This is a genomic window from Chitinolyticbacter albus (assembly GCF_024437655.1).
GTDB classification, from domain to species: domain Bacteria; phylum Pseudomonadota; class Gammaproteobacteria; order Burkholderiales; family Chitinibacteraceae; genus Chitinolyticbacter; species Chitinolyticbacter albus.
On sequence record NZ_JANBVF010000007.1, the window covers coordinates 1 to 55988 of the forward strand.

A 55988-nucleotide genomic window follows, 5' to 3' on the forward strand; every position below is an offset into this window, starting at 1 on the left:
GGTGACGCTTTCTATGCCCGCACCATCGGCGGTGCCGGCATCGCGATCGCTGGCGAAGGCGTTGATGTACACGTCCCCTTTCAAGGCTGCGCCGGAGCGGGGGGCGGTGAAGGAGACAGTAGGCGGAACCGTTTGTGCGGGCGGTGTGGTCGGTTTCGGGGTGGGCACCGACGTGGGCCGTGGCGTGGGGGTCGCGATAGGCTTGGGAGTGGGTACAGCCGTTGGTTTCGGCGTCGGAATCGCAGTGGGCTTGGGGGTAGGCGTCGCGGTGGGTTTGGGCGTGGGAACCGGCGTGGGAACCGGTGTGGGTCGCGGGGTAGGCGTCGCTGTCGGTTTCGGCGTGGGCGTGGCTACCGGTTGCGAGGGGCCGATTTCATAGATCACCGCTTCCAGGCCCTGCAGCGTGTCGGTAAGGGCCCCTGAAGTCACCGCGCGCGTTTGCCCTGCCCTGGTACTGCCGGCGCTCGATAGGCCCACGACGGTTGCGGTGGCGTTGCCGAAGCCGTTCAGCGAGAACGTGATGTTCTGCGCGCTGGGGCTCTTGTTCACCGCAATCAGGTACGACTTGCCGTTGTAGTTCTTCAAAATCGCATCGACGTTGCTGGAGCTATACGCCAGATTGGGGTTCTTGCTGCCCAGGAACACCGGGGAGAGTTGCTTCAATTCCGCAATCAGGTTTTTCAGGAAGGCGGGATCGCCATCTTTCTTGATGTTGTGCACGCCGCCCGCGTCTTCCACATCGTAGGAATAGAAGATCAGGCCGGTGGAACCTAGCGCGATCGATAGATAGGTTTCGGCGCGGATTTGCGCATTGGTCGGCATGCCAAACTGGCTGCCCGCTTGAATGATCAGCCAGACGGGCTTGGGCGCCACCTGGCTTTGCATGATCTTCAGCTTTTCCTTGATGTCGTACAACGGGTTTATATCGTTGTTGAACGGGTATTGGTCATTCAGGAAGATATCGGCCGAGTTCCTGTATGCGCTGATATCGCGCGCGTAATCGGTCAAGAACACGGGGTGGTTGGGGTCGGCCGCCTTGATCGCATCGTAGGCCCACTTGGTATCGGCAGGGCTCAGGTTGGTCGCTGAGACGGGTTCATCCGGCAGGCCATAGCCAAACAGGAAATCAGAGCCCTTGACTTGGTTGATGCTGCTGACAAAGCCGCTGGCATCCCTGCCTCGGATGGCTGCTGCATTTTCAACATCACAACCGGGGCCGGCGGTGTAATGCAGGAAAAGGCCGTTGCTTTCTCCTTTCCTGAACGCATCGTTATTCACGCAAAACGGGCGCGATGCGGTATTGATGCCCAGGCCCTTGGCCCCGGCCCAATCGGATTGGATGTATACGCTGATTGGAAAGAACTTCGCGCCGTTCACCGATACGGTTTGATCGGCGTTTACGGTCACTACACTCTGGGCATTCACGTTCTGGGCGCAGAGTGCCGACAGCATCAAGATCAGGGTTTTGAGGGAATTTTTCATGGATTGATCGCCAATGATTGAAGTTTCAATGTGGCAAGCAGCGGAGAGGCATTGATTGTGGCGCATGCGAAAAACATACACGGCGCCCTCTATCGGTACTTTGTGTCCGTTCACGCCATGCCGCTGCGTACCGGAATCGTTCCTTCATCGACTGCGTTTAAAGCCGGAACGCCACGCTCCGTACCCCTTTCTTGATCAAAACCACAACAAAAAAGCCCTCCACGAACGGAGGGCTTTTCTATCGGCTTGGCGGCAGCTCAGTGATGATGCCCGTGTTCGCCATGCACATGCTGGTGGGCGATTTCCTCGGCCGTGGCTACGCGCACGTCCAGCACCTTGAGGCTGAAGCGCATGGTCTTTCCGCACAGCGGGTGGTTGCCATCGAGCAGCACGGTGGGGCCCTTGATCTTGGTCACGAAGTAGTAGCGCGCCTCGCCATCCGGCCCAGGGCGCTGGATCTGGCCACCGACCTTGATGCCGGGCGGGAAATCGGCCTTGGGCATGCTGGTGACCAGCGCCTCGTCGCGCTCACCGAAAGCGTCTGCGGGGGCCAGCTCCACCGTGGTCTGGAAACCGGCTTCGTGGCCTTCCAGCGCAGCTTCCAACTTGGGGAACAGGTTGTCGTAGCCGCCGTGCAGGTAGGCCGTCGGTTGCTTGCCCTCGTCGTAGACGAAGCCATTGATATCGGTGACTTTCAAACGCACGGTAACGGCGGTGTTCTGGGTGATCTTCATAAGGCAAAGAGGCTGAGTGGAAGGCCAGAAGGTTCGCCCTTCTGCTTGGGAGTGTCAACTTGCCGGGGCAAGTTATCCCGGTATCGCGCCTCGGCCACCAAGCGGCATGCGCCTGTGCAAGGCGGGGCAGGATAGCGTGTTGCCTGCGGTTCGAAACAAAGTCGGGAACGCAGCGTACACGTCGCCCCCTACCCAACCGTCCATCGATTGCATCCTGTCCATGTAACTGCTGCCGGAAATGAATCGCTAGGCTGGTGGTCTTCCTCTACGTTTTTTAGTTTTACGGCTTTGGCTTGCCTGTAGCGCAGTAGCCCACCACAGCGCGCCTGGATGCAGGCACACCGCATCGTTGGCTCATGCTGCCACAGGCGAAGCCACCCAGGCCGTGAGGAGCTGCCTTGCCGACCAAGCTGCTTACCCGAGTGTGCCCTGGCCAGCTGCGAGTTTGGCGCACCCTGCTCACCCGCCGTGGCAAGGTGCTGCAGCAATGCATGCTGCCGCTGCTGGTGGCCATACCGCTGCTGCCCGCGCATGGGGCGGGCAGCCCGCCGCCGCGCTACGTAAGGGCGCTGTCGCTTTCAGCTGATGGTGCAACTTCCGTGGCCCTGCCCAGTGGCAGCGATGACGCACCCTTTGTCGATGCCACCCTCATCAACGTGCAGCCGGCCGAGGCGGGTATGGCCGTGCTCAGTGCCTCCCAGCCGGATCAGGTGGCCGATACGCTGGCGCCACCACCGCGCCGCTTTGCCTTGGCCTTTACCGCTACGCGCGGTTTTGCCGGGGCGGTAGTCGTGACCTGCGCAATGCGCGATGCCGCCGGCGTGGTCTCGCTGGTGGAGATCGAAATCGAGATCGATCCCCGGCGCGATCCAGCGCTGGAATCCGATGCCCCCGCGCTGATCGGCGCGCAAAGCCGTTTGGCGCAGCGCTTCGCGGCCACGCAGCTTGGCAATATCGGGCCACGCCTGCCGCGCTTGCATGATCCGGAAACCACGCGCAACAGCGGCACGATGAAACTGCGCCTGAACGGCAGCACGGTGCCGCTACGCGAGCAACGCGCGCTGGAAGGCCTGGCAGACAAGCTGCCGGGAATGACGCTGTGGAGTGCCGGCACGCTCTACGTCGACGCGCAGGACGAAGGCGTCGATATCAGTACCGGCGGTTTGACGGTGGGGAGCGACTATCTGATCAACCGCTTTTTCACCGCCGGCATCGGCCTGGGCTATGGCTACGGCACGAACGAGGTCGGCTGGGGCAGTGCCGAGCGGGCTCGCTCCACGTCGGCCACGATTTACGGCAGCTTGCGGCCCTGGCCATCCTTTTACCTCGACGCCATGCTGGGCTACGGCAAGCTGCGCTTCGATCCTCGTCGGCTGCGTGACGAAGATGGCGCCATGGCCCAGTCAGAGCGGCCAGGCGGGCAAGCCTACGGCTCTTTGTCGGTGGGCTACGACTACCGCCTGGATGGGCTGCGCGTCAGCCCGTATGGGCGCCTGGAGCTGGTACACACCCAGCTCTATCGCTATAGCGAAGACGCAGCAGCCATCGGCGCCCTGGATATGGCAGCACAGGATCTGGACAAGCGCAGCGGCAGCATGGGCGTTTATATCGATAACCCGGTGTCGTTGGGCTACGGCGCCATCACTCCTTTCCTCACGCTGGAATACCAGTACTGGCGCCAGCAGCGAGACGACGCGCTCTTGCGCTATGCCGATCTGGCCAATAGTCCCACCTACCGGATCAGCTACGAGCCGGAACGCGGCACGCAAACGTCGTATAGCGTGGGATTCGATTGGTGGCTGCCCACCGACCTGGCATTGGGCCTGCGTTACGACGATATTGCCGGGGACGAGCAAAGCGGCCGGGGCACGCTAACGGCACGCAAGCGCTTTTAGCGCCGCCAACAAAACCCGGTGCGTGGTGCCGGCAAGGCGTGCACACGTCCCGGCAGGCGATCAATCGGGCCCCTGCAATCGTGCCGCAGGGGTTCTCCAAAGCCTCGACGGATTGCTGCGCACGCCCGCCGATCCGGCCACGCGCAGCCCTAGCCGGATTTGGCCGCCCAGCTGGCCCGTGCCGCGTGCAGCTTCTTGTAGCTGTCGAGCAGGCGCTGGTGCCTATCGAGCCCTTCGAGCTGCATACTGGTCGGCGTCAGGCCGTAGAAGCGCACGCTGCCGTCCACCGACCCCATCACCGCATCCATGCGCTCGTTGCCGAACATGCGGCGCAAATTCACTTCGTAATCGGCCAGTTCCAGCTCGTCGTCCAGCTGCACCTCCAGCACCGCGCTCAAGGCCTGATAGAACAGGCCGCGTTCGAGCGTGTTGTCGTTGTACTGCAGGAAGGCGCCCACCAGATCGTGCGCGTCGTCGAACTGCTGCAACGCGAGGCAAATCAGCAGCTTCAGTTCCAGCAGCGTGAGCTGGCCCCAGACAGTGTTCTCATCGAACTCGATGCCGATCAGCGTGGCGATATCGCTGTATTCGTCGACATCGCTGTTTTCCAGCCGGCGCAGCAGCGTCGCCAGCGCGCCATCGTCAAGGCTGTGCAGGTTCAGGATGTCGGCGCGTAGCGGCAGCGCCTTGTTGGTGTTGTCCCAGACCAGATCCTCGACCGGGTAGATCTCGGAATAGCCGGGCACCAGGATGCGACAGGCAGTGGCGCCCAGGTGCCGGTATTCGGCCAGGTACACTTCCTTGCCCATGCCTTCGAGGATGCCCAGCAGGGCGGCGGCCTCCATGGCGTTGGAGTGCTCGCCGTGGCCGGAGAAATCCCATTCGACGAAATCGTATTGCGATCTTGCGCTGAAAAAGCGCCACGACACGATGCCGCTCGAATCGATGAAATGCTCGACAAAGTTGTTCGGCTCGGTCACCGCGTTGCTCTCGAACGTGGGGCGCGGCAGATCGTTGAGGCCTTCAAAGCTGCGCCCCTGCAACAGCTCGGTCAGGCTGCGCTCCAGCGCCACCTCGAAGCTGGGGTGCGCGCCGAACGAGGCAAACACGCCACCGGTTCGCGGGTTCATCAGCGTGACGCACATCACCGGGTACACGCCACCGAGCGACGCATCCTTCACCAGCACCGGAAAGCCCTGCTCTTCCAGGCCCTGGATGCCGGCGACGATGCCCGGGTATTTCGCCAGCACTTCGGCCGGCACATCGGGCAGCGTGAGTTCGCCTTCCAGGATTTCGCGCTTGACCGCGCGCTCGAAGATTTCCGACAGGCATTGCACCTGCGCCTCGGCCAGCGTGTTGCCGGCGCTCATGCCATTGCTGACATACAGGTTCTCGATGAGGTTGGACGGGAAATACACCACTTCGCCGTCCGACTGGCGCACAAAGGGGAGCGAGCAGATGCCGCGCGCGGTATTGCCGGAATTGGTGTCGTAAAGGTGCGAGCCGCGCAGCTCGCCATCCGGGTCGTAGATCTCGCGGCAGTAGTCGTCGAGGATCTCGGCCGGCAGCGCATTGCCCGCGCCTGGCTGGAACCAGCGCTCTTCCGGGTAGTGCACAAACGGCGCGTTGGCGATGTCCTCGCCCCAGAAACTGCCGGCGTAGAAGTGATTGCAATTGATGCGCTCGAGGTACTCACCGAGGGCGGAGGCCAGCGCAGCCTCCTTGGTCGCGCCCTTGCCGTTGGTGAAGCACATCGGCGAGTGCGCATCGCGGATATGCAGCGACCACACATTGGGAACGATATTGCGCCACGAAGCGATTTCGATCTTGATGCCGAGCTGGGCCAAGGTGGCCGACATATTGGCGATGGTTTCTTCGAGGGGCAGATCCTTGCCCAGGATGCGGGTATGAGCGCCGGACGTGGTATCGGGCATCAGCAAGGCCTGGGCATCGGCATCGAGGTTTTCCACCTCTTCGATCACGAATTCGGGGCTGGCTTGTATGACTTTCTTCACCGTGCAGCGATCGATCGAGCGCAGTATGCCCTGTCTATCCTTGGCGGAAATATCCTCGGGCAACTCGACCTGGATCTTGAAAATCTGCTGGTAGCGGTTTTCCGGATCGACGATGTTGTTCTGCGACAGGCGGATGTGCTCGGTCGGAATATTGCGCGTGTTGCAGTAGAGCTTCACGAAGTAAGCCGCGCACAACGCCGACGAGGCGAGGAAGTAATCGAACGGCCCCGGCGCCGAGCCATCGCCCTTGTAGCGGATGGGCTGATCGGCCACCACGGTGAAATCGTCGAACTTGGCTTCCAGGCGAAGCTTGTCGAGAAAGTTGACCTTGATTTCCATGGAAGGGCTCCAAATTGCGCGCTGTATGATTTGGCCGCCATTATCCGGGTTTTTCCGTCGCCATCCCTGCTTGCCGGCAAAGGCTGCCGGCTACTCCTGTCGAGTCACCCTGGCAGCGGCTCCAAGTGACCATGGCCATCACCCGGACGGGATCAGCCTCGAGGCCTGGGCAGGCCTGCGGCGTGAGGCTGGGATTCGGCGCCACTTCACCCTCTTTCGTGTCGGCTGCACGCGCCTGCCCGGATCTGCCTGTCCGCCTAATGCAAGCCGTCGTGCGGGATCCAAGCACCGCCCGTGCCTCCAGCGTTGGCAGCAGCTCGCGCTGGAACCCGTGCTTGAACAGCAAACCATGATCTGCGCCCATGCCGTTGTCATCGCTCTTGCAATTGATCAATATGCGACGGGCAGTACCCGGGACCGCCCCCAAGGGAAGCGGGACCCGATCAAAAAACGACAATGGAGGATGACCAGATGTGGAATTCAACCAGGATGCGGCATGTGCTTGCCGCACTGAGCCTGCTCGGCATGGGCCCCGCATTCGCCGCGGGCTACACCATCACCGGTGGCACACCGTCTTCGGCACGGCTTTCGCCGCTGCCGCACAACACATGTATCCCCGCCAGCTCGCATCCTTACGATTGCACCTACAACATCGCATCGCCTGCCACCGCTGATGCCGCCAAGGCGTTCGATCAAAACAGCAGCACGTATTGGCAAGCCGCGGGCGAGCGTTCTGATAAAGACTGCCAAAGCGGCGGCTCTTGCACCCACGAAACCACCTGGGACAAAACCGGCTATCTCCGCCTGGATTTCAGCACCTATCAACTGGTCGATGAATACCAGATCACGCCGCCTGACGCGTTGTCTGCAGCGCCAAAGGACTGGACGCTGGAAGGGTTCGACGGCACCAAGTGGATCACGCTCGACCAGCGCAGCAACCAGAGCAGCTGGTCGCTGAATCAACCCGTTTCGTTCACGGTGCCGTTTCCCAAATACGCGCTGAAATACCGGCTCAAGATCACCGCCAACAATGGAGGATCGGCACTGCGGATCAACGATCTGCGCTTCACTTCCCCGCTGCTGGGCACCAATGTGCAACCGTGGTTGCGTTACTACGGCTCCGGTGATCACTTCTACTCAGCCCGATTCGACGATCTGGGCTACGGCGCCGGCGCCTATGCGCTGGAAGGCCTGGAAGCCTATGTCTGGACCTCCAGCCAGCCGGGCACGGTGCCGATCTACCGCTACTACAACGGCACCGATCATTTCTACACCACCGATTGGAGCGAGCTCGGCAGTGGCCGTGGCAGCTATCGCTACGAAGGGGTCGTCGCCTATGCCTACAACTACGCCAAGCCCGGCACCGTGCCGCTCTATCGCTATTACAACGGGCGGGATCACTACTACACGGTGACCCAAGGCTCCTATTCCGGCTACTGGCAGGAGGCGACCAGCATGTGGGTGGCACGCACGCCGCTTCAGCCCGGTGGCGCCCGGTTCGATACCACGGGCGATCGCATGACCGACGTCGCGCTCTGGCGGCCTGCCACCGGGCAATTGCTGCGTTATGGCCCCTACACCGCCCAGGCCTGGACCACGCAGGCGGGCGACCTTGCCGCACCGGCCGATTTCGACGGTGACGGCATGGCCGACCTCGCCTACTGGCGCCCGAGCAACGGCAACTGGTATGTGACCTATAGCAGCAACGGTGCGACCGCCAGCCGCAACTGGGGATCGCAAGCGGTGGGCGACATGCCGGTCCCGGCCGATTACGACGGCGACGGCAAGGCCGATTACGCGGTGTGGCGATCCACCACCGGGCAATGGTTCCATGTCCGCAGCAGCGATGGCGGCACGACCGGACCCTACTGGGGCGCTAGCGGCGACAAGCCGGTGATGGGCGATTTCGATGGCGACGGCAAGGCCGATTACGCAGTCTGGCGGCCGGGCACCGGCGAATGGCTGATCCGCAACAGCAGCACGCCGGCAAACAGCAGCACCTTTGTGCTCGGCACCAGCGCCGACGTGCTGGTTCCGGCCGATTACGACGGCGATGGCAAGACCGATGTGGCGGTATGGCAGCCCAGCGCCGGGCTGTGGCTGATCCGCGAGAGCACCACGGGCACGGTCAAACAGGTGTATTTCGGCGGGCAGTATGGTGGCCAGCCGGCGCCCGGGCATTACGACGTGGATGGCAAAGCCGATCTCGCCCTGTGGGACCCGAACTCCGGCACCTGGCGTATCCGCTATTCCTCGGGCCAGGCGGATTTCACCGTGCAGTGGGGTAGCAACGGGGATGTGCCGCTGGCCGGACTATTCATACGCTAACTAGCCAACCCTGCGCCACACCGCGATGGTGTGGCGCACAACTGCCTGTGCCTGAGCTCGGCCGCTAACCAAAGGCCCTCCCTCGCGCGAGCGCGGCATCCACCCCATAGACCTCGCAATAAACCCCGCAGGCAAAACGCTACGACCCATCGGGCGCTGTGCCGGATTCAAGCGCATCGACGCTCGCCGGCAAATCGATCGCAACCATGAGCAAAGCCACGCTCATCGATCTTGCTTGGCTCCGAGGCCGCGCCATGGAAGGCCTGGGCCTGCGTCACTTGCGCTTGATATCGATCGCGCTCGAAGTCGCCCGCGCCCCTCCCAGCGTGGCCGGGCCATTTGGCGCCACCGGGTTCGCTCCCCGAGCCGGGGCTGAAAAATGATCGTCAATAATGACGGGCGGCCACTGTGACACTCGTACGCTCGGCGCATTGAGATCCGCAAAGGTAGAAGGAACCGCCAGCCTGGTCGTTGAGCCACTCGCCACCGGCGGCAGGATACCGGGGTGCGGTTTGCCGGTGGCAGTGGACGCCGCCGCTGCGGGCAACGCGTTGAATGCCCCAGGGCCACCCGACAGGGGTGCCGTTGATCGTCCACCACTGGAACTGGCTGCGGGCTGCAATGGGGTTGCTGCAGCCGTCTGGTGCTCCTGATTGGATGGGAAATACATGGGAAACCGGGCGTGTAATCGATCGGAGGCTGCCTTCGAAGGCACGGCCGGAGCGCCCCCTTCTATCGCCTGGAACAATCGGCCGGCGCCCCGCGCGGTATCGGGCGACATTGGAAACGTAAACGAATAGGCATCTTTGCCGCCTTGCCCTTGGCCGCCCAGCATGGCCTCGCGTAAAGGCCGAACTTGTGACCCAAAGTGGCCAGCACCATATTCGGTCGGGTGTCCACCCTTCACACGTCCTGGTGGATAATTGTTGTCCGGCTGCGGCGGCACCGCCGATAACACCCCGACTACCCCTGGCCGGACATCACCTTTGTAATTGCTGCTTTCATTGACCACATAAACATCCTCCGATCGATCTCCGGTAATGGGCTGACCTATGCCTTTTGATTTACCGGCTATCAGCCCTTCTCTACGAATACCCGGCAGATTCGCTTCATTGGTCATGTGCAGATAACCCTGCACGCGCCCTCCGGTGCCCCCCATGTTCACGGCAGCCATTGCACCCGATGAGCCGGCGCGTGGCTGAGCTGCGGAACCGGAAAGTCCGGTCGGAGCGGTCGTGGTCAATGAAGACAAGGCATTCGTTGGTGGCATGTGCATGCTCAATTGCACAGCCGGTTGCGCCGAAGGACCCGGATTGAGTGCTTGAGCAAGCAATGACCGCGAAGTCGAAGCCGTCGCGCTTCCCCCGCCCGTCGTGGTATTGCTGTTGCTCGATCCTGGCGCGCCAAATCCTATGACACGCGCTGCGGGGTTGGTAGTGGAGGCATTTGGCTGGCCGGTGCCTAAGGGGTTGGCGCCGCCCAAAGACGATACATTGCCCGGCCTGGGTGGGGAGCCACTATCCGCCATGAAGGTCTCTCCAGCTCAGGGTTGATACTCACCATAAACCACGCGCATGCCAAACAACAACGCTCAACGTACGCTAACCAGAACCAACCCTGCGCCATCCCGCGACGGCGTGACGCACAACAAAAAGCCCCGCAATGCGGGGCTTTTCATTTGGCACAGCGCGCGTCAGATGCGCAGGCCATCCAGCGGCTTGCCCGCGTCCAGCCAATCCTGTACCCACTGCGGCTTGCGGCCACGGCCGGTCCAGGTCTGGTTGCCGTCAGCCGGGTTACGGAACTGCGCCACGCCCGTGCTCTTGGCCGCTTTGGTGCTCACCGATCCGCCCAGCACATCCTGCAGCGAAAAGCCCTTGGCAGCGGCAAGGTTTTGCAGCTCGGCGATCAGGTTCTTCTTGTCGCTGACCTTGCGCCTTTCGATTTCAGCGGCCAGGTCCTTTTGCAGTTGATACATCTCGGGTAGAGACAGGTTAGACAAATCCATCGAATTCTCCTTTATTTGATTGGGTACAACCGACGCCATCCAACTTCTATCGCCTGGCTTCGGAAACCGGGGTTAATGTAGCGGCTTTTTCCATCGCGTGCTTCGCATAAGACGTAGGCGTCGGCCAGTCGATGCATCCAATTCAGGATCGCGCGTCCGTCAGTGGCTTGCCGCTATCGCTGCGAACGATCTGTGGCACGCTACACGCGCGCCAGCCAAACGAACCAGTTGCCACGTCAGCGCCCTAGCGCTGATTGTCCGCAACGATAGCATTGCCACGGCAGCGTGCGTCATACCGTCCGCCATAGTCAGGCATTGGATCACCCGGTATGGGCGCTGTGAAAAAATTCGTTTGGCACGGGTGAGCACCGCGGGTTCAGCAGAAAAATCCCTGCCATGCCGCGGCCAGTTTGCGAACTCTGGCGAAGGTGGGCAGCTTTGATTACTGGTCGACGCGTCAGCCGCACCGAGCCGCTTCGATAGCGGCGATGTCGATCTTGGTCATCTCCATCATGGCTTCGAAAGAGCGCTTGGCTGCAGCGCGATCGGGATCGGTGATCGCGGCCGTCAGTGCGCGTGGCGTGATCTGCCACGACAGCCCCCATTTGTCCTTGCACCAGCCGCAGGCGCTTTCCTGGCCACCATTGCCGACAATGGCATTCCATAAGCGATCCGTTTCCGCCTGGTCGTCGGTCGCAACCTGGAACGAGAAAGCCTCGTTGTGCCGGAACGCCGGCCCTCCGTTCAAGCCCAGACAAGGGATGCCCAGCACGGTGAATTCCACCGTCAATACATCCCCTTGCTTGCCAGCGGGGTAGTCGCCCGGCGCGCGATGAACCGCGTGCACCGCGCTATCCGGAAATGTGCTGGCGTAGAACTGTGCCGCATCCAACGCGGCGCCGTCGTACCAAAGACAGATCGTGTTCTTGCTCATCATCTTGCTGCTCCCGAATCCGAAATCAGTAAAGGGCAATGCATCACTCAGGGTCATCACCCTATAAATGCCGCTGGCGCCGCCAGCAGGGTTTTGTTGGCGGCGCTTAGCCTGGAATATCGGGCTCAACCAGATGGGCCAATTGCACCAGGGATTCCTGCCAGCCCAGGTAGCACATCTCGGTGGGGATCAACTCCGGTATCCCGCTCTGTTCAATATCGACCGCGGTTCCGCACGACACCGTCTTCAGCGTCACGGTCACGAGCATCTCACCGGGCAGGTTCGGATCATCGAACTTGTCCGTGTACTGGATGAATTCACCCGGAACCAGCTTGCGATATTGCCCGCCGAAAGCATGGCTATGCCCGGTGGAGAAGTTTTCGAACGACATCCTGAAGCTGCCGCCGGCACTCGCATCCATCTGGTGCACCGTGCAGGTGAAGCCGTAGGGCGGCAGCCACTTGGCCAACGCAGCCGCATCGGTAAAGGCACGGTAGATCTTCTCGGGTGGGCTGCGCAGCACGCGGTGCAGGCGAACAGTTCCAGTGGCCATGGCAAAAGCTCCTATCAAACAGTTGAAACACAAGTACTGCGTGCCCTGCACTGTGCGCCACCCTCGCCAGCGCGATGGGCACTTTCTGGACCGGTGCAGCGCAAACCGGCACCATTTTCAGCCCGGTGCGACGTTTTTTTTCAGCACGAATAGCGCGTGGATGCGAGCCTTCCCTGCTAGTTCCGCATTACCGTTTTCACGCTGGAACGCGCGCCATTTTCAGCATCAAAGCATCAGCACATAGCGATAAGCGTGTTGTTTATAAACATGTTTTCCCGCAAAAGACAGATGCATTCTTGAGCACGCATCGCAATGCGGGCACCGTGTGGGGCCTGAGCACAATGGCACGCCGACAACGATCGGCACAGGCAGATCAAACCAAGGATGGAGGATGTTTTATGTGGGATCGCAACAATATCGGTACGGCGCTCGCCAGCCCGGTACAACGCCGTCAATTTCGCCCCAACGGACTGAAAGCACTCGGTGCCGCCCTGTTGCTGGCACTGGCGGGATCCAGCGCCTGGGCCGCGGTCTGGCAGGCCGGCACTGCCTATACGCAGGGTGACATCGTTCACCATCAGGGCCAGGAATGGCAGGCCAGGTGGTGGACGCAGGGTGAAGCGCCGAGCGCCAACGCCGCGGCGTGGCAGGCAGCACCGTCCGAGGATAGCGCTGCAGCCTGGCAAGCCACCGTGGCCTATCAGGCCGGGCAAATGGTGCTGCATGATGGCCAGCTCTATCAGGCGCAGTGGTGGACCCGCGGCAACGCCCCTGCGCCGCAAGGGCCATGGAAGGCACTAGGCACCGGAGTGAAGGCCAGGCAGTTTGTACGCGTGCCAGGCGGCACCTTCATCATGGGCGCCACCATCCAGGGCAATGTGAATTACGAGAACGAATACCCGGCCCACCCGGTCACGCTGTCGCCGTTCTGGCTTTCCAGCACCGAAGTCACCTATCGCCAGTTTGATCGCTACACCCGCGCCACTCACCAGCCGCTGCTGAGCTCGCTCGACGGGGGCGGCATGGATTTCGGCCGCGGTGAAAATCCGGCGGTGAACGTGAGCTGGACGGCGGCGATCAAGTACATCAACTGGCTGAATCAGCAGAAGGGCTGGCCCAAGGCTTACAACGAAACCACGGGCGACCTGCTCGATGCCGCCGGCCAACCGACCACCGATGTCGCCAAAGTGGTGGGCTATCGCCTGCCGACCGAGGCCGAATGGGAATACGCGGCCCGCGATCGCGGCCAGGACATCGCCAATGCCTGGGGCAACGGCGCACCGCTGATCAACGGCAAGCCGGCCGCCAACACCGCCGACATCAGCCTCAAGACCTTCTTCGAAGGCGAGCTCGGCATCCCATTGCCGCCCTGGATGGTCATCTGGGAAGTCACCGACGGCTATCCGCGGCTGGCGCCGGTGGGCAGCTTTATTGCCAATTCACTGGGGATTTACGATCTGTCCGGCAATGCCTGGGAGTGGACCACCGACAAGGAGCGCGTCTACAGCACGGCGGCGCAGACCAACCCTGTCGGCACGGGCGAGGCGACGGGCCGCGTGATGCGTGGCGCCAGCTGGGATAACGGCCAGGAGATGCACATCACCGACCGCTATGCCGGCAACCCGGCCGAATCCACCGGCGCCACGGGCTTCCGCCTGGCCCGCTCCGCCGCTTCGGGCCAGGAGGATCAGGGCCAGTAATCGCGCATAGCGCATGCGGCGCCTCATCGCAGCCGGTTGGCAGCTGCGCGCAACAAGCGTATCCGGAAAGACCCCGGCGCCCTCGCGCGCGCTACTGAAACGCCACCTCGGCAAAACTGCGCAGCTTGCGGCTGTGCAGTGTCGCCGAGCCGCCTTCGCGCAACAGCTCCATCGCCCGGATGCCGATGCGCAGATGCTGGTCCACCCGTTCGCGGTAGAAGTGGTTGGCCATGCCCGGCAACTTGATCTCGCCGTGCAAGGGCTTGTCGGAGACACAGAGCAAGGTGCCGTAGGGCACGCGGAAGCGGAAGCCGTTGGCGGCGATGGTTGCGCTTTCCATATCCAGCGCCACGGCGCGGCTCTGGCTGAAACGGCGCTGGGGCGTGTTGTCCGGCAGCAGCTCCCAGTTGCGGTTGTCGGTGCTTGCCACCGTGCCGGTGCGCATGATGCGCTTGAGGTCCATCGGCGGCACCTGGGTGATCTCGCTCACCGCCTGCTGCAGCGCCAGCTGGATTTCCGCCAGCGCCGGGATCGGCACCCACAGCGGTAGATCCTCGTCGAGCACGTGATCCTCGCGCACGTAACCGTGCGCCAGCACGTAGTCGCCGAGCTGCTGCGTGGTGCGCAGGCCGGCGCAGTGGCCAAGCATGATCCAGGCGTGCGGGCGCAGCACGGCGATATGGTCGGTCACGGTCTTGGCATTGGCGGGGCCGACACCGATGTTGACCATGGAGATGCCGCTGCCATCGGCGCGGATCAGGTGATAGGCCGGCATCTGCGGCAAGCGCGGCGGAATGGTGCCGGCAGCGTCGCCCGGCTCGGCGGGCAGGCCCACGCGACGGGTGATCACATTGCCCGGCTCGACGAAAGCGATGTAGTCGCTGCCCGGATTCTGCACTTCCTCGCGGCCCAGCTTCACGAATTCGTCGATGTAGAACTGGTAGTTGGTGAACAGCACGAAATTCTGAAAGTGCTGCGGGTTGGTGCCGCTGTAATGGCGCAGCCGGTGCAGCGAATAGTCGACCCGGGGCGCAGTGAACAGCGACAGCGGTTGCGGCTCGCCCGGCCCCGGCTCGTAGGTGCCGTTGGCAATGCCATCGTCCATCGCGGCCAGGTCCGGCAGGTCAAACAGATCGCGCAGCAGCGCGCGGTGGGCGGAGGTCATCTGCCCTTCCACATGATCGTTCTCGCCGTAGGAGAAATGCACCGGCATCGGCTGTCCGCTGACGCCGACCTCGATCTCACACTGATGATTTTTCAGCAGCAATTCGAACTGCTCGCGGTAGTAGCCCGCGAACAGGTCGGGCCGCGTCAGCGTGGTTTCGAAGCGACCCGGGCCGGAGACGAAGCCATAGGAGAGGTGGGAGAGATCGACCGGGGAATGCCGCGCGGAGCTGTGCGTCTGTACCGCCACATAGGGGTAGCACGCGCGCACCCGCTCAGGCAGCGTGCCCTGGCTGACAAAACGCTGCATCGCTACGCGCAGGTGGGCCACGCTGGCATCGTAGATTTCGCACACACGGGCAAGCGCCTCGCCAGCATCGACAAAGCGGGCGGGCGGAACGAAGGCGGGCTGGTCGGTCATTTTCACTCCTGTTTGATCGGCGTCAGCTTAGCACCGCTCATGGCGCGCCGGCAGAGGCTGGTCAGTATCACGCAAGGCCGTTACAGTCGGCGTATCGATCCACGGAGCCCGCCATGCTGCGCCTTGCGTTGCTCGCGCTGTTCACCGCCCTGCCCCTGCACGCCGCCGAAGTCCGCGTCGCCGTCGCCGCCAATTTCGCCGGGCCGATGAAAGCCGTCGCCGCCGATTTCGAGCGCGCCAGCGGCCACACGGTGATCATTTCCACCGGCGCCACCGGCAAGTTCTATGCGCAGATCGTCGCTGGCGCGCCGTTCGACGTGCTGCTGGCCGCCGACGACGAAACCCCGAAGAAGCTGGAAGACGAAGGCCAGGCCGTTCCCGGCAGCCGCTTTGCCTATGCCGTGGGCCGGCTGGTGCTATGGCGCGCCAAAGCGGGCCCGGTGAACGAGGCGGTGCTCAAGGCGGGCAACTGGCGCAAGCTTGCCATCGCCAACCCCAAGGTCGCCCCGTACGGGCGCGCCGCCGTCGAGGCACTGAGCGCGCTCAAGCTCTACGACGCGGTGCTTTCGAAGCTGGTGCAAGGTGAGAACATCGCCCAGACCCACCAGTTCGTCGCCAGCGGCAATGCCGAGCTCGGCCTGATCGCCCTCTCGCAGGTATTCGACGACGGCCGCATTACCAGCGGCGCCGGCTGGATCGTGCCGGAACAACTACACCAGCCCATCCGCCAGGATGCGGCACTGCTCAAGCGCGGCGCGAACAATGCGGCGGCGAAGGCACTGCTGGCGTATCTGAAGTCGGAATCGGCCAAGCAGACGATCGAACGGTTCGGCTATCGCGCCGCCGGCGCCAAGTGAGCGGTATGAGTACTTACTCGCTACCCATACTCTCTCTGGTCACGTTGATCACGTCGCATGCCTGTCACGCCATTGATTGCGATATAGCCACCAGCAAAACAGAAATAACTATTTGCAAAAATGAGACACTGGTGTCCCTGGATAGCGACTTGAATCTCACGTACGACGAAGTGATTTACAAATCTCCGCACCCCGAATCCATACGGCAACAACAAAAGCGATGGCTGCACCAAGTAAGAGACAAATGCGCAACGATAGATTGCCTACAGCAGGCGTACGAACACCGAATCGAAAAACTCATAGATGCCTGGTACCAAGCAAAGCGCCTTGAATACCTGCCTCTGGCAAACAAGAGGGACAGGCGCAGTAGGCCATTCGAAGGCCACTGGGAACGCTGCTGGCTACTGGGCCGCGATGAGGTTTGCGGCACATATACGCTTTATCAAAATGGGAAACGTATCTGCGGAGAATGGGATACCTTTGCGACCAGCACATTTTATCTTCATCGCATCAAAGCAGATTCTAATAAAAAAGAGGTCGCGAAAGTTACGGAAATTTGTGAGATACAGTCCGAAGCAATCAGCTCCATGTGCAGCACTGCAGAACGCGTCGATCATTGGGGAGCTTCAAAGCAACTATTGAGCATTTGCGGCAATCAATTGCGGTCTAGCGAAACCGGTAAGATTTGCGATTCAACCATAGTCGACGATCCGTATGTATACAGCTTTACCCCGCTTTCAGCAACAGAACTGCAGCGGCACAATGAGCCGTGGTTGAAGCGCTGCCTGGAAGCGAAATAGCCGTCGCTTGGCGTAGTAACTACTACTTCTGACCAAGCCCCCAAACGCGAGATGTCGACCGGTTTCGCAATATCGCAGAGCCCATCGCGCTTGGTACGATATAAGACAATGAACACTGAAATTTGGTCCGCCATCTGGCTCACCACCCGCCTTGCGACGGTGACCACCGTCATCCTGTTGATTGTTGCCACGCCGCTGGCGTGGTGGCTGGCGCGATCACGCTCTGTGGCGAGCCGCGTGGCCGGCGCCGTGGTGACGTTGCCGCTGATCCTGCCGCCGACTGTGCTGGGCTTTTACCTGCTGGTACTGATGGGCGCCAATGGCCCCGTCGGCGCGCTGACCCAGGCCATGGGACTGGGGCTGTTGCCGTTCACCTTCACCGGCCTCGTCATTGCCTCGGTGATCTATTCGCTGCCGTTTGCCGTGCAGCCACTGCAGCAGGCGTTCGCCGCCATCGATGCGCGCCACTTCGAAGCGGCGGCCAGCTTGCGCGCCACGCCGTTCGATACCTTCCGCCATGTGGCGCTGCCGCTGGCCCGCCCCGGCTTCATCACCGCGCTGGTGATGAGCTTTGCCCACACCGTGGGCGAATTCGGCGTGGTGCTGATGATGGGCGGCAATATCCCGCGCGAAACGCGCGTGGTGTCGGTGCTGCTGTACGACCATGTGGAGGCGCTGGAATACGCGCAGGCGCACTGGCTGGCTGGCGCTCTGCTGCTGTTCTGCTTCGCGGTGCTGCTGACGCTGCAGCTGTGGCGGGGGCGCCAGCCATGACAACCATGGGCATCACCGCCGACTTCCGCCTCACCCGCCCCGGTTTCACGCTCGATGCGGCCTTCACGCTGCCTGGCAGCGGCATCAGCGCGCTGTTCGGGCCCTCGGGCTCGGGCAAGACCACGCTGCTGCGTTGCCTCGCCGGGCTGGAATGCTCCGACGGCTCGCTCACGGTGAACGGCGCGCGCTGGCAGGGCGGCGACGCGTTCGTGCCAACGCACCAGCGCGGTGTGGGGTTGGTGTTCCAGGAAGCCAGCCTGTTTCCGCACCTGTCGGTGCGCGGCAACCTGGAATTCGGCTGGGTGCGCGCTGCGCGCCAGGCCGACTGGGATCGCGTGATCGCCGCGCTCGATCTCTCGCCCCTGCTCGAGCGGCGCGCGCCGCAATTGTCCGGTGGCGAACGCCAGCGCGTGGCCATCGCCCGCGCGCTGCTGGCCGCTCCAAAACTGCTGCTACTCGACGAGCCGCTCTCCGCACTCGACGCGGCGCGCAAGGCCGAGATCCTGCCCTACCTTGCCGCGCTGCCGCGTACCTTCGAGCTGCCGGTCGTGCTGGTCACGCACACGATAGACGAAGTGGTACGCCTCGCCGACCACCTGGTGCTGCTCGACGCGGGTCGCGTGCTCGCCAGCGGGCCGCTCTCCGCAACGCTGTCGCGCTTTGACTTGCCGGCAGTGTTCGACGATGCGCTCTGTGTCGTGCTCGATACCGTGGTCGGCGCCATCGCGGCCGACGGGCTGGCCGAGCTGGGTGCCGGTGCGCTCAAGCTGTGGGCCCCCCTTGCGGCGGGCACGATCGGTGAGGCCCGGCGCATACGCATTGCCGCGCGCGACGTCAGCATCGCGCTGTCGGATGCGGCCGATTCCAGCATCCTCAATCGCCTGCCTGCGCGCGTACTGCGCCTGGTTCCGGCCACCCGCCCGGCCCACGTACTGGCCGAGCTCGATTGCCACGGCCACCACCTGGTCGCCCGCCTGACGCAGCGCTCGGCGCTGCAACTGGGCCTGGCGCCGGGCCTGACGGTCTGGGCACAAATCAAATCGGTGGCATTGGCGTGACCGCGCCCAAAGCCCAACCGCGCAACGACGAAGCGCGCGCGCTGCGCTGGCAGGCCGGCGCACTCGAAGTGCGCGACGAGACGCTGGCCGATGAAGCGCTGGTTGCGCTCGTCTACAACGGCGTGTCACACGCCGTGATGCTGGCAAGCCCAAGCGATCTGGAGGATTTTGCCGTCGGCTTTACCTTGAGCGAGGGCATCGCCAGCTGGGCCGAGATCGTTGATGTCGAGATCGTCCCCATCGAAGCCGGCGTCGAGGCCGGCATCGAGGCGCGGGTGACGCTGGTCGAGGCACGTTTCCAGGCATTGCAGGCGCGGCGGCGGCAGCTCACCGGGCGCACCGGCTGCGGCCTGTGTGGCGTCGAGCATCTGGCGCAAGCCTTGCCGGCCGTCGCAGCCGTCGCCAGCGATTTCCAGAGCACGCCCGAGGCCGTGCTGGCGGGCATGGTCCGGCTCGCCGCGCTGCAACCGCTGAATCGCATCACCGGCGCGGTCCACGCCGCCGGCTGGCTGGCGAGCGATGCGCTGACCGTGCGCGAAGACGTGGGGCGACATAACGCGCTCGACAAGCTGATCGGCGCACTCGCGGCCGCGCGCGCCCCGGGCGACGGCGTGCTGCTGATGACGTCGCGCGCCTCGTCCGAAATCATTCACAAGGCCGCCAGTGCGGGCCTGCCCATCGTCGCGGCGATCTCGGCGCCAACCCGGCTGGCCGTGGCCCTGGCCGAAGCGGCTGGTATTGCCCTGATCGGCTTCGCCCGTGGCGAGCGGCTGACGATCTATAGCCACCCGCAACGACTCGGCTTGGCGAGTACGCCTGAAGCGGCCGCTTCGGCTATACCCAGATAGCGCCTTGCCAACGACCGACATCAATGAAACTGCTCCCGACCTTCATCCTGCTGTTGACCGCGTTGCCGGCGCTTGCCATCGAGCCCATGCCCATCCTGTTCAACCAGCGCCCACCGCTCTATTACATCGACGCCGACGCCAGCGGCCAGCCCATGTATGCCGGCCTGGTGTTTGAGAAGGTGCGCGATGCGCTGAGGCGCGCCGGGCTGCCGGTGCAGTTCCGCGAAATGCCCGGCGCGCGCGTGGTCTCGCAAGTGAAGGGCAATGCCGAGCCGCTATGCGCGATGGGCTGGTTCAAGACCCGCGAGCGCAGCCGCTTCGCCCAGTTCTCGGTGCCGTTACACCGCGATCGCGCCTGGGTGATCGTGACCCGCCCCGAACATGAAGCCACGATACGCAAGCTTGGCACGCTCAAGGCTGTGCTGGCGCAGCGTACGCTGTCGGTCACGCTGATCGGCGGCATCTCGTTTGGCGATGTCATCGAAGACCAGCTCAGGCGTTATCCGGTGCAGCGGGTATCGGCCGGACCGACCACGGTGCTGAAAATGATCGAGGCGGGCCACGGCGACTACACCATCGTGCCCATCGACTCGCTGGAGGATCACCTCGCGCGCGTCGATCCGCAGAGCCCACTGCGCGCGGTGGCGCCGAGCGACGTCGAGGGCGAGCTGGTCTACCTGATGTGCAGCAAGCGCGTTCCACCCTCGTGGCTGGGCCAGTTCAACGCCGCCTGGCAGGTGGGGCGCTGAGCGGCTGCCACGCTGCGAAGCCGCCGCCGGGCGTGCCCGAGCAGAGCGGCCTGGACAAGCGCAAGCGACAAGTCGTTGAATCCTATATAATTCCGCCCCTTTCCCGCCCCATCGTCCGCGCCCATGAGCCTCGCCTTGCACCAACTGGAACTGCTGTCCCCCGCCAAGACGGTCGAGATCGGCCGCGAGGCCATCCTGCACGGCGCGGACGCTGTCTATATCGGCGGCCCCAGCTTCGGCGCGCGGCACAACGCCAGCAACGAAGTGGGCGAGATCGCGGAGCTGGTGCAGTTCGCCCATCGCTATCACAGCCGCATCTTCGTCACGCTCAACACCATCCTGCACGACAACGAACTCGAACCCGCCCGCAAGCTGATCCACCAGCTATACGACGCCGGCGTGGACGCGCTGATCGTGCAGGACATGGGCGTGCTCGAGCTCGATATCCCGCCGATCCAGCTGCATGCCAGCACGCAGTGCGATATCCGCACGCCGGAGAAGGCTCGCTTTCTCGCCGACGCCGGGTTCTCGCAAGTGGTGCTGGCGCGCGAGCTGACGCTAGCCCAGATCGCCAGCGTGCGCGCGCAACTGCCGCTCGACACCACCATCGAATTCTTCATCCACGGCGCGCTGTGCGTCGCCTATTCGGGCCAGTGCAATATCAGCCACGCCGACAACGGCCGCAGCGCCAATCGCGGCGACTGCTCGCAGGCCTGTAGGCTGCCGTACACGCTGACCGACGGGGCCGGTCGCGTGGTGGCATTCGAGAAGCATCTGCTGTCGATGAAGGACAACGACCAGAGCCGCAACCTGGAAGCGCTGATCGACGCCGGCGTGCGCAGCTTCAAGATCGAGGGCCGCTACAAGGACATGGGCTACGTGAAGAACATCACCGCCCACTACCGGCTGCTGCTCGACGAGATCCTCACCCGCCGCCCCGAACTGGCGCGTGCCGCCTCCGGCAGCACCGAGATCTTCTTCACCCCCGACGTCGACAAGAACTTCCACCGTGGCCACACCGATTACTTCGTAAATGGCCGCGAAGACGGCGACATCGGCGCGTTCGATTCGCCCAAGTACGTCGGTATCGCGCTGGGCCATATCACCCGGATCGGGCCGAAGTGGTTCGAGCTCGAGACGAACGAGCCGCTCGCCAACGGCGACGGCCTCAATTACATGAAAAAGCGCGAAGTGTTCGGCCTGCAGGCGAACACCGTCGAGAAAATCGGCGCTGGCACGGACGGCGGCACCGTGTGGCGGGTGTTCCCGAACGAGGCGATGACTACGCTCGAAGGGCTGAAAGTGGGCCTCTCGATCAACCGCAACCGCGACCACGCCTGGGAAAAGGCGCTGACGCAGAAATCGTCCGATCGCCGGGTCGATGTCTGGCTGAAACTCTCCGAAACCGCCGACGGCCTTTGCTTGCGCGCCACCTGCGAGGATGGCATCGCCGCCACCGCCAGTACCGCATTGGCGCTGGAGCCGGCCAAGGATGCGACGCGCGCCGAAGGGCAGCTGCGCGACGGCCTCGCCAAGCTGGGCAACACCATGTTCGTCGCGCGCGACATCACGCTGGATCTGGCGCAGCCGTGGTTCGTGCCGACCTCGGCACTGAACGCGCTGCGCCGCGATGCGATCGAGCAGCTGGAAACCGCGCGCACCAAGGCCTGGGCCCGTCCCGAGCGCAAGATTCCCGTCGATCCGCCGGTGGCTTATCCGGAGAAGGCGCTCACCTTCCTCGCTAACGTGTACAACCAGAAGGCGCGCGATTTCTACACCAAGCATGGTGTCGAGCTGATCGCCGCCGCGTACGAAGCGCACGAGGAACCGGGCGAGGTGAGCGTGATGATCACCAAGCATTGCCTGCGTTTTTCGTACAACCTGTGCCCCAAGCAGGCCAAGGGCGTGATCGGCGTGAAGGGCCAGGTGCGCGCCGAGCCGATGACGCTGAAGTCGGACGGCGAAACCTACACGCTCAAGTTCGACTGCAAGCCGTGCGAGATGCACGTGATCGGCAAGATGAAGCCGCATATCTTCAATGCGCCGCCGCCTTCCATCATCCCGGTGCAGACCATCAGCTTCCACAAGACACGGCCGGGCTGAATCGCTCTTTCCCACCCGGTGGCTGCGACTTTTGCACAGCCGCCGCGGTGCGATGCCGACCTATAGTAAGGCTCCCGTCCCCAGGAGCCCGCCATGCCCGTCCTGCCCGCGCAATTCTCCGCCCTGATCGCCCAGGTGCAGGAGCACGGCAGCCTGCGCGCCTACGAGGCCGCGCAACAGCTGGAAATCCTCAAACCCGAGATGACCGACGAGCAGCGCGCGGCCTACACCGCCGCACTGGGCAGCGCGGCCGGTGCCCGGCAGAAAGAGCTCAAAGCCGAAGCCGAACGCGAGCGGGCCAAGCGCGAGTAGCGCCTTAGGCACTCACCGTTGATAGGCGCGGCGATACTCGGCCGGCGTCATGCCCGCCACTTGCCGGAACGCGCGGCGCAGGCTCGATTCGTCGGCAAAGCCCAGCGATTCGGCAATCCGCCCCAGCGGCAGATCGGTATGCGCCAGCTGCTCGGCCACCTGGTTGAGCTTCACCCGTCGCGCGTAATCGCCCACCGCCCCGGCTTTCGCCGCCTCCACCTTGCGCGCCAGCGTGCGTGGCGACACCGCCAGCTTTGCGGCCAGCCGCGCTGAGGTAAGCTGGGCCGCCGGGCAGGCCTCGATGGCCAGGCGCAGCCGCCGCAACCAAGGATCGGCCGCGCCGATCAGCGCCAGCGACTGGAATACCGGCGCCGCTGGTTGCGGCCGAGGCAGCACCATCAGACGCGCCAGATCGCGCCATAGCTCGGGCGGCAGCTGCCGCTCCAGCGCTTCGCACACGATGGGCAAATAGCCATGCACACCCGAGGCAGTGGCGTTGCCCTGATTGACCACGCAGTTGTGCTGCCATTGCCAATGCACCTCTGGATAACGCTGCCGCAACCAGGGCGCCATCCACCAGGTGGCGGTCGCCGCGTGCCCGGACAATCGCCCCGCATCGGCAACGAGCGCGACGCCGGTGCAGTAGCTCCAGATCCGCATCGTCGGCGGCAGCGCACCGAGCGCCGCAACCAGCGGCTGCTGGCGCGCCAGCGCAGCCTCAACCGCATCGACCGATTCTGCCCACAGCCCCGGCAGCAGTAATGCGTCGCAATCGGCCTCCATCAACGCGGTGTCGGCTTGCAGGGTGATCTCATGGGCACAGGCCACCGGCCCCGGCTGCAGCGCCAGCCAGCGCCAGCCGAACAGTGATCGGCCGCTGAGCCGATTGGCAGCCTGCAGCAGATCCGCCGTGGCCATCAGGCCCGTCGGCATGCAGCCGGGGAAAAGCTGCAGGCCGACCTGGAATATTGGCACGATATGCAATCCATATGGCAGATTAGGTCATGGTAGCCGGTAGCGCCACTCGCCACAATCGATGCCATCTTCACCGCCCGGACACAGCTGCCATGCAGATCACCCAATTGCGCAATGCCACCGTCGTCGTCGCCTATGACGACTGCCGCATCCTGATCGACCCTATGCTGGCCGACCAGGGCGCGATCCCGCCGTTCAAATGGCTCACCGACCAGCGCCGCCGCAACCCCATCGTTCCGCTGCCCGCGGGCAGCGATGATCATCTGGCCGGCGTCACCCATGCGCTGATCACCCATTGCCGCAAGGGCCACGTCGATCACCTCGACCGCGCCGGTACGCGCTGGCTGCGCGAGCGCGGGCTGCCGGTGCTGTGCATGCCGGGCGACGCCGATTTCCTGCGCCAGCGCGGCCTCAATGTAGAAGTGCTGGGTGCCGCCGGGCCGACGCCGTTCCGCCGCGGCACCATCACGCCGATACCCTGCCGGCACGGCGAGGGCTGGATAGGCCGCTTCATGATGCATGGCTACGGCTACCACATCGAACAGGCGGATGCGCCCAGCGTCTATATCGCCGGCGACACCGTACTCACCGACGATGTGCGCCGCTGCGTCACCGAGCGCAAACCGGACGTCAGTATCGTGCCGGCTGGCGGCGCAAGCATGGATTTCGGCGCCGAACTGATCATGGATGACAAACAGGCACTGGCGCTGGCCCAGCTGGGCAGCGGCACCTTCATCGCCAATCACCTGGAAGCGCTCGACCATTGCCCGGTGCGCCGCGCCACCTTGCGGGAACGGGCGGAGCAACTCGGGATATCGTTCCGGCTGCTGGTGCCGGACGACGGCCAGACGCTGAGCTTCGCGTAGCCGGCGCGGAGAAAGCCTGTCGTTAGGCCCTAGGCCAGCGGTAGAAAGAGGTCGGTCACCGCCTCGCGCTCCGGCACATCCGGGAAGAAGCGCACGCGCTCTACAAACAACGGGAAATCGCGCAGCGCCTCGCCGCTGGCCGGCAGCCATTGCACATACAGCCAGCGCGCCAGCGCTTCGAGTGCGTCGTCGGAGCCGACATGGCGCAGCACCGCGCAGCGTCCCGCCGGGATCAGCCCTGCCACCACACCAGCCGGATTGGGTGCGATCGGCTCAACGGTGGCGGCGCACAGGTCGATGGCGAAGTCGGCCGGCAGCACTTCGCCCGGTGGGCCGCTGCGCAGCACGTTGAACGTGGTGCTCTTCGCCGGCGGCAGACCCACGCTACGCCGCCAGGCAATGAAGGCGCGGATGCTATCCGCCAGCCGCGTCGGATCGCCGCGATGCGCGAGCACCGCCACCGGCGTGGCGGGAAAATCGACGATGTGGACCTGGTCCGCGACGGGCGTCTGCGTCATGGTTCTGCTCCTGGCCGCACGCGCGGCATCAAAGGCTTGCAGCCAACCTAGCCAATCGGGCCGACTGCGAAATGCGCTGGGACTCTGCCCGCATACCGAGCGAAACGCCCGGGCAAACGCTTCTGGGCTGCCGTAACCCGCATCGAGTGCGATGGCGATCACGCTGTCCTGGCGGAACGCCAGTCGCCACGCGGCACGCTTCAATCGCAGCAACTGCACATAACGCCCCACGGCGACGCCACAGGCTGCGCTGAATTGCCGATGGAAGTGCCAGACCGACCAGCCCGCTAGGCCGGCCAGCGTCGCCACGTCTAGCCCGGCATTGCTGTCCTCGGCATCGTGCGCCAAACGATCGTCGATATGCGCCATCAGGCGGGACAGGCGCTCGGTCAAGCTGGAATCGGGCATGGCTACTCCGGTTGAGGCATCAATGTAGCAAGGCCGCCGCCGACCGGCCTGACCGATCTTGCGCAGCCATCCTGTGCGATCTCCACACAACCTCCACATTGCTCCATCAGCGCTCGACATGCGGGATCTACCTTGCCGGCATTGGCGCTCGGCGCCGCTACGAGGAGAGAGCAATGAACAAACCCCTGGCCTGGAAACTGATCGCCCTCGGTTTCCTGATTCTGCTGCTGATGATTCCGCTATCGATGGTGCGTGGCATCGCCAGCGAGCGACAACAGCGTGCGGGCGAAGTGCGCAACGAAATGGGCGAATACGCCGCACGGCCGCAAACGCTGGTCGGCCCCTTGCTGGTGCTCCCCTATCGCCGCACCGAATGGGCACAGCGCGAGCTGACCGAGAACGGCCAGAAACGCCAGGAGTGGTACGCGACCACCAGCGAGGACGCGGTCACCGTGCTGCAGCCAGAGCAATTGACGGTAACCGCCAAGCTCGATACCGAGACGCTGAAGCGCGGCATCTACGACGCGCAGCTCTACCACGCCGACAACCGCATCAGCGGCGGCTTCACCGTGCCGGCCCGCAAGTCGCTGGAAATACCCGCCGCCGAGGGCAAGCGCTACGACTATCAGTGGGGCAAGCCGGTGTTGGTGCTGGGCGTGAGCGATGCGCGCGGCATAGGCGCGCTGTCCGGTTCGCTCGATGACCTGGCACTGTCGTTCCGGCCGGGTGCCCTTATGAGCTGGCTGCCGGCCGGACTGCACGCCGAGCTCGACACCACCATCGGCGACGACGAGCAGGTGCTGCCGTTCGCGCTGCAAATGAAGCTTTCCGGCACCGGCGAGCTTGTCGTCGCTCCGGTCGGCAAGAGCAGCAAGGTCACGCTATCGGGCAATTGGCCACACCCCAGCTTCGCCGGGCGCTTCGCGCCGCAAAGCCGCGAGATCCATGCCGATGGCTTTGCCGTGGAATGGCAGACCAGCTACTGGGCCAGCGGCTTCAACGAGCAGGCATTGGCGCAATGCGTGACCCAGGGCGCCGAGTGTGCGCTGTTCCGCGGCGAGCAATTGGGGCTGAAGCTGGTCGATCCGGTCGATCGCTACCTGTTGACCGAGCGCACGGTGAAGTATGGCGAGCTCTTTCTGCTGCTGATCTTCGGCGCCGTGCTGACCGTGGAGGTGCTGCGCCGCGTGGCGGTACACCCAGTGCAATACGGCCTCGTTGGCCTTGCGCTCGCGCTGTTCTTCCTCCTGACGCTGGCGCTGTCCGAACATATCGCCTTCTGGGCCTCCTACTGGATCGCCGCCGCGGCCTCAACACTGCTGCTCGGCTACTACGGCTGCCACGTACTGGGCGGCTGGCGGGCCGGCGCCGGCTTCGCCGGGCTCTTGGCTGGGCTATACGGCCTGTTGTTCGGCATCCTGCAGTCGGAGGACATGGCACTGCTGATGGGTAGCATCGCCCTCTTTGCCCTGCTCGCCGTGGTGATGGTGCTGACGCGCAAAGTGAACTGGTACGCGCTGACCCGCTCCACACAGCCGATGGATGAGCCGCTGCCGAACGAGGCTCGGTAAGCCGCAAGCGTGGCTCACTCTGAGGAAGCTGTATTGAAGTAGCCCCACCCGCATGCCGAGGCGATATGCCAGATACACGGGCCAACCCGGTGCTGCGCATGGTTAAGACCGACTCGGTGAGCGGGGCGGGGCTGCACCCCGACAGGGGCCCAATGCACTTGCCGCGGGCGATTGCTGCGGTAGTGATCTGCCCGTAGGCTGGTGTAACCACGCGCTGATTTGTAACATTGAGCGCCGATGCACCACCTGCGCATCCACCTGTTGTTCGTGGCTTTGGTCGACTGCCTTCGAACAGTAAATGTAAGAAAACCAGTGCGGGCCTGTTTGCCCGTCACCGCACTAGAGGTGCCCGTATGCGTAGACCCTGCCTGCTTTTGGTCATCTCGTTTTTTATCGTGGGGAGCGCGATTGCCGATAGCGCCACGACAGATGCGCTCGTCGCCGCGGCGCGAGCACGGACGTTAAAACCCGAGCGCTACGATGGCTCCTACCGCAGGATCGCCTACCCGATGGGCGATGTTCCCGATGACCGCGGCGTATGTACCGATGTCGTCATCCGGGCCTACCGCAAGGTCAAGATCGATCTTCAGGTGCTGGTGCACGAAGATATGCGCAAGAATTTCTCGGTCTACCCCAAGCTTTGGGGTTTGAGCAAGCCGGATCCCAACGTCGACCATCGCCGGGTTCCCAACCTGCAGACCTTTTTCCGCCGTGCTGGCGCGGCGCTACCCGTTTCAACGGCGGCTGCCGATTACAAATCGGGCGATCTGGTGACCTGGATGCTCCCAGGCAACCTTCCTCACATCGGCATCGTTTCGGACAGAACGGTGCCCGGCACTTCCCGGCCCCTGATCATCCATAACATCGGCTCTGGCTCCACGGAGGAGGACGCGCTGTTCGCCTACCCGATCACCGGGCATTACCGGTACGCAAGATCGTGAACAGGCGCCCAGGTGTTGGGCGGCGGAGCGCCGCCAGCGTTGCGTTTTCGCCGGAAACCCGGCTTCCCACCGCTCGGAGCCCGCGCAAAATCCCCGGCGCGGGGAAGCCTGGCACCTCACCCTGAGTTCACGCTGTGCCAGTGCGCATTTCAAGCGGCATATGAGCCCCGATCAGGCGTACGCAGCAAGCGTTTGCACAGGGTCCAGGCCGGCGCAGGCTGGCGTTTGCCCCTGGCATAGCCAGTACTGCGACACGGCATCGTGCCAGCACCGGGCGACCATGGCGCAACAATGAATTGGGCGCCAACCATGGCATGGTGGGCTCGGCATGGGAAAATGGCGGTCAGCACCCAGGATCCATCATGACCGCCACGCCCCCCACCGTTCGCCACCTCGTCGTCCACCAGTTGCTCAAATCGCCACACGGCGCAGCCACGATCGCGCTGCGATCCGGCGCAATGCCGGTGAACGGTGCCGCCCAGCGCCTGATCGAACACCTGTGCCAGCGCTACGCCGGCCGCTTCGGCAAGGGCTACGGCCGCTTCGAGGAGGACGAGGACAATTTCCCGATGCCGCGCTTCGTACGCCAGTACGCGTTTGACCACAGCATCGATTTCCTCGAACTCTCTCGCCTGATGATGCAGCACCTGCAGCAACGCGCCGGCGAGGAACAGCTCGCCAGCGGCGGCTACGTGCTGATTGCCCACATCGCCGATGGCGGCGCTGATTGCCTGCTGGTGGCGCTCGTCACCGAAGTGGTCGGCATGGCGATCACCGGCGATTTCGAGCTCATCGACAGCCCGCAGCTCGATCTCGATAACCTGCGCGTGGCCGGGCGTATCGACCTGACGGCGCTCTCGAATGGTGCCGAGCGCTACATCAGCTTTCTCAAGGGCCGTGGCGATGTGGCCAACTACTTCAAGCTGTTCCTCGGCTGCAACGACGTGCGCCTAGCGCTGAAGGAGACGCAGAAGCTGGTGCAGGGCCTCACCCAGTTCGCCGAGGCCGAGGCATTGGCCCAGCCGCAGCGCGACGCGCTGTTCGAGCGCGCCCACCAGTATCTGGATGAACGTGGCGACGAGCACGAACCGTTGGCGCTGGATGAGCTGGTACGCCGCGCCTATCCGGACGCACCCGAGCGGCTGAGCCGTGCGCTGGGCGACGAGGCACTGGGACTCGCCGATGGCTTCGTTCCCGATCGCCGCGCCATCAAGCCGCTACGCCGCTTTGCCGCCAACGGCGAGCACTGGAAGATCGAGTTCGATCGCGCGAGCCTCAGATCCGGCGCGGTGATCTATGACCGCGAGCGCCAGATGCTGATCCTGACCGAACTGCCGGAAGCGCTGAAGGCGGCGCTGGCGGATTGATGCTCAAGCCGCGCCTGCTGCCAACGCCGCTGGCAGCGCCAGCGCCCGGCGAGCCGCTGCAGAATCACCCACCAGGGTCACGGGCACCGGCAGCGCGCGGTAGAACCCGGCGAGCAGCCTGCCCACCTCCTGCGCAGGAAGGTCACCCGGCGCCAGTTCGATCACCACGTGCTGGAGCACGGGCACGTGGCGCTCCGGCGTTCGGGTATCGAACACGCGTATCGGCCAACCCTGCAGCGGCCGTGATTGCGCGGCAACGGTCAGCCACAGGCGGTAGCCGCGAGAGAAATACGGCCTGGCGGTTTCGATGCCCATCAGCAACCGTGCCAGTTCGTCCCGGTCCGCCACGTCGCGCAGCGTGACCTTGAGCAACGCGGAATAGGCATCGGCTTCGATGGTGAACATGGCAGTTTCCTCCTTGCAGCTCTCCAGCCTAGCGCGAGTTCGTCCCCCGCGCGTCAGGCTCGAAAACCGCGCTGCCCGCCATGACACTGGCGGCAGACCAGCCAGCAGGCATTCAACACCTTGAGCAAGGCCTGCGAGACGACAAAAACCGCCGTGCCGTACAGCCACCACGGCCAGATGGCGAGGCCGAACAGCTGCAGTACGGCGCCCGCCAGCGCCAGCACCGCGGCGAATACGGTGAAGTGCCTAGCCCGCGACAGCTCCTTGCGGCGGGTCGGCGACCAGTCGCAGATGCCGCCGCAATGCTTGCAGCGTACCGGTGCGTTCATGGTCATCGGCTGACCTCGAGCGCATCCAGCAGCACCGCGAGCCCATGGTGCAGGCTGGCAATCGAACCGGCGAAATCCCACGGCGGATGATCGATCACCGCCTCGTTGGAAATGGCACGCACCTCCAGAAAACGCTGGCCGCCTTCGAGGCAGGCATGGAAGAAAGCGGCACCTTCCATATTCTCGATATCGATACCGGCCACTGCCGCATGCGGCGCCAGCGCGGCGTTCAACGTATTGCTGTGCGCCAGCGGCAAGTGCGGCGCTTCCGGCAGATGCGGGCAGTCGTAGCGCGGCGGTACCACGATGTCCATGCCGAGGTCGATCTGCGACAGATGGCTGAAACCATCGCGGTGGAAGAAGCCCAGATCGGCATCGGTCTCGCTCGCCACCAGCGCCACGTCGCCCACCTCGAACGGCGAATCCGGGTAGACGCCGGCAATGCCGGCGAGGATCAGCAAGTCCGCCCGGTGCGTGTGGATCAACCGCGTCGTCGTCACCGCCGTCGCGGCAAGGCCCACACCGCTGACGATGAACTCGACGCCCGGATAGGCAAAACCCACAGCCTCCATCGCCGTGGGAAACAGCACGATGGTACGCATCATGCGCGCGCCGCGACGAAGGCGATCTCCACCTTCATGGCGGGGTTCAGCAGTTCCACCTTGATGCAGGCGCGCGATGGCGCCGCACCCGCCGGCAACCAGGCTTCCCACGCGGCATTCAGCGCCGGCACGTCGCCCACATCGGTGACGTAGATCGTCGCCATCAAGAGCCGCGACTTGTCGCTGCCAGCCAGCTGCAAGGTCGCCTCGGCCTGCACCAGCACCTGCCGCACCTGGTCGGCCATGTCGGTGCTCACATCATTCGGCACTTCTACGAAATGGATGACGTTCTGGAACACGGTGGCGTCGGACCAACGGGGGGTGGGGTTGATGCGGGTGATGGTCATGGGCTTGAGTTTCACGGTGGCGATGGATGGACGGGATGATGCCACGTTGCAGGACGTACTCGCTGCATAGCGGCAATACGCCCGCCATGCACGGCGGCCTCGTCAACCTCTGCTACGCCCCCCACCAGCCCAAGCATCCTATGCGGCGCAATGCCTTAGGCGATTTCGCCCCTACAAGTGCGCCGTACGTGAGGTTTTCGTTCATAACAACCTCACCATCACCATCTTGACCAGCCCACCTGATTAAAGAAACCCTCCAGCTCGCCATCTTTATCGCCAGTTTTACCCAAAAACTCGAAAGCCTCGTGTAGATCAAATAAAACAAATTTGCTCGGAAAGCATGGTCGAGAAAACCGCTTTTTCATCACCCCGTTAAATCAATGGAACAAATTGGCCTCGACCAACCCAATTGAAAGCGCTTGCGCATTTTGCATTCTAAATAATCAAATCATTAACAAATAAAAGGGCGAATTCTTATATTATTAATCAATATTTTACGCATAAGCCACACCATCAAAGCAAACAGGCCATCATTAATTATTCACATGGAATACGACATGCTACTCTGCCCATTCGGGCGTCGAATAAATCCTAAGCAATCAAGCAATCAATTAATTAGCCGCCCGTTGAGTCAGGCAAAAACAAGCCTACCAAAACGAGGAGTCTAACCATGTCCATAAACGCTGGCGCTCAGGCACTTGCCCCTACCGCCAAGCCTGCCTATCAGGGGTTTCTGCGCTCTTTCGCTCAATTTGCGACTTCGCCCATGAACGCCAAGCAGATGAGCGTGCTGCTGGGTTTGATCGGCTTTTGCAGTCTGCTGGAAGTGCTGGCCTTCTGCTTTCCCGGTGGCTTTGCCATGATGGCATCGCGCTGTTGGTTGCTGACCGCGATGCTGGCCGGCGGCTATATCTTGTTTGCCGCGGCGCGCGCATTGCGCCAGGATTTTCGCAAAGCAACCTGGTGGGTAGCAGCCAGCCTGCTATTGCTGTTCGGCGCCATGCTGGCCGTATTGGGCAACTTGCAATACGCCGGCATCAGCCCGGAAGCCACCTTGCAGGCAGCAGCCGGCATGAATGCCTTCAACAGCGGCGACTGGAACTACACCGGCAAGGCGTTCATCGGTTACCCCAGCCGCCAGTATCTGATTGCCGCATTACCCAGCCAGCTGTTCGGTCGCAGCATCTTTGCATTGCACCTGGGGTTTGCGTTGCCTTTCCTGCTGGGCCTCTTTGCGTGCTACGCCGGGCTGCGCCGTTGGTGTGAAAAGGTGGATAGCCGCTTGGCACTGCTGCCGCTGGCGCTGCTGCCCGCATTTTCCTATCCGGTCGAGTATTACCTGATCTTCGAGCAGGTGATCTTTCCCATGGCCTACACCTTGCTAGCCATGGGCAGCCTGCTGTTGCTGCTGGCCGACTTCAGCCTGCTCGCTGCCATCGCGCTATTCTGGAGCGGCTGCATGCTCAGCAATTGCTATACCCCGGCGCTGGCCAGCCTGGGCTTGCTGCTGGTGACCTACTGCCACCTGCTGTTGCAGCCACACTACGGGTTGCCGGCCACAGTGACGACGACATCGGTGCGCCGTAGCCTGCTCGCCTTGCTGGGAGGAACAACCTTGTTTGCCGCATGTACCGTGCTGGCAGGGCGAGGTGATCGGGTGTCCGAACTGCGGCCGGAGGCAACGGCAAGCCAAATGGCCCAGGATGTCCTGTCCTTCCTCACTGACCACCACGCGGCCTTCTTCGGCGTATTGCTGCTGCCCGTGCTCGCCTATCTATTACTGGCCTTCAGCCTGAGGTTGGGACGCGGCCATTTCCTGCTGGCTGGGTGGGTGGTGGGCGTCATGCTGGCCACCACCACCTTAAAGGGCTACACCAGCTACGAGATGGCCAGCATCATGCAGCGCGCCATGATCATTCTGCCGGTGCTGCTGGTGGCGATGACGCTCATGCTGGCGCACTGGCTGGGAAAACGGCAGATCCGGCTGCCAGCCAGCGCCCTCCTGGCAGTGATAGTGGCCAGCACGATATTCGGCTGGACTAACGTCCACCGCGAAAACCGTTATTTCAAATACATGAACCACATCAGGCCGTTTAAGTTCGTGTTGGCCGATCTACAGACCACGGCCGGCAATCTGGGGCTGACCGAGGAGTCGGAGTTCGATTTCGTTCTGGTCACCCGCAACAACCTGTTGACCAACCCCGCCGATTACCTGAGCTATTTCTATCCGGCCGCGCATGCGCTGGTATCGGACGGCAGTAGCCTGCCAGCCGAGTTAGGCAAGCAGCGGCCATTGCTGGTGTACGCTGACGAAGGGTTGGGCACCACGCTGCCCAACGTAGCAATGGAAGCCTTTCCGGGGCACGACAAGCGCAATGACCAGCGCTTCATTCTGTACCGTGCCATACGCTGCGGCGACTGCGGCCCTCAACAGCAGGCAATGGCCAACACTGGACGTCAGTAGGGTGGTGAAAACCCCGCCGATCCGATCATGCCCCGCTCTGGCGGAATGAGTTTCAGCGCCTGCGGCGCGATGCTTTGATGCTAGTTCCGCCCGGCGGACGGCATCAAAACCCCGTGCCGCAGGCACAGAAACGATACGCGCGGAGCCGTTCTTAACACGCCTACTGCGCCATGATTGCACGCCACGATGTGCGCGATGCGTAGGCTCAACATTCGTCAGCCCACACCATTTTCTCGGTTCGCAGCTAAGGAATGGCGGGGGCGTGCAGTTAACGCACTTTTACGAAATCCCTACCAACGCGCCTGAACACACCGTCGCGCGCTTGCAAGTGTGCGCCGTCAGCGATCTGATAGCGCAGGTAGTACTCTTTTTCTGCGGGCTTCAAGCCGCCAGGTTCGTCCCACAACGGAAAGTACGCCAAGCGCACATACACGTCCCCGTCCACCAGTAGTACAAAAGCGGTATCGATAGGCAACCATTTCCCGCCCACCACATCCGTGGCCAACAGGCGGACGCCGCCGTTTTCCGCCTTCCAGATCGCCAAATGCGTCGCCACATTGCTGCCGCCACAGCAGGCGGCCATGCCAAAGAACACACCTTGCAAATCCTTGCCGACCGTTAACGGAGCGAATTGTTGATACTCGCATCGTGCGGCAGCCCACTCGGCCGGCGCGGCTCCGCAGTCGGTTTGCTTATCCAGATGGCGGTGCAATATCGCCATGCCTTCCTCGACCGAACCGCCGCTGATGATCACCGTTCCATTGCCGGGCGCTGCGTGGCTGATCGACGTTGCCACGCATAGCGCGAACAGCGCTAACGGGACCCAGGCCCATCTCACGGATGCAAGGCCGCCCGTGCGTTGGCAAGGATTTCCGCCACCAGCGGTGCGGCGGTGTCGAGGATTTCGTATTCGTCCTGGCCTGGTGCGCCCATCTTCACCCGCTCGTTGCGCCAGACCATGCCGCTGGGGCGGGGTGCGCGGGCGGAAGTGTGGAACTCGCGGCAGCCGGTCACCTTCACCAGCTCGCCGATGTTGCTCGCGCGCACGCCGGCGCCGGGCATCACGGCCAGCCGCCCGGCAGCCAGCTGGTTGAGTTCGGCGAGCAGCAGTGCGCCTTCCAGCGCCGACGGTGCCTGGCCGCTGCTGAGCAGGCGGTTGCAGCCGCTGGCGATCACGTCTTCCAGCGCACTCCTCGGATCGCGGGCCACGTCGAAGGCGCGGTGGAAGGTCACCTGCATCGGCGCGGCGAGCTCGACCAGCTCGCGGGTGCGCGCCACGTCGATCTCGCCGTCGGCGGTCAACAGGCCGATTACCACGCCGTCCACGCCCAGCTTCTTGCAGGCGAGCACGTCGCGGCGCATCACGTCGAATTCGAGCTCGCTGTAGAGAAAATCGCCGCCACGCGGGCGGATGATCACGTTGAAGGTGATCCAGAGCTGATCGCGCGCGGCGGCGATGGCGCCGTGCGAGGGTGTGGTGCCGCCTTCGAGCAGGTTGTCGCAGTACTCGATGCGCACGGCGCCACCTTGCTGCGCGGCGAGCGCCGAAGTGATGGAGCCGGCACAGATCTCGATCTGGATATCGTCTTGCATGATGTTCTCCTAAGGCCTCTCTACATGCTGGCGGAGCCGTGGCCGCTGGGCAAGCCAGGGCTCGCCGAACCCGCCACATGGACACGGACCGCCTCGACGAAGGCGGCAGCCGCCGGCGTCGGGTGCTGGCCCCACACGCAGTACACGCGACGGCGCGGCGCATCGGTCAGCGCAATGGCGGTGAGATCGGCATAGGCGGCAGTCGTTCCGGTGGGCATGAAGCCGACGGCCTCGCCCTGGCGCACCAGTCGCGCCAGCAGTTCCACGTGGCCGATCTCGAAGGCGATGCGCCGGCTGCTGCCGGCCGCGGCGAACGCTTCATCGGTCTGGCGCCGGGCGCGGCTGCCGGCGAAGTAATCAACCTGCGGATACGGCGCGAGATCGGCCAGCGTCAGTGCGCTGCGCATTGCGAGCGGATGGCTGGGTGCCACCACCGCCATCAGCGGCTCTTCCGCCAGCAACAGCGCCTGCACGTCGGTCAATGTCTCGCCCGGCCACAGTCCGACGAAGGCCACATCAAGGCGATGCTCGAGTACATCGACGAGCAGGATTTCGGAGAGCCCCATGGCGATGCTGGCTTGCACGCGCGGATGGCAGCGCTGGAACGCGGCGGCAAGCGCGACCACGTCGAGCTGCGGCAGCGCGGAGATCACACCGAGCGCCAGGTTGCCGCGCACCTGGCCGCTGGCGGCCGCCACCTCGTCGCGCACGCATTGCGCGGCGTGCAGCAACTGACGCGCTGCGGGCAGGAAAGCGCTGCCGGCCGGTGTGAGCCGCACCCGGCGCGAGCTGCGCTCGAATAGCGGCGCACCGAGTTCCTCCTCCAGCCGGGCGATCTGGTGCGACAGCGCGGACTGCACGGTATGGCAGCGCTCGGCAGCGCGGGTAAAGCTGGCGGTCTCGGCCACCGCCAGCGCGTATTCGATCTGGCGCAGGTTCATCAATCTGATTTTGTGATCGATCCAATGAAAACAATACATTGGATCGCTGGATCGCACGAGCGGATCATGCATGCAAACCGCCGTATCCGATTTCCCCATCTCAGCCGTGCCACGAACGCGCTTGGCGAGGCCCCTCGCGGCGGCGGCGACTCGTTGTTACGGGGAGCGCAGCGCGTGCGGGGGGAGTGGAATCAAACAGGGAGAGCCGCTGTTTCAACCTCGCAAGCTGGCCTGAACCCGGTTCTGCCGGGTTCCTGGCGCTGGTTCAACCGCTGATAACGGCGAATAGATACATACAGGCACTCTGAGAACACGATGACCAACGCAGCAACTACCTCGGCCCACCCCGGCCTCAGCCGACCGCTGGCCTGGCTGATGGCCTTTGCCACCGGCCTTGCCGTGGCGAGCAACTACTACGCTCAGCCGTTGCTGGGCACGCTGTCCGAGCGCTTCGGCATCTCGCACGGTACAGCCGGGCTGATCGTCACTGCCGCCCAACTCGGCTACGCACTCGGCCTGGTGCTGCTGGTGCCGCTGGGCGACCTGCTGGAACGCCGCCGGCTGATCGTCGGCATGACGGTGCTGGCCGCACTGGGCCTGTTGATCACCGGCAGCGCCCAGCACGCCGGCATGGTGCTGTTCGGCACAGCCCTCACCGCCCTTTTCACCGTAGTGGCCCAGGTGCTGCTGCCGTTTGCCGCCACGCTCGCCGCACCGCAGGAGCGTGGCCGCGCGGTGGGGCTGATCATGAGCGGATTGCTGCTGGGCATCCTGCTGGCGCGCGCTGCAGCGGGCCTGCTGGCCGAGCTGGGCGGCTGGCGCACCGTCTATTTCGTCGCCGCCCCCCTGCTGCTGATCACCGCCGTCGCGCTGTGGCGCGCGCTGCCCACCTGGCGCGAGCCGACCCGGCTACGCTACCCGCAGCTCTTGGCTTCGGTCTGGGCACTGATGCGCGATGAGCCGGTATTGCGCCAACGCGCGTTGCTCGGTGGCTTGTCGTTCGCCATCTTCAGCGTGCTGTGGACGTCGATGGCCTTCCTCTTGGCTGGCGCGCCCTACCACTACAGCGATGCGGTGATCGGCCTGTTCGGCCTCGTCGGTGCCGCCGGCACGCTGGGTGCCAACCGTGCTGGCCACTGGGCCGACCAGGGCCGCGGCAATCGCACCACGCTATGGGGGCTGGCGCTATCGCTGGCCTCATGGGGGGCCATCGCGCTGGCGCAACATTCGCTGCTTGCCTTCATCGTCGGCGTGCTGGTGCTGGATCTGGCGGTGCAGGCGGTGCACGTGAGCAACCAGAGCGCAATCTACGCGCTGCGTCCCGATGCCCGCAGCCGCATCACCGCTGCCTATATGACGAGCTATTTCATCGGCGGCGCCAGCGGCTCGCTGCTCTCGGCCTTTGCCTACCAGCAGGCCGGCTGGCTGGGGGTATCGGCGATCGGCGCGGTGCTGTCGGCAACAGGCCTCGCGATCTGGTTGTTGCGCCGAACCCGCGATACCGCCGACGCGGCAGCCTGACCGGATCAATCCGCAAATTATCCGCTCCCACCGAATCAGGCACTACAAACGACACGGCGGCCCAAAGGCCGCCGTGTCGTTTGTAGTGCCGCAGTGATCAGCGCTGCGGTGTCAGCCGGGTTTCCAAGCAGGATAGCGCCCTAAGGGTGGCGCCACGATGCGCGCTGGCAAACACCAGGCCCGCCGCGCGCATCCGCCCGCGTACGGCGCCATCGCGCAGCAACCGCAGCGCGCGACTGGCGACGGCTTCGGTGTTCTTGCCCTGCCAGGCGGCGCCGGCCGCCAGCGCGGCGCGCGCCACATCGGCGAAATTGAAGGTCGATGGGCCGATCAGCACCGGCGTGCCGAGCGCGGCCGGTTCGATCAGGTTCTGACAACCATAGTCGAGCAGCGAGCCCCCCATGATGGCCACGTCCGCCAGCGCATACCACGCCGCCATCTCGCCCATGGAGTCGCCGAGCAGCACCGTCACCTCGGCGGGCAGCACCTGCTCGTCCCAGCTGCTGCGGCGCACGTAGCGGATGCCGCGCGCATCCAAGAGGGCCGCGACTTCGTCGAAGCGCTGCGGGTGCCGCGGCACGATCACGGTCAGCAACTGGTCGGGCAGCGTCTTGCCGGCGAGCGCATCGAGCAGCAACGCCTCCTCGCCGTCGCGGCTGGAGGCCAGCAACAGCACCGGCCGCTCGCCCAGCTGCTGATGCCAGCGATGGCCACGCGCCACCGCGTCCTGCGGCGGCAGGTTGTCGAACTTGAGATTGCCCATCACGCTGATGTCGCGCGCGCCCAGCCGCGCCAGCCGGTCGGCGTCGTCCTGGCTCTGCGCCAGCACGCCAGCGAACTCGGCGAACGCCGGGCCGACCAGCGAGCGCAGCCGCGCATAACCGCGGAACGATTTGTCCGAGAGCCGCGCGTTCACCAGGTAGAGCGGCACGTCGCGCCGGCGGCAGCCGTGGACCAGGTTGGGCCAGACCTCGGTTTCCAGCACCGCGCCCAGTACCGGCCGGTAATGGTCGAGAAAACGCCGCACTGCGCCAGGATAGTCGTAGGGCAGGTAGGCGATATCGACGCTGTCGCGAAATAACTCTTCGGCCGTGGCGCGGCCGGTCGGCGTCATGCAGGTGAGCAGGATGCGATGATCGGGATAGCGCGTCTGCAGTTCACGCACCAGGGGCGCCGCGGCACGGGTTTCGCCCACCGAGACTGCGTGCAGCCAGATCCTGGGCTGGCCGGGCTGGAGCGGCCTGGTATAAAGCGCCCAGCGCTCGCGCCAGTGCCGGCGGTACGCGGGTTGCCGGCGGCTACGGTACAGCAGGTAAAGCACGGCCAGCGGCGTGATCAGGAACAGGAACGCGGTGTACAACAGGCGGGCGATCACGACTGGCCTCGGCCGCGCGGCGCCGACATCGCGTACTGGATTTGCGCCAATACCTCCTCGACGCTGATCAGCGCCATCGCGTCCGGGTGGTGAACGCGGCGGTGCCAATCGACCGCATGCGGATCCTGCTTCAGCAAGGTGCGCACCGCCTTGGCGTAGCGATCCACGCAATACTGCCCCGCCCGCCAGGGGCCGGACAAGGCGCTGCGCGCCACCGCATAAAGCCCCACCACCGGCACGCCGTAGGCGTTGGCGATATGGACCGGTGCGCTATCGGGCGACACCAGCACGGTTGAGCCCGCGCACAACGCGAACAGCTGCGCCAGATCGGTCTGCCCGGCCACCGACAGGCCGGCCGGGTGCGCTGCAGCAATCGCGGCGCTCCACTCCCGTTCGCGCTCGCTGGCGCCACCGCTGACGATGAGCCGGCCCTGCCAGCCGGTCTCGGCCAGTCGCCGCGCCAGCTCGATTTGCCGCGCCAGCGGCCAGTCGCGCTCGGCCTTGCTCGAAATCGGGTTCAGCAGGATATAACGCTCACCGCCGGTCAACGCCGCACACCAGGCGAGGGCGTCTGCCGCGAGTGGTGGCGCCCATGGTGTCGTCGGCTCGCCTGCGGCCAGCTGCCGGCCAAAAGCCAGTAAGCCATCGGCCAAGTGCTGATCGGCGTACGGGATACGCTCGTTCACGAACAACCACTGGCCTTCGCGCGCGCGGCGGCTGTCGAAGCCGATCTTGCGCGGGGCGCGGATCAGCGGGTAGAGCAGGTTCACCCGCAGCTTGGCCTGCGCCGCCAGCAGCACGTCGAACTCGCGGTCGGCGAAATCGCTGCGGATACGCCGGTACTCGGCCAGCGTGCGCGGGCCGTCCACGGCGTAGAGCTCGACGCGATCGGCCAGATGCGCCGCCACCGGCAGCCAGCGCCGCTCGATCAACCAGGTCAGCCTCACCCCCGGCAGATGGTCGAGCAGTGCCTGCACCAACGGCAAGGTCAGCACCACGTCGCCCAGCGCGGAAAGCCGCAGTAGGCAGATGCGCAATGGCGCAGCTTGAGACGACGTCATGGCCGGGCCAGTGCGCACTGACGCGCACGGCAGAAGGCGGTTTTTTTCATAGCCGGCATTCTATGACGGGAATTGCGCCACTCACATACGTTTGTGCTCGTCGTTTGTAGCGGGCAATTCAGACGCAAGCGTTGCGACAGCGAGCGCTGCGGCAAAGCCGCAACTAAACTGCAGCATCCGCATCCTGAATAGACCGTCATGGCTGCTCCCTTACCCTTCGCCCTCTGGTTGGCCGCCCTAGGCTGGCTGCTCGCCACTCTCGCCATCGTCGCCTGGTATCGTCAGCGACGCGCGCGCAGGCAATTGCGCGCAGGCATCGAGCGCCGGCTCGGCGTCGACGTGTTGACGGGCCTCGCCACGCGTTCAGGTTTCCTCGGACGCGCCGAACACGAGGTGAATCGCAGCCAGCGCGCCGGCCACGCGCTGTCGGTGTTGCTGGTCGAGATCAGCGAGATGCGGCAGATCAATATGCAGTATGGTCATCACGGTGGCGACCTGGCGCTACGCCATGTGGCCGACATATGCCGGGCCCATGTGCGTGATTTCGATGTCTGCGGCCGTTTCTCCAGCCAGGAAATCGCCATCCTGCTGCCCGACACCAAGCTGGTCGGCGCGCGCCAGGTGCTCGATCGCATTCGTGAACAGATCGTGGCGACCAACGTGCAGCTGGAGGATGGTCGCAGCTTCCCCATCCTCGCCAGCATCGGCGTGGCAGAGCTCGTCAGCGACGTGGAGGATGCCGAAGACCTGCTGCTGGCCGCCGACGGTTCGCTGCGCCGCGCCAAGGCACGGCGCGACGACGAGATCGACGAGTTGCTCGGTGGCTGATCAGCCCTTCAGCACCAGCGGCAGCCCGCACGCCACCAGCGTGACCCGCTCGCACGCCCCCGCCAGATCCTGGTTCAGCCGCCCTAGTTCATCGACGAACCAGCGGGTCGCGCTGCCCATGGGCACGACGCCCCAGCCGATTTCATTGGTAACGAACAACGCCGGCCCCGGGAGCAGGGGCAGCGCCTGAAGCAAAGCAGCCCTTTCCCGGAAAAACGCTGCACGCTGCACCGCATCTTCGTGGCAGAACCGCGCCAGCCACAAGGTCAGGCAATCGATAAGCAACAGCGTATCGGCGTGCGCATGCTCTTTTAGCGCTGACGCGAGCCCGGCATCGGCTTCGACCAGCTGCCAGTGCGCGGGACGCTGGGCGCGGTGGTGGGCGATGCGCGCGGCAAACTCCGCATCGCCCGCATCGGCCGCCGCGGTCGCGATGTAGACGACGGGCCCTGCATGAGCGAGCGCCAGCGTTTCGGCATAACGGCTCTTGCCCGAACGGGCGCCGCCGGTGATCAGATGCAGCATGGTCAGGAAATGGGAAGCGGGAACGCCGCAGTGTACCGCGACGGCCCGCCTCCTCCATCAGCGGGCGTCGTAGGCCAGCTTCAGGAACAGGTTGCGCCCGGCCGTGTTGTAGCCGGCGGCGTACTCGTAGTCGCGATCGAACACGTTGTTCACGCGCAGGCTGGCCTGCCACGCCTTGGCAATGCGGTAGTCGACGCCCAGGTCGAACACGGCATAGCCACCCAGCTCGCCCACTTCGTCGCGCCGGTCGTAGCGCTTGCCCGATGCGGCCATATGGGCCGACCAGCGCCAGTCGCCCAGCGTCTGGGCGATATGAGCGCCCCCGTAGGCCTTGGCACGGCGTGGCAGCAGGGTGCCATTGGCCTCGTCTTCGGCATTCTGCCAAGTGGCATTGGCTGCCAGTTCCAGGCTGCCCAGCCGGCCGCCGCCATTGAGCGTCATGCCACGGATGCGCGCGTCGGCGACATTCTGCGGTGTGTAGTTCTCATCGAGCACGATCAGGTCGCGCACCCGGTTGTAGAACGCCGTGGCGTCCGCGTTCCAGCCGCCGCCCTGCCAGCGCGCGCCGCCATCGACCGAGCGCCCCTGCTCGGGAACCAGATCCGGATTAGCCACTGGCGGATAGCCCGGCCAGCTCGGGTAATACAGGTCGACGAAGGACGGCGCATGAAAGCTGGTGCCGGCGTTGGCGAACAATTGCCAACCCTGTGTGAAACGCCAGGCATAGCCGATGCCGCCGGTGGTCTTGTCACCGAACTGGCTGTTGTCGTCGAGGCGCGCGTTGGCCTGCAGGTGGTGCGCGCCGAAGTCCTGTTGCCAGCCGATGAGTGCCGCCTTGTTGTCACGACGGGTCTCGTCGTACTCGGTATCGCTCTCGAGCTTTTCCTCGAGGTATTCCAGACCCAGCAACCACTGCCCGGCCGTACTCGTCAGCGTGTTGGTCCACTGCGCCTGGCTTTGCCTGATCTTGGAGTAGTACGGGTAGTTGCCGCTGGTTTCGTAGCGATCACGGCCCTGGCCCAGCAACAAATCGCTCTGCCAGTTTTCGGTGAAGCGGTTGTTGCTGTAGAGCGCGATATTCGACTGTTTGCGCTCGCTTTGCGGATGGTCATCGAAGGCGCCGCCATCGTAGTCGGCGATGGTTGCTATGGTCATGCCGCGCACGCCGATCTCGTTGTTTTGCGTCAGATCGTGCGCCAGGTTGAAGTTGGCGCTGCGCTGACGCCAGGCGTCCTGGTCCGCCTCGTACATGCTGCTCTCGGGCCGGGTCAGGTTGTAGCCGTGGCTGTTGCGCGCGTCGGCGCCAACACTGAAGCGGGTGTTGCCGAGTTCTCCGCCATAGCTCGCGCTGCCGCCCACGGTGTGGAAGCTGCCCACATCGACGCTGACGGTGCCAGCGGGCGTGCCGCTGCCGGATTTGGTGAAAATCTGCACCACGCCGCCGACGGCATCGGCACCGTAAAGGCCAGAAGCCGAGCCACGCACGATCTCGATGCGATCGATCAGCGCCAGCGGCACGGTATCGAATGACGACGCGCCATCGGCGCCGGGCGCCACGCGCTGGCCGTCAATCAGCACCAGCGTGTGGTTGCTGTTGGCACCGCGCAGGTACAGGCTGGCCGGCTGACCCAGGCCGCCGGAACGAGCGAACTCGACACCGCCAACGCGCGACAGCGCTTCGCCCAGCGACGTGGCACCGGATTGGGCGAGATCGTCGCTGCTAAGTACCGTGGTATCGCTCGACAGCGACGAGCGTGGCGATTCGATGCGAGTGGCGGTAACGATGACAGGGTCGAGCGTGATTTCGGCCGCGCTGTAGGCAGCGACGAGGGCCAGGGCAAGCGGCAGGCGCTTGAAAACGGAACGCGACAGCGGCCGCGGGCGTATCGGGGACATCGGGATCACTCCTCATGCTCGCCCCACGCGAGCACGGATGGCTGGAACACACGCATACCCCGGTTGACCGACGCCAGGCGTCGCGGCGCACAGCCACGACGCTAGCGGCAAGCCACAGCCCGGGCCATGCGCAACGACAACGTAAGGCCGGTCTCCGGGCTCATCGCTCGGAACATCCGCCTTCCCGCGCCAGGATGGGCGCAGTGGCTGGCCTTGCGGCCGCGTGGATGTCCGTCGTCGCGATTTACCGTTGCGGGGGCAGCCCAGGCCTTGCACCTGGTTCCCGTTTCACCGCGCCCTGCCCGTGGGCATGCGCGGCACCTCGACGTAGGCCGCGATTCTACCAGCCTGCAAGCGCCTGTGCCTGTGCGGAGGAGCCCGAAAACCCGGCGCGATCCGGATCGACGACGCTTGCATACGTCGTTCGCCTCGGGCTAGCCTGAGCCACATCGTTGTATCCAGTCCCCGACCCAGATGACCTCAAGCACCACCGTCGCCGCGCGCGATCACCAACGGAAACTGACCAAGCCGCCGGGTAGCCTCGGCCGGCTGGAAGAGGTAGCCATCTGGTTCGCCGACCGCCTGGATGATGTTCGCCCCGCGCGGCTGCGCCCCGCCATTGCCGTGTTCGCCGCCGACCACGGCGTGGCCGTCGAGGGCGTATCGGCCTTCCCGATGGCGGTGACCGGGCAGATGGTCGCCAACTTCGTCACCGGCGGTGCCGCGATCTCGGTGCTGGCGCGCGAGCATGGCGCCACGCTGCTGGCGGTCGATGTCGGCGTGGCCCACCCGGTGTCGATTCCGTCTGGCAGTTCGGCCCGCCTGATCAGCGTGCCGGTGCGCGCCGGCAGCCGCAACCTGCTCTACGAGCCGGCGATGAGCGCCGAAGAATGCGCGGCGGCGTGGCAGGCCGGTGCCCGCGTCGCCAGCGAGCTGATCGCGGCCGGGCACACGCTGCTGATCGGCGGCGAGATGGGTATCGCCAATACCACGCCGGCGGCAGCGCTGGTCTGCGCGCTCACCGACGCCGATCCGGCCGCCATCGTCGGCCGGGGCACTGGCATCGACGATGCGCGCCACGCGCACAAGCGCGTGGTGGTGGAAGCAGCGCTGCAACGCGCTGCCAGTGCGCGGACCGCGATGGACTGGCTGCGCGAAGTCGGCGGGCTGGAAATTGCCGCGCTGGCCGGTTTCTACAGCGCCGCGGCACAGGCTGGCGTGCCGGTGCTGCTCGATGGCTTTATCAGCACCGCGGCGGCACTGGTCGCGGTCCGGAACGACCCCGCCGTGCAACGCTGGCTGCTCGCCAGCCATCGCTCGGCCGAGCAGGGCCACCGCCACGCGCTGGCCGCGCTGGGGCTGCAACCGCTGCTGGAACTCGACCTGCGCCTCGGGGAAGCATCGGGTGCCGCGCTGGCACTGCCGCTGGTACAGGCCGCGCTGACGCTACACCGCGACATGGCGACGTTCGAAGAGGCTGGCGTCGCCAACGGAGCTGCCACATGAGCCCGTTCCGCCTCACCTTGCTGCGTCACGGCGAAGCCGAGGGCAGCACCGAGCGCTTGCTGGGCCACACCGATCCGGCGTTGACCGGCGAAGGCTGGCACCAGTTACGCACCCGCTGGCGACAGATCGAACGCCACGAAGTCACCGCGCTCGCCTCCTCCGACCTAGTGCGTTGCGCAAGTTTCGCTCGCGAGCGCGCCGTGACACTCGGAATCCCGTTACGTATCGACGCCGGTTGGCGCGAATGCCACTTCGGCGCGCTCGACGGGCGCATCCGCACCGAGCTCGATATCGATGAATTGGCCGCGCTGACGGACTACCAGCGCGAGCCGGAGCGCCATACGCTGCCCGGCGGCGAGAGCTGGCAACAACTCAAGGCGCGCGTGCTCGGCACCACCGAGCGCTGGATCGCAGGCAGCAAAGGCGGCCATCGGGTGCTGATCACGCACGGCGGCGTGATCCGTGCGTTGCTGGTGAATTGGCTGGACATGCAAAGCGCGCGTCAATCGCAATTCTGGCTCGACTATGCGGGCGCGGTCAGCCTGTGGTGGGACGATGGCCATCCACCCATCCTGCTCGGCATCGACAACACGCCGATCAACCGCGAGCTGCCATGAGCGCGGCACGCGAATTCGTGCTCGCCGTCCAGTTCCTCACCCGCATTCCCACCCCGCAGCTCCACGACTTCAGCGAGGCACTGCTGGCGCGCTCCAGCCGCTGGTTTCCACTGGTGGGGCTGATCGTCGGCGCGCTGCTGGCGGGCCTTGCCTGGCTCGGCCTGCAGCTCGATCCTTGGCTGGCGGCGCTCGCCGTGCTGCTGGGCTGGATGGCAATCACGGGTGGCCTGCATCTGGATGGCCTTGCCGATCTCGCCGACGCGCTTGGCGCTGCCCACCGCAGCCCCGAACGACTACTGGCGGTGCTGAAGGACCCGCACCTGGGCAGTTTCGGCGTGCTGGCACTGATCGCCCAGTGCACGGCCAAGCTGGTGCTGGTCATGCTGCTGGCGCGTGCCAACAGCTGGCCTGTGCTGCTGCTGGCTCCGGCATGGGCGCGCTGGGGCGTGTATGCCTGGCAGACCCTGCCGCCCTTGGCGCCGGGCTTGGCCGAGCGTTTTGCCTGGGCGCATCCCCGCCTGGCGCCCTGGCTATGGTGGCTGGCTCTATCCGCGCTGTCGACGTGGCTGGCGCCCTGGCTGCTGGCGGCGCCGCTGCTGGCCTGGGCGTACCGCGCCTGGCTGCGCTGGCGGCTGGGCGGCGTATCGGGCGATTGCCTGGGCGCCGGCATCGAGCTCACCGAGTCCGCGCTACTGGTCCTGGCAGTGACTACGCTGGCGGTATAATCGTGCCGTCATCTACCGGAAACACACCATGAAGATCGTTCGCGCCATCGAAGTCTGGGAAAAGGGAATGGACGGCGCCTTTCTCGCCCACTTAGCCCTTGCCGAAACGATCTCACCGGTGTTCCTGCTCTCGCTGTTCGAACAGGAGCAGGACAAGCCGGACCCGGACATGAAGCTGTCCTACATGCTCGACGCCGAACGCGTCGCCAAGCTGCAACCCTACGTGGCCGAGCAGCTGGATCCGGCGCAGTACGACTACATCCTCACCGCCTACGGCGTACCCGACTGACATCCGCCGCGCAGCAGGCCCGCCCGGCGACCGGGCAGGCCCTGCTGCATCGCTCAAGCCGCTGCGGCGAGTGCTTGCTCCAGATCGGCGAGGATGTCTTCGATGTGCTCGATGCCGATCGACAGCCGCACCGTCTCCTCGGTCACCCCCGCCTTCTTCAGTTCATCAGGCGAGAGCTGGCGGTGCGTGGTGCTGGCCGGGTGGCAAGCGAGACTCTTGGCGTCGCCGATGTTCACCAGCCGCGTCACCAGCTGCAATGCATCCTGAAAGCGCGCCCCGGCCTCGCGGCCGCCCTTCACACCGAAGGTCAACAGCCCCGAGGCCTTGCCGCCGAAATACTTGTCGATCAGCGGCCGCGATTCGTGCCCTGGCAGGCCGGCGTAGTTCACCCATTCCACCGCGCGGTGGCCTTGCAGGAACTCGGCCACCTTGAGCGCGTTCTCGCTGTGCCGCTCCATGCGCAGTGCCAGAGTTTCCAGCCCCTGCAGGATCAAAAAGGCGTTGAACGGCGACAGCGCGGCGCCGGTATTGCGCAGCGGCACCACGCGCGCGCGGCCGATATAGGCGGCGGGGCCGAGCGCATCGGTGTAGACCACGCCGTGGTAGCTCACGTCCGGCTCGTTCAGCCGGCGAAAACGCGCCTTGTGCTCGGCCCACGGAAACTTGCCCGAATCGACGATGATGCCAGCCACGCTGTTGCCGTGGCCGCCGATGTACTTGGTCAGCGAATGCACGACGATGTCGGCGCCGTGCTCGATCGGCCGGGTCAGGTACGGGGACGGCACGGTGTTGTCGACGATCAGCGGCAGGCCATTGCGGTGCGCGACCTCGGCAAAAGCGCCGAAATCAACCACGTTGCCGAGCGGGTTGCCGATCGATTCGACAAACACCGCCTTGGTGCGCGCATCGACCAGCGCCGAGATCGCATCAGGATCGCGATAATCGACGAAACGCACCTCGATGCCGTACTGCGGCAGCGTGTGCGCGAACAGGTTGTAGGTGCCGCCATACAGCGTGGACGTGGCGATGATGTTGTCGCCCGCCTCGGCGATGGTCTGGATCGCGTAGGTGATCGCCGCCTGGCCCGAGGCCAGCGCCAAGCCGGCGATGCCACCTTCCAGCGCGGCAACGCGCTTTTCCAGCACGTCGTTGGTCGGGTTCATGATGCGGCTGTAGATGTTGCCCGCCACCTTGAGGTCGAACAGGTCCGCGCCGTGCTGGGTGTCGTCGAAGGCGTAGCTCACCGTCTGGTAGATCGGCACCGCCACCGCGCGGGTGGTCGGATCGGGGCTGTAGCCGGCGTGGATGGCCTGGGTGTCGAACTTCATCGTGCACTCCTGCAATGGGTGGGAACTGAGGGCAATCTAGCAGCCGACTTCTAGCGCAGAAAGAAACTTGCGCTTGCTTGCTTATCGCCATTGGCGATAAAGGATCACGATATCACCGGATGCAGCTTGTGCCAGTCGGTGGCGTCAAGCAGGTTCTTCAATTGCAGCCCCAGTTCCACGTCGCCCTCGATGCGCAGCCGCCGCTGAAAGAACAGCGTGTCCGGATCCTCGCTGCGCCGCGCCAGATGCAGGTAGTCGGCCAAGCTGGCAATGAAACGGCAGTCCGCCGCGTCGCGGCTCGCCACGAAGCGCTCGCCATCGAAGGTCAGCGTCACGCCACGATCCGGGCCCGCGACCTCGAAACGCAAGCGACGCCCGATCAGCCAGTCGAACGGCTCTTCCGGCCAGAGCCGGCGTCGCGCCAGGTTGAGCGCGGCCGCGGCCGCATGGCTGGGTGGCGCCTCCGGCAGCAGCGCAGCCAGCCGCATCCATGGCTGCCGCGTCATGCTGCCTGCCCCTGTGGATCGGCGATGCCGGCGGTGCCGCGCCAGTAGCCATCGACCAGCCCTTCCGGATTCCAGTGCGGCCAGTCGGGCTCGACCGTCTCGCCACGCAAGCGCGCGGCGTAGGCGGCGACGATCTCGGCGGTGTGGTGCGCCTGCGGGCTGATCCGCACATGGCTGACACCCAGGCCAGCGAGCCCTTCCAGGTGCGTCCACAGTGCGTGGCAGGCGGCGGACTGGGTCTGGATACCGTTGATGCGCAGGAAGGGGGTTTCATCTTGCGTGCCCAGCACCAGCCCGTCCGGGTGCTGCAGGCAGACGAATTCGCAGCCATCCTTGTTCAGGCTGTGATGGCGGGCGGTAAAACAGCGCGCAGAGTACGCCAACGGCAGGCGGCCGTGACCGAACACTTCCGTCTCTATGGGCAGCGTGGCCTCGGCCAGCACCGCGGCAATGGCATCGCGCCCCAGTTCCAGCGGCGGCAACCAGCGTATGGCGCCCGCGCGTACCATCCAGTCCAGCGTGGCGCCGTTGTAGATATTGAGCTGGGCCCCGGCAACGAAGGCAACGCCTGCCTCACGCGCCAGTTGCACCGCACCCAGATCGCCCGCCTCGGTGATGCAGCCGCTATCGACCAACCTGCGCGCCAGGGCCATATCGCCGGCCGATTCGATCAACGCCTGGCTCGCCAGCACCGGCGTCTTGCCGGCTTCTGCCAGCATGGCGGCCAGCGCCAGCCAGTCGGCGATGCGCAACTCGTGCCGTCGCCCGCAGACCGCTTCGCCCAGATAGACCTCGTCGATCGGCCATTCGGCCACCGCCTCATAGAAGGCCAGCGTCGTCGCGCGAGGCCAGTAATACAACAAGGGACCGAGCGTCAGCTTCATACTTTCATTTATCCTGGTTTGTTGTAAAACAACAATTTATTCAACGAATTATGTTGCACTATGATCTTGTTTCGTCTTCGGATTTGGACATCTCCACCAACAGGCCTAGTATGTAAGAAAATGCTGTTGTAACGCGCTCACTAGGTATGCAGAGTAAGCACAGGAGGCGCTTATGGATTACTCCCGAATACGGCCAGCCGATGTCCAAGTAGGGCAGGCATTGCCGTGGGATGTATTCGACAGCCGGGGTCTGTTGCTGCTGTCGCGCGGCCAGGTGGTCTCCGGCGACACGCAGTTGGAACGGCTGCTGGAAATTGGTGTATTCGCGGAAAGCGCCGCGCTGGAACGCACGCGCGGCACGCAGAACAAATCCAAGATGACGATAGGCTCGGCACGGCCGCCTTCCGTGCTGAACATGTTCGACGGCGTGCGGCGCAAGCTGGATCAGCTGGTGGTCAACCTTGCCACCCATGTCGAGCAGCAAACGCTGGGAGGCGCGATCGCGGAACTCGCAGCGGTGATCGAGAACGGCAGCCGCTACGACCCCGATGTCTCGATTGCGGTGGTGCTGCTGCGCCAGGAAGGCCGCTACGCCACCCGGCACATGGTCAATGTCGCCATCGTCGTGCGACTGGTCGCCGTATCGATGGGACTGGCGCCCGAACAGGTGCGCTCCGTCGTCTGCGCCGCGCTGACAATGAACCTGACCATGGTCGCGCTGCAGGAATTGCTGCAGCAGCAGACCGAGCCGCTGTCGCCGCAACAGCGCGAAGTGCTGGAACGCCACCCGGAAGACGCCGTTGCGCTGCTGCAGCGCGCCGGTGTCACCGACGAAGTCTGGCTGCACGCCGTGCTGCAGCATCACGAACATTTGGACGGCAGCGGGTATCCGGCAAAGCTGATCGGCGACGCCATCAATCCTGGGGCGCAACTGCTGGCGCTGGCCGACCTGTTCTGCGCCCGCGTCACGCCACGCGCCTACCGCCCGGCGGTGTCGTCCAACGTGGCCCTGCGCGGCATCCTGCTCGAACGCGGCAAGGGCATCGATCCGGTGCTGTCCGGCCACTTCATCAAGACGCTGGGCGTTTATCCGCCGGGCTTGATGGTGCGACTGATCAATGGCGAAGTCGGCGTTGTCGCCAAGCAAGGCAGCAAGGCCAACTGCCCCATCGTCGCCAGCCTGATCGGCCCACGCGGTGCGCCGATGACGCTGGTACTGCGGCGTGATACGGCGCTTGAACTCTACGCCATCCGCGAGACAGTCGATCCCAAGGAATTCTCGGCCTTTGTGCGGCTCGAGGCGGTGTGGGGCGATACCGCACGACTGACCGAGGCCTGAGGCGCGCATCACTATCGCCAGGGCCGGCTGTAGGCACCCAGCGTCTGCTGGTGTCCTTCGGAGACATTGGCAAGCGCCGTATCCCACGAGCGCTTCACCGAATAACCGGGCCGCGCGGCCGCATCCAGCGCCGCACGCAAGGTGGCGGTCACGCCGGCGACGTAAGCCGGGCTGCGCTGACGCCCCTCGACCTTGATCGCGGCGACGCCGGCGCGGATCAGCTCGGGCAGGATGGCCAGCGTATTGAGGCTGGTCGGCTCCTCCAGCGCGTAATAGGTGTCGCCGGCCACCTCGAAGCGGCCCTTGCACAGCGTGGGATAGCCGGCGGGATCGCCCGGCGCGTAACGATCGATCAGCACGCCGGACAACCGCGCCTCGGTATGACCGTTCACATCGTGCCAGCGCACCGCGCTGGCCGGCGAACATACGCCCGCCGTATTGGGTGAGGCGCCAGTCGCGTAGCTCGACAGGATGCAGCGGCCTTCGACCATCACGCACAGGCTGCCGAAGCCGAACACTTCGATCTCCACTTCGGTCTGTGCGATCACCTGCTGCACCTGCGCCAGGGTCAGCACCCGCGGCAGCACCGCGCGGCGGATGCCGAAGCATTCGTGCGCCAGGCGGATCGCCGCCGGATTGGTCGCCGAGCCCTGCACCGACAGGTGCAGCCGCAGTTGCGGATGGACACGATGCGCGTAGTCGAGCAAGCCCACGTCGGCGATGATGACCGCGTCCGCACCCAGTTCGGCCGCAGCATCGACTGCGCGCTGCCATTGCCGGGTTTGCCCGCCTTGGGCGTAGGTATTGATGGCCACCAGCAATTCGCGGCCATGGCGGCGTACATAGGCCAGCCCTTCGCGCAACTGCGTGTCGCCAAAGTTCAGGCCTGCGAAATTGCGCGCGTTGGTCGCGTCGCGAAACCCCACATAGACCGCATCGGCGCCCGCATCAACGGCGGCGCGCAACGCCGGCAGGCTACCGGCGGGACAGACGAGCTTGGGGCTGGACAGGGCTGACAAGGCGGGCGCTCCCCGATGAAGTGCAGGGAGCTTAGAGACGCGTTGCGCCCCATTCTTTGCTCCAGATCAAGGCCGCGTCACGTGCCGATGCGCAATCCGGCTATCGCGCTGGGCACCACGCCATGATGCTGGCGAAAGCGCCGCGAAAAGCTCGCCACTTCCTGGTAGCCAACGGCGGCGGCCACGTCGCCAACGCGCACGCCAGTGACCAGCAGCTCGCGGGCACGCTGCATGCGCAGCGCCAGCACCTTCTGCCCCGGCGATTGGCCATAGTGCTGCAGGCAGAGCCGGTGCAGATGCGCGTGGGCCACGCCGAGCCGTGCCGCGAGTTCGGCCACCGGCCAGTCGTGGCCGGGTTGGGCCGCCACCTCGGCGAACACCCGCTGCAGCCGCTGTGCCCAGCCATCCTGCTGGCGCTGCCTGCCCAGCGCGCGCTCCAGCAGCCGGGCAACCAGATCGAGCACCGGCACCACCAGCGTCTCGGTCTCACCCTCGTTATGGCACTGCGCCTCGCGCTGCAGCCACGACACGGCATCCCACAAACTGGCACCTTCGCCGCCGGCAAGCACATAGGGCTGTGGCCGGTACAGGTGCTGCCAGCGCGGCTCGTCACGTAGCAGGAACCACACATGCCGAAACGTGGCGTCGCCGGTTCGGCGAAAGCCGCCGTGGCGCAGCGCCGGCATTACGCCACAGTCGCCAGGCGCCAGCGTCCAGCTGGCCTTGCCGTCGAACAGCTCGGCTTCACCGGCGAGGCTGAACACCACCGCGTGAAACGGTGCATCGAGCCGCTCCACCTCACAGAGGCCGGTTGGGCTGGCAACACCGCACATGAAGATGCCGCGCGAACGCATCGGTGGGTAGGACGCCCGGTGAAATACGTGGGCACCGACCTGGCGCGGCGGCTCGCTCGCCAGGCCATCGGATTCGAAACGCTCGGAGTAGATCGTGGCCATGCTGGAATGGTGAGAGTTTTAGACAAATCACCGGCAAAAATCCGACATTCCGCTGACGATCCGAGTCCGGTAGCTTAACGGTTTACCGACAGCCCAGCCACCGCGCCATGACCGCCATCATCGTCGCCGACCAACTCAGCCGCATCTACCGCAGCCCCCGTCCCGCATCGAACTGGCGCGAGCGACTGACCCATCTGATTCGGCCTCGCTTTGACGATGCACTGTCGGTCGACGCCGTCAGCTTCGAGGTGGCGCGTGGCGAATGCGTGGCGCTGGTCGGGCCCAACGGCGCCGGCAAATCGACCACCATCAAGATGCTGACCGGTGTGCTGGCACCCAGCAGCGGCCGGGTGATGGTAGCCGGGTTCGATCCGCAACGGCAGCGCCGCGACTACGTGAAGCGCATCGGCGTGGTGTTCGGCCAGCGCTCGCAGCTGTGGTGGGATCTGCCGGTACGCGATTCCTTCCGCATATTGCAATCGCTGTTCGATATTCCCGACGCGGTTTACCAGCAGCAACTGGCACTGTTCCGCCGCGAAGGCGGGCTGGACGAATTCTGGCAGCGCCCGGCGCGCACGCTGAGCCTGGGCCAGCGCATGCTGTGCGAGATCGCGGCAAGCTTTCTGCACGCGCCGGACGTGGTGTTCCTCGATGAGCCGACCATCGGGCTCGATCTGGAAATGAAGGCGCGGATGCGCGCGCTGATCGGCCAGCTCAACCGCGAAGCCGGAACCACGGTGCTGATCACCTCGCACGACGTGGGCGACATCGAAAAGCTGACGCAGCGGCTGCTCTTGATCGATCACGGCCAGTTGCGCTTTGACGGCAGCCTCGCGCACTTCAAGGCCCACGCCGGCGACGGCCGCTGGTGGGCGGCGCGACTGGCCGAAGGTCAGCACCACGCCGCGTCGCAAGCGCTCACCGCCCACCCGCTCGCCCCGGTGGTGCGACAGAACGGCGACTGGCTGGAAGTGGCCCGACTCGACACGCTGCCGTTCGCCGAGTTGTTGCAGCTCTTGGCGCCCTTTGCCGTGCACGAAATCAAGCCGGTAGAACAGGGGCTGGAAGAATTGCTGCACGGCTTCTACCTCGCCAGCAAGGGCGCGGCATGAGACATGCGCTGCAAGCCGGTGCGGCCCTGGTCTGGGCCAGTGCGCGCATCACCGCCACCGACCGCAAGGGCCGGCTGATCCTCACGCTGGGTTATCTACTGGGAATGTGGCTGCTGTTCTGGCTGTGGCGCGGTATTTACGCCGCCGACCCGCACCGTGCCGGCCTCGATTTCGCCACCGCGCTCGCCCACGTCGCCACCGCGCAGACGCTGTTCGCGCTTCTGCATACCAGCGCCGACTGGACGCTGGCGCGCGAGATCCGCTCGGGCGAAGTCGCAGCGCAGCTGATCCAGCCGGTGAACCTGTGCTGGCGTCATGGCGCCCAGGCGCTGGGACGCGTACTGGCCAAGCTCGTCTACACGTTGCCGGCGCTACTGCTGTTCCTCTGGTGGGCGGGTCTTGCGCTACGGCCCGCCAGCTGGCTGGTGGCGCTGATCTCCGTGCTGCTGAGCTTCGTCTTGCTGTTCTGCATCGCCTTCGTCACCGGGCTCGCCGGCTTTCTCGCTACCGACCTGTGGGGCATCACTGCCAGCAAGGACGCTCTGGTGCAGTTCCTAGGCGGCGCACTGATCCCGCTGGCCTTCTTCCCCCCGGCTGCGCAGGCCGCGCTGCACTGGCTGCCGTTCGCCCATTTCTTCAACACCCCCGTGGCCTACCTCACCGGCCAGACTGCTGCGCTGACACCATTGCTGCTGCAAGCGGCGTGGACCGTCGTCTTCGTGCTCGGCGCAGAATGGGCGGCGCGACAGATTCAGCGCCGGCTGGTGATCTTTGGAGCTTGATATGCCCAACCCTGTTGTCTTCGATTTCGACCTTGCCGCCATGGACTGGCCGCGCATCACCGGCTGGCTCGCCAGCAGCTACTGGTCGCCGGGTATCAGCCAGCGCTATGTCGAGCAGGGCGCGCGCGCCTCCACCGTGGTGATTGGCGCCTTTGTCGATGGCGTACAGGTGGGCTATGGGCGCGCAGTGAGCGACACCGTGCGCTTCCTCTACCTCGCCGACATCTACGTCGATGAGGCCTGGCGCGGTCGCGGCATCGCTAGCGAACTGGTGCGGCAACTGCTGGCGCATCCGCTGCTCGCCCAAGTGGCCAGCGGCTATCTGCTGACCGGCGACGCGCACGCGCTGTATCGCCGCTTCGGTTTCGACACCTATCCGACGCCGGAGCGCTTCATACTGCGCCGCAATCCGGACGCGCTCGACTTCACGGAAGACTGAGATGAGCTATTTCGCCGCCTACGGCCGGCTGATCGCTGCCGACGCCAAGGTCAAGCTGGCCAATCGCGCCGATTTCGCCTTCATTCTGCTCGGCATGATCGCCACCTCGCTCTCGAGTGGCGCCGCGCTCTACCTGATGGTGGGCCAGGGCGGCACCATGGCAGGCTACAGCCGGTATGAACTCGTGTTCATGCAGGGCTTCATGTTCTGCACCTACGCCTTCGAGAGCAGCTTCTGCAATGCGATGTACATGCTGGAAACCTGGCTGAAGAACGGCAACTTCGTGCGCTACTACCTGCGCCCAGTACACCCGATCAAGACGCTGCTGCTGGAACGCTTCCACCCGCAAGGGATCATCGTGCTCGGCGTCGGCCTCGCCTTCTGCGGCTTCGCGCTGGCGCACCTGCCCGATCTGGTCGACGCGCGCTTCGTGCTCGCCTTCCTGCTGCTATGGCCGCTGGCGGCGCTGCTGCTCACCACCATCAATCTTGCAGCCATCTCCAGCTGCTTCTTCGTCGGCGAGTTTTTCCCGGTGTTCCATACCGTGGGCAAGATCACCGACATGTCGCGCTATCCGTTCGAGGTCTTCCCCAAACTGATGCGCCACGCCTTCCAGCTGTTGCCGCTGGCCGGCCTTGTCTGGTTGCCCTGCCAGGTATTGCTGCGCGGCGAGCCGCTGCTACCCATCCTGGCAGGCATGCTGCTGCTCGCCGCGGTCAGCCTCGGCCTGCTCAACTGGCAATGGCGCGCCGGCATGCGACGCTGGGCCGGCGCCGGCGGCTAGGAGCTGCAAACAAAACCCAGCGCAGCGGTTCTGGCAAGAAGTACGAAACGCAGACAGTACAAGCGTACGGCAAGTGAGTGCGACGCAGCCGGAAC

52 protein-coding genes, 1 pseudogene and 1 riboswitch are annotated in these 55988 nt (G+C 64.7%); of the genes and pseudogenes, 27 read left to right on the forward strand and 26 right to left on the reverse strand.

Annotated elements, in window-relative coordinates; genetic code table 11:
- Together NLI84_RS05965 and NLI84_RS05970 are read right to left on the reverse strand one after the other, a co-directional pair.
- Positions 1 to 1548: glycoside hydrolase 5 family protein (locus NLI84_RS05965; protein ID WP_505661169.1), on the reverse strand; the 1548-nt coding region annotated here is incomplete at its 3' end.
- 191 nt (positions 1549 to 1739) lie between these two features.
- Positions 1740 to 2216, reverse strand: coding sequence for an FKBP-type peptidyl-prolyl cis-trans isomerase (locus tag NLI84_RS05970; protein ID WP_255988877.1), 477 nt, complete (start codon positions 2214 to 2216; stop codon positions 1740 to 1742).
- Between the two features lie 398 nt (positions 2217 to 2614).
- Between NLI84_RS05970 and NLI84_RS05975 the strand changes: the two genes are divergently transcribed.
- Positions 2615 to 4111: an autotransporter outer membrane beta-barrel domain-containing protein gene (locus tag NLI84_RS05975; RefSeq protein WP_255988879.1), complete on the forward strand. Its 1497-nt coding sequence runs from the start codon at positions 2615 to 2617 to the stop codon at positions 4109 to 4111.
- Positions 4112 to 4260: 149 nt separating this feature from the next.
- Here NLI84_RS05975 and NLI84_RS05980 read toward each other — a convergent pair whose 3' ends face one another.
- Positions 4261 to 6465, reverse strand: a complete 2205-nt coding sequence (locus NLI84_RS05980) for an OsmC domain/YcaO domain-containing protein (RefSeq protein ID WP_255988880.1) — start codon at positions 6463 to 6465, stop codon at positions 4261 to 4263.
- A 498-nt stretch (positions 6466 to 6963) separates the two neighbouring features.
- On the opposite strand from NLI84_RS05980, the gene NLI84_RS19135 reads away from it, so the two are divergent.
- A complete protein-coding gene (locus NLI84_RS19135; RefSeq protein WP_255988881.1) occupies positions 6964 to 8793 on the forward strand; it encodes an FG-GAP-like repeat-containing protein in 1830 nt (609 codons plus the stop codon).
- Positions 8794 to 9067: 274 nt separating this feature from the next.
- Here NLI84_RS19135 and NLI84_RS05990 read toward each other — a convergent pair whose 3' ends face one another.
- The 4 genes from NLI84_RS05990 to NLI84_RS06005 all read right to left on the reverse strand — a co-directional run bounded on the left by NLI84_RS05990 (position 9068) and on the right by NLI84_RS06005 (position 12288).
- Positions 9068 to 9931 carry a hypothetical protein gene (locus NLI84_RS05990; protein ID WP_255988882.1) on the reverse strand — a complete coding sequence of 288 codons (864 nt, stop codon included), beginning with the start codon at positions 9929 to 9931 and terminating at the stop codon, positions 9068 to 9070.
- Positions 9932 to 10486: 555 nt separating this feature from the next.
- Positions 10487 to 10801: an H-NS histone family protein gene (locus tag NLI84_RS05995; protein ID WP_255988884.1), complete on the reverse strand. Its 315-nt coding sequence runs from the start codon at positions 10799 to 10801 to the stop codon at positions 10487 to 10489.
- Between the two features lie 457 nt (positions 10802 to 11258).
- Complete coding sequence (locus tag NLI84_RS06000) at positions 11259 to 11864, reverse strand: VOC family protein (RefSeq protein WP_255988885.1); 606 nt, start codon at positions 11862 to 11864, stop codon at positions 11259 to 11261.
- Complete coding sequence (locus NLI84_RS06005; protein WP_255988886.1) at positions 11842 to 12288, reverse strand: SRPBCC family protein; 447 nt, start codon at positions 12286 to 12288, stop codon at positions 11842 to 11844. The genes NLI84_RS06000 and NLI84_RS06005 overlap by 23 nt, the downstream gene beginning before the upstream one ends.
- A 398-nt stretch (positions 12289 to 12686) precedes the next feature.
- Between NLI84_RS06005 and NLI84_RS06010 the strand changes: the two genes are divergently transcribed.
- Positions 12687 to 13988 carry an SUMF1/EgtB/PvdO family nonheme iron enzyme gene (locus NLI84_RS06010; RefSeq protein WP_255988890.1) on the forward strand — a complete coding sequence of 434 codons (1302 nt, stop codon included), beginning with the start codon at positions 12687 to 12689 and terminating at the stop codon, positions 13986 to 13988.
- Between the two features lie 91 nt (positions 13989 to 14079).
- Here NLI84_RS06010 and NLI84_RS06015 read toward each other — a convergent pair whose 3' ends face one another.
- Positions 14080 to 15573 (reverse strand): AMP nucleosidase, encoded by a 1494-nt coding sequence (locus NLI84_RS06015; RefSeq protein WP_255988891.1) that lies wholly within the window; start codon positions 15571 to 15573, stop codon positions 14080 to 14082.
- A 113-nt stretch (positions 15574 to 15686) separates the two neighbouring features.
- Here NLI84_RS06015 and modA point away from each other — a divergent pair, with 113 nt between their 5' ends.
- From modA to NLI84_RS06055, 8 genes are all read left to right on the forward strand, one after another.
- Positions 15687 to 16430, forward strand: coding sequence for a molybdate ABC transporter substrate-binding protein (gene modA, locus NLI84_RS06020; protein WP_255988892.1), 744 nt, complete (start codon positions 15687 to 15689; stop codon positions 16428 to 16430).
- 131 nt (positions 16431 to 16561) lie between these two features.
- On the forward strand, positions 16562 to 17230 hold the full coding sequence (locus tag NLI84_RS06025) for a lysozyme inhibitor LprI family protein (protein WP_255988893.1): 669 nt from the start codon (positions 16562 to 16564) through the stop codon (positions 17228 to 17230).
- Positions 17231 to 17338: 108 nt separating this feature from the next.
- Entirely contained in the window at positions 17339 to 18004 is a 666-nt protein-coding gene (modB, locus tag NLI84_RS06030; RefSeq protein WP_255988894.1) for a molybdate ABC transporter permease subunit, read from the forward strand.
- Positions 18001 to 19062 carry a molybdenum ABC transporter ATP-binding protein gene (gene modC, locus NLI84_RS06035; RefSeq protein ID WP_255988895.1) on the forward strand — a complete coding sequence of 354 codons (1062 nt, stop codon included), beginning with the start codon at positions 18001 to 18003 and terminating at the stop codon, positions 19060 to 19062. Before modB ends, modC begins: the two co-directional genes overlap by 4 nt.
- A complete protein-coding gene (gene fdhD, locus NLI84_RS06040) occupies positions 19059 to 19910 on the forward strand; it encodes a formate dehydrogenase accessory sulfurtransferase FdhD (RefSeq protein ID WP_255988896.1) in 852 nt (283 codons plus the stop codon). The genes modC and fdhD overlap by 4 nt, the downstream gene beginning before the upstream one ends.
- A 23-nt stretch (positions 19911 to 19933) precedes the next feature.
- Entirely contained in the window at positions 19934 to 20659 is a 726-nt protein-coding gene (locus NLI84_RS06045; RefSeq protein WP_255988897.1) for a substrate-binding periplasmic protein, read from the forward strand.
- 123 nt (positions 20660 to 20782) lie between these two features.
- The gene (locus NLI84_RS06050; protein WP_255988898.1) at positions 20783 to 22762 is read left to right on the forward strand and encodes a peptidase U32 family protein; all 1980 of its coding nucleotides are present in this window, start codon (positions 20783 to 20785) and stop codon (positions 22760 to 22762) included.
- A gap of 93 nt (positions 22763 to 22855) precedes the next feature.
- The gene (locus NLI84_RS06055; protein WP_255988899.1) at positions 22856 to 23074 is read left to right on the forward strand and encodes a hypothetical protein; all 219 of its coding nucleotides are present in this window, start codon (positions 22856 to 22858) and stop codon (positions 23072 to 23074) included.
- 12 nt (positions 23075 to 23086) lie between these two features.
- Here NLI84_RS06055 and NLI84_RS19140 read toward each other — a convergent pair whose 3' ends face one another.
- Positions 23087 to 24049 carry a GlxA family transcriptional regulator gene (locus NLI84_RS19140; protein WP_255988900.1) on the reverse strand — a complete coding sequence of 321 codons (963 nt, stop codon included), beginning with the start codon at positions 24047 to 24049 and terminating at the stop codon, positions 23087 to 23089.
- A gap of 92 nt (positions 24050 to 24141) precedes the next feature.
- Between NLI84_RS19140 and NLI84_RS06065 the strand changes: the two genes are divergently transcribed.
- Entirely contained in the window at positions 24142 to 24915 is a 774-nt protein-coding gene (locus NLI84_RS06065; protein WP_255988901.1) for an MBL fold metallo-hydrolase, read from the forward strand.
- A 29-nt stretch (positions 24916 to 24944) separates the two neighbouring features.
- Here NLI84_RS06065 and NLI84_RS06070 read toward each other — a convergent pair whose 3' ends face one another.
- Positions 24945 to 25841, reverse strand: a complete 897-nt coding sequence (locus tag NLI84_RS06070) for an AraC family transcriptional regulator (protein WP_255988902.1) — start codon at positions 25839 to 25841, stop codon at positions 24945 to 24947.
- Positions 25842 to 26014: 173 nt separating this feature from the next.
- Here NLI84_RS06070 and creD point away from each other — a divergent pair, with 173 nt between their 5' ends.
- The 3 genes and pseudogenes from creD (at position 26015) to NLI84_RS06085 (ending at position 29720) form a co-directional block, all read left to right on the forward strand.
- On the forward strand, positions 26015 to 27412 hold the full coding sequence (creD, locus tag NLI84_RS06075) for a cell envelope integrity protein CreD (RefSeq protein ID WP_255988904.1): 1398 nt from the start codon (positions 26015 to 26017) through the stop codon (positions 27410 to 27412).
- 353 nt (positions 27413 to 27765) lie between these two features.
- Positions 27766 to 28281, forward strand: a pseudogene (locus NLI84_RS06080) (DUF1287 domain-containing protein); the annotation flags it as partial.
- Between the two features lie 434 nt (positions 28282 to 28715).
- Positions 28716 to 29720 carry a nucleoid-associated protein gene (locus NLI84_RS06085; RefSeq protein WP_255988906.1) on the forward strand — a complete coding sequence of 335 codons (1005 nt, stop codon included), beginning with the start codon at positions 28716 to 28718 and terminating at the stop codon, positions 29718 to 29720.
- Between the two features lie 3 nt (positions 29721 to 29723).
- Here NLI84_RS06085 and NLI84_RS06090 read toward each other — a convergent pair whose 3' ends face one another.
- From NLI84_RS06090 to NLI84_RS06105, 4 genes are read right to left on the reverse strand one after another with little or no spacing between them, the layout of a single operon-like run.
- Positions 29724 to 30125 carry a hypothetical protein gene (locus NLI84_RS06090; RefSeq protein WP_255988907.1) on the reverse strand — a complete coding sequence of 134 codons (402 nt, stop codon included), beginning with the start codon at positions 30123 to 30125 and terminating at the stop codon, positions 29724 to 29726.
- A 53-nt stretch (positions 30126 to 30178) separates the two neighbouring features.
- Positions 30179 to 30460 carry a hypothetical protein gene (locus NLI84_RS06095; protein WP_255988908.1) on the reverse strand — a complete coding sequence of 94 codons (282 nt, stop codon included), beginning with the start codon at positions 30458 to 30460 and terminating at the stop codon, positions 30179 to 30181.
- On the reverse strand, positions 30457 to 31059 hold the full coding sequence (locus NLI84_RS06100; RefSeq protein WP_255988909.1) for a phosphorylase family protein: 603 nt from the start codon (positions 31057 to 31059) through the stop codon (positions 30457 to 30459). The genes NLI84_RS06095 and NLI84_RS06100 overlap by 4 nt, the downstream gene beginning before the upstream one ends.
- Positions 31056 to 31403 carry a RidA family protein gene (locus tag NLI84_RS06105; protein WP_255988910.1) on the reverse strand — a complete coding sequence of 116 codons (348 nt, stop codon included), beginning with the start codon at positions 31401 to 31403 and terminating at the stop codon, positions 31056 to 31058. The genes NLI84_RS06100 and NLI84_RS06105 overlap by 4 nt, the downstream gene beginning before the upstream one ends.
- A 766-nt stretch (positions 31404 to 32169) precedes the next feature.
- Here NLI84_RS06105 and NLI84_RS06110 point away from each other — a divergent pair.
- Positions 32170 to 33867, forward strand: a complete 1698-nt coding sequence (locus NLI84_RS06110; protein ID WP_255988911.1) for a glycosyltransferase family protein — start codon at positions 32170 to 32172, stop codon at positions 33865 to 33867.
- A 268-nt stretch (positions 33868 to 34135) separates the two neighbouring features.
- Here the strand turns inward: NLI84_RS06110 and NLI84_RS06115 are convergent, their stop codons facing one another.
- The 3 genes from NLI84_RS06115 to NLI84_RS06125 are packed head-to-tail and all read right to left on the reverse strand — an operon-like array spanning position 34136 to position 36401.
- Positions 34136 to 34663, reverse strand: a complete 528-nt coding sequence (locus NLI84_RS06115) for a hypothetical protein (protein ID WP_255988913.1) — start codon at positions 34661 to 34663, stop codon at positions 34136 to 34138.
- Positions 34664 to 34701: 38 nt separating this feature from the next.
- Entirely contained in the window at positions 34702 to 35460 is a 759-nt protein-coding gene (locus NLI84_RS06120) for a copper homeostasis protein CutC (RefSeq protein ID WP_255988915.1), read from the reverse strand.
- 20 nt (positions 35461 to 35480) lie between these two features.
- Positions 35481 to 36401 (reverse strand): LysR family transcriptional regulator, encoded by a 921-nt coding sequence (locus NLI84_RS06125; RefSeq protein WP_255988916.1) that lies wholly within the window; start codon positions 36399 to 36401, stop codon positions 35481 to 35483.
- Between the two features lie 315 nt (positions 36402 to 36716).
- Here NLI84_RS06125 and NLI84_RS06130 point away from each other — a divergent pair, with 315 nt between their 5' ends.
- Positions 36717 to 37922 carry an MFS transporter gene (locus tag NLI84_RS06130; protein WP_255988923.1) on the forward strand — a complete coding sequence of 402 codons (1206 nt, stop codon included), beginning with the start codon at positions 36717 to 36719 and terminating at the stop codon, positions 37920 to 37922.
- A gap of 97 nt (positions 37923 to 38019) precedes the next feature.
- Here NLI84_RS06130 and waaA read toward each other — a convergent pair whose 3' ends face one another.
- Together waaA and NLI84_RS06140 are read right to left on the reverse strand one after the other, a co-directional pair.
- Positions 38020 to 39297 (reverse strand): lipid IV(A) 3-deoxy-D-manno-octulosonic acid transferase, encoded by a 1278-nt coding sequence (waaA, locus tag NLI84_RS06135; RefSeq protein WP_255988925.1) that lies wholly within the window; start codon positions 39295 to 39297, stop codon positions 38020 to 38022.
- Positions 39294 to 40358 (reverse strand): glycosyltransferase family 9 protein, encoded by a 1065-nt coding sequence (locus tag NLI84_RS06140; protein WP_255988926.1) that lies wholly within the window; start codon positions 40356 to 40358, stop codon positions 39294 to 39296. Before NLI84_RS06140 ends, waaA begins: the two co-directional genes overlap by 4 nt.
- 198 nt (positions 40359 to 40556) lie before the next feature.
- On the opposite strand from NLI84_RS06140, the gene NLI84_RS06145 reads away from it, so the two are divergent.
- On the forward strand, positions 40557 to 41186 hold the full coding sequence (locus tag NLI84_RS06145; protein ID WP_255988927.1) for a GGDEF domain-containing protein: 630 nt from the start codon (positions 40557 to 40559) through the stop codon (positions 41184 to 41186).
- On the opposite strand, the gene cobU is transcribed toward NLI84_RS06145, so the two are convergent.
- Positions 41187 to 41711: a bifunctional adenosylcobinamide kinase/adenosylcobinamide-phosphate guanylyltransferase gene (gene cobU, locus NLI84_RS06150; RefSeq protein WP_255988928.1), complete on the reverse strand. Its 525-nt coding sequence runs from the start codon at positions 41709 to 41711 to the stop codon at positions 41187 to 41189. It lies immediately after the preceding gene.
- Positions 41712 to 41768: 57 nt separating this feature from the next.
- Positions 41769 to 43607: a TonB-dependent receptor domain-containing protein gene (locus tag NLI84_RS06155; protein ID WP_255988931.1), complete on the reverse strand. Its 1839-nt coding sequence runs from the start codon at positions 43605 to 43607 to the stop codon at positions 41769 to 41771.
- 128 nt (positions 43608 to 43735) lie between these two features.
- Positions 43736 to 43948, reverse strand: a riboswitch (cobalamin riboswitch).
- A gap of 133 nt (positions 43949 to 44081) precedes the next feature.
- Between NLI84_RS06155 and cobT the strand changes: the two genes are divergently transcribed.
- The 4 genes from cobT to NLI84_RS06175 are packed head-to-tail and all read left to right on the forward strand — an operon-like array spanning position 44082 to position 46744.
- A complete protein-coding gene (cobT, locus tag NLI84_RS06160) occupies positions 44082 to 45113 on the forward strand; it encodes a nicotinate-nucleotide--dimethylbenzimidazole phosphoribosyltransferase (RefSeq protein ID WP_255988932.1) in 1032 nt (343 codons plus the stop codon).
- The gene (locus NLI84_RS06165) at positions 45110 to 45730 is read left to right on the forward strand and encodes a histidine phosphatase family protein (protein WP_255988933.1); all 621 of its coding nucleotides are present in this window, start codon (positions 45110 to 45112) and stop codon (positions 45728 to 45730) included. Before cobT ends, NLI84_RS06165 begins: the two co-directional genes overlap by 4 nt.
- On the forward strand, positions 45727 to 46455 hold the full coding sequence (gene cobS, locus NLI84_RS06170) for an adenosylcobinamide-GDP ribazoletransferase (RefSeq protein WP_255988934.1): 729 nt from the start codon (positions 45727 to 45729) through the stop codon (positions 46453 to 46455). The genes NLI84_RS06165 and cobS overlap by 4 nt, the downstream gene beginning before the upstream one ends.
- Before the next feature lie 28 nt (positions 46456 to 46483).
- On the forward strand, positions 46484 to 46744 hold the full coding sequence (locus tag NLI84_RS06175; RefSeq protein ID WP_255988936.1) for a hypothetical protein: 261 nt from the start codon (positions 46484 to 46486) through the stop codon (positions 46742 to 46744).
- Between the two features lie 53 nt (positions 46745 to 46797).
- Here NLI84_RS06175 and NLI84_RS06180 read toward each other — a convergent pair whose 3' ends face one another.
- The 3 genes from NLI84_RS06180 to NLI84_RS06190 all read right to left on the reverse strand — a co-directional run bounded on the left by NLI84_RS06180 (position 46798) and on the right by NLI84_RS06190 (position 49462).
- Positions 46798 to 48072, reverse strand: coding sequence for an O-acetylhomoserine aminocarboxypropyltransferase/cysteine synthase family protein (locus NLI84_RS06180; RefSeq protein WP_255988938.1), 1275 nt, complete (start codon positions 48070 to 48072; stop codon positions 46798 to 46800).
- A gap of 104 nt (positions 48073 to 48176) precedes the next feature.
- On the reverse strand, positions 48177 to 48578 hold the full coding sequence (gene ubiT / locus NLI84_RS06185; RefSeq protein ID WP_373316906.1) for a ubiquinone anaerobic biosynthesis accessory factor UbiT: 402 nt from the start codon (positions 48576 to 48578) through the stop codon (positions 48177 to 48179).
- Positions 48575 to 49462, reverse strand: coding sequence for a U32 family peptidase (locus tag NLI84_RS06190; RefSeq protein ID WP_255988939.1), 888 nt, complete (start codon positions 49460 to 49462; stop codon positions 48575 to 48577). Before NLI84_RS06190 ends, ubiT begins: the two co-directional genes overlap by 4 nt.
- Before the next feature lie 172 nt (positions 49463 to 49634).
- Here NLI84_RS06190 and NLI84_RS06195 point away from each other — a divergent pair, with 172 nt between their 5' ends.
- On the forward strand, positions 49635 to 50801 hold the full coding sequence (locus tag NLI84_RS06195; RefSeq protein WP_255988941.1) for an HD-GYP domain-containing protein: 1167 nt from the start codon (positions 49635 to 49637) through the stop codon (positions 50799 to 50801).
- 11 nt (positions 50802 to 50812) lie between these two features.
- Here the strand turns inward: NLI84_RS06195 and ubiU are convergent, their stop codons facing one another.
- Positions 50813 to 51811 (reverse strand): ubiquinone anaerobic biosynthesis protein UbiU, encoded by a 999-nt coding sequence (ubiU, locus tag NLI84_RS06200; RefSeq protein WP_255988997.1) that lies wholly within the window; start codon positions 51809 to 51811, stop codon positions 50813 to 50815.
- A gap of 86 nt (positions 51812 to 51897) precedes the next feature.
- Positions 51898 to 52776, reverse strand: coding sequence for an AraC family transcriptional regulator (locus NLI84_RS06205; protein ID WP_255988942.1), 879 nt, complete (start codon positions 52774 to 52776; stop codon positions 51898 to 51900).
- 107 nt (positions 52777 to 52883) lie between these two features.
- Between NLI84_RS06205 and NLI84_RS06210 the strand changes: the two genes are divergently transcribed.
- Genes NLI84_RS06210 through NLI84_RS06225 form a run of 4 tightly spaced genes read left to right on the forward strand, consistent with a single transcriptional unit; the run spans position 52884 to position 55893 of the window.
- A complete protein-coding gene (locus tag NLI84_RS06210; protein WP_255988944.1) occupies positions 52884 to 53888 on the forward strand; it encodes an ABC transporter ATP-binding protein in 1005 nt (334 codons plus the stop codon).
- A complete protein-coding gene (locus tag NLI84_RS06215; protein WP_255988945.1) occupies positions 53885 to 54670 on the forward strand; it encodes an ABC transporter permease in 786 nt (261 codons plus the stop codon). The genes NLI84_RS06210 and NLI84_RS06215 overlap by 4 nt, the downstream gene beginning before the upstream one ends.
- 1 nt (position 54671) lies before the next feature.
- The gene (locus NLI84_RS06220) at positions 54672 to 55109 is read left to right on the forward strand and encodes a GNAT family N-acetyltransferase (protein ID WP_255988947.1); all 438 of its coding nucleotides are present in this window, start codon (positions 54672 to 54674) and stop codon (positions 55107 to 55109) included.
- A 1-nt stretch (position 55110) separates the two neighbouring features.
- Positions 55111 to 55893 (forward strand): ABC-2 family transporter protein, encoded by a 783-nt coding sequence (locus NLI84_RS06225; RefSeq protein ID WP_255988949.1) that lies wholly within the window; start codon positions 55111 to 55113, stop codon positions 55891 to 55893.
- The last annotated feature ends 95 nt before the right edge of the window (positions 55894 to 55988 follow it).

What these genes read in the sequence shown, in the direction of transcription:
- NLI84_RS06175 (WP_255988936.1), top strand. Translation starts at nt 46,484, where the DNA reads ATGAAGATCGTTCGCGCCATCGAAGTCTGGGAAAAGGGAATGGACGGC.
- NLI84_RS06225 (WP_255988949.1), top strand. Translation starts at nt 55,111, where the DNA reads ATGAGCTATTTCGCCGCCTACGGCCGGCTGATCGCTGCCGACGCCAAG.
- NLI84_RS06145 (WP_255988927.1), top strand. Translation starts at nt 40,557, where the DNA reads ATGGCTGCTCCCTTACCCTTCGCCCTCTGGTTGGCCGCCCTAGGCTGG.
- NLI84_RS06070 (WP_255988902.1), bottom strand. Translation starts at nt 25,841, where the DNA reads ATGCCCGATTCCAGCTTGACCGAGCGCCTGTCCCGCCTGATGGCGCAT.
- NLI84_RS06010 (WP_255988890.1), top strand. Translation starts at nt 12,687, where the DNA reads ATGTGGGATCGCAACAATATCGGTACGGCGCTCGCCAGCCCGGTACAA.
- NLI84_RS06220 (WP_255988947.1), top strand. Translation starts at nt 54,672, where the DNA reads ATGCCCAACCCTGTTGTCTTCGATTTCGACCTTGCCGCCATGGACTGG.
- NLI84_RS05970 (WP_255988877.1), bottom strand. Translation starts at nt 2,216, where the DNA reads ATGAAGATCACCCAGAACACCGCCGTTACCGTGCGTTTGAAAGTCACC.
- NLI84_RS06090 (WP_255988907.1), bottom strand. Translation starts at nt 30,125, where the DNA reads ATGTTCACCATCGAAGCCGATGCCTATTCCGCGTTGCTCAAGGTCACG.
- NLI84_RS06165 (WP_255988933.1), top strand. Translation starts at nt 45,110, where the DNA reads ATGAGCCCGTTCCGCCTCACCTTGCTGCGTCACGGCGAAGCCGAGGGC.
- NLI84_RS06045 (WP_255988897.1), top strand. Translation starts at nt 19,934, where the DNA reads ATGAAACTGCTCCCGACCTTCATCCTGCTGTTGACCGCGTTGCCGGCG.
- NLI84_RS06085 (WP_255988906.1), top strand. Translation starts at nt 28,716, where the DNA reads ATGACCGCCACGCCCCCCACCGTTCGCCACCTCGTCGTCCACCAGTTG.
- NLI84_RS06210 (WP_255988944.1), top strand. Translation starts at nt 52,884, where the DNA reads ATGACCGCCATCATCGTCGCCGACCAACTCAGCCGCATCTACCGCAGC.
- cobU (WP_255988928.1), bottom strand. Translation starts at nt 41,711, where the DNA reads ATGCTGCATCTGATCACCGGCGGCGCCCGTTCGGGCAAGAGCCGTTAT.
- NLI84_RS06125 (WP_255988916.1), bottom strand. Translation starts at nt 36,401, where the DNA reads ATGAACCTGCGCCAGATCGAATACGCGCTGGCGGTGGCCGAGACCGCC.
- NLI84_RS06140 (WP_255988926.1), bottom strand. Translation starts at nt 40,358, where the DNA reads ATGACGTCGTCTCAAGCTGCGCCATTGCGCATCTGCCTACTGCGGCTT.
- NLI84_RS06005 (WP_255988886.1), bottom strand. Translation starts at nt 12,288, where the DNA reads ATGGCCACTGGAACTGTTCGCCTGCACCGCGTGCTGCGCAGCCCACCC.
- NLI84_RS06065 (WP_255988901.1), top strand. Translation starts at nt 24,142, where the DNA reads ATGCAGATCACCCAATTGCGCAATGCCACCGTCGTCGTCGCCTATGAC.
- creD (WP_255988904.1), top strand. Translation starts at nt 26,015, where the DNA reads ATGAACAAACCCCTGGCCTGGAAACTGATCGCCCTCGGTTTCCTGATT.
- NLI84_RS06205 (WP_255988942.1), bottom strand. Translation starts at nt 52,776, where the DNA reads ATGGCCACGATCTACTCCGAGCGTTTCGAATCCGATGGCCTGGCGAGC.
- NLI84_RS05980 (WP_255988880.1), bottom strand. Translation starts at nt 6,465, where the DNA reads ATGGAAATCAAGGTCAACTTTCTCGACAAGCTTCGCCTGGAAGCCAAG.
- NLI84_RS06110 (WP_255988911.1), top strand. Translation starts at nt 32,170, where the DNA reads ATGAACGCCAAGCAGATGAGCGTGCTGCTGGGTTTGATCGGCTTTTGC.
- NLI84_RS06050 (WP_255988898.1), top strand. Translation starts at nt 20,783, where the DNA reads ATGAGCCTCGCCTTGCACCAACTGGAACTGCTGTCCCCCGCCAAGACG.
- NLI84_RS06180 (WP_255988938.1), bottom strand. Translation starts at nt 48,072, where the DNA reads ATGAAGTTCGACACCCAGGCCATCCACGCCGGCTACAGCCCCGATCCG.
- cobT (WP_255988932.1), top strand. Translation starts at nt 44,082, where the DNA reads ATGACCTCAAGCACCACCGTCGCCGCGCGCGATCACCAACGGAAACTG.
- NLI84_RS06120 (WP_255988915.1), bottom strand. Translation starts at nt 35,460, where the DNA reads ATGCAAGACGATATCCAGATCGAGATCTGTGCCGGCTCCATCACTTCG.
- modA (WP_255988892.1), top strand. Translation starts at nt 15,687, where the DNA reads ATGCTGCGCCTTGCGTTGCTCGCGCTGTTCACCGCCCTGCCCCTGCAC.
- NLI84_RS06155 (WP_255988931.1), bottom strand. Translation starts at nt 43,607, where the DNA reads ATGTCCCCGATACGCCCGCGGCCGCTGTCGCGTTCCGTTTTCAAGCGC.
- NLI84_RS06015 (WP_255988891.1), bottom strand. Translation starts at nt 15,573, where the DNA reads ATGACCGACCAGCCCGCCTTCGTTCCGCCCGCCCGCTTTGTCGATGCT.
- NLI84_RS06195 (WP_255988941.1), top strand. Translation starts at nt 49,635, where the DNA reads ATGGATTACTCCCGAATACGGCCAGCCGATGTCCAAGTAGGGCAGGCA.
- NLI84_RS05995 (WP_255988884.1), bottom strand. Translation starts at nt 10,801, where the DNA reads ATGGATTTGTCTAACCTGTCTCTACCCGAGATGTATCAACTGCAAAAG.
- NLI84_RS06095 (WP_255988908.1), bottom strand. Translation starts at nt 30,460, where the DNA reads ATGACCATGAACGCACCGGTACGCTGCAAGCATTGCGGCGGCATCTGC.
- NLI84_RS06100 (WP_255988909.1), bottom strand. Translation starts at nt 31,059, where the DNA reads ATGATGCGTACCATCGTGCTGTTTCCCACGGCGATGGAGGCTGTGGGT.
- modC (WP_255988895.1), top strand. Translation starts at nt 18,001, where the DNA reads ATGACAACCATGGGCATCACCGCCGACTTCCGCCTCACCCGCCCCGGT.
- NLI84_RS06215 (WP_255988945.1), top strand. Translation starts at nt 53,885, where the DNA reads ATGAGACATGCGCTGCAAGCCGGTGCGGCCCTGGTCTGGGCCAGTGCG.
- NLI84_RS06105 (WP_255988910.1), bottom strand. Translation starts at nt 31,403, where the DNA reads ATGACCATCACCCGCATCAACCCCACCCCCCGTTGGTCCGACGCCACC.
- modB (WP_255988894.1), top strand. Translation starts at nt 17,339, where the DNA reads ATGAACACTGAAATTTGGTCCGCCATCTGGCTCACCACCCGCCTTGCG.
- NLI84_RS06055 (WP_255988899.1), top strand. Translation starts at nt 22,856, where the DNA reads ATGCCCGTCCTGCCCGCGCAATTCTCCGCCCTGATCGCCCAGGTGCAG.
- cobS (WP_255988934.1), top strand. Translation starts at nt 45,727, where the DNA reads ATGAGCGCGGCACGCGAATTCGTGCTCGCCGTCCAGTTCCTCACCCGC.
- ubiT (WP_373316906.1), bottom strand. Translation starts at nt 48,578, where the DNA reads ATGACGCGGCAGCCATGGATGCGGCTGGCTGCGCTGCTGCCGGAGGCG.
- NLI84_RS06190 (WP_255988939.1), bottom strand. Translation starts at nt 49,462, where the DNA reads ATGAAGCTGACGCTCGGTCCCTTGTTGTATTACTGGCCTCGCGCGACG.
- NLI84_RS06130 (WP_255988923.1), top strand. Translation starts at nt 36,717, where the DNA reads ATGACCAACGCAGCAACTACCTCGGCCCACCCCGGCCTCAGCCGACCG.